Origin of the sequence: Chryseobacterium gleum (genome assembly GCF_900636535.1) — a bacterium.
GTDB lineage: Bacteria > Bacteroidota > Bacteroidia > Flavobacteriales > Weeksellaceae > Chryseobacterium > Chryseobacterium gleum.
This window is the reverse complement of record NZ_LR134289.1, coordinates 1,845,487-1,903,157: the sequence shown is the minus strand read 5'-3', so window position 1 is coordinate 1,903,157 and position 57,671 is coordinate 1,845,487. Positions and strand designations below refer to the sequence as shown.

The window sequence follows — 57,671 nt, the reverse complement described above, 5'->3', positions numbered from 1 at the left end:
GAAACTGATGGTACAAATTTGCGACAGAAATACAGAAATGGTTTTGTGATTTGGTTCAAGTATTTGAGAGTTTGGTCCAGCAAAAAAGCATCTCTTTACAATAAGAAATGCTGGATAATAATATAGAAATGTTTTTACTGTTTTTCTTTCTGTTTCTGGCGGTATCCGGAGGGAGAAATATGATATTTATCGCTGAAGTTTTTGGTAAAGGTGGCCAGGTCATTAAAACCGCAGTCAAAAGCGATATCGGTGATACGTTCATCTGATATTAACAATAGTTCGGCAGCCTTTTCCAGTTTTTTATTTCTGATATAGTTGGCGGGTGTATCATGATATAGCTTTGCAAATTCTCTTTTGAAAGATGATACGCTCAGGTTACTTTGGTCTGCAAGCTGTTCGATCGTGAGCTGTGAAAATAAATTGGCTTCAATAATTTGCTTAAAAGAATAAGTGGTAGGAGAGAAAAGCTGTGAAAGAATCAATTGAACTGAATCTGCATTCTGTGACTGGGCCAGCAACAGCATAATTTCTTTTACCTTAAGAATTAATATATCTTCATTAATAAGTGAAGGATTTTCAAAGTAAAAAAGCAGTCCTTCTACATATTTTTGAATCAGGAAATCATTATTTATTTTCCCGCTTGATTTGTTAGAAACCTTATTGACAGGCTTTTGCAGCAATAAAGGCAGCTCCCTGTCATAGATTCTTTTCAGGATATCCGGGTAGAAAGTAACGATGACAATCTTGCAGTCCTCTGATTTTGAATGCTGAATATGTTTTCCGGCACTGATACAGTTCAGAAGCAGGGAATAATTCGTGGCAATATCAAACTCCTGCTCATCTGTTTTATATTGAAACTCACCTTTAATAACATACAGAAAACACGCCTGCTCCGAAACTGGAAAATCATATCTGAACGGACCTTTCAGATCAATTTTCTGGATCAGGGTTTTTCCAAATAATTCGTATTTTTTGTAATCATTCAGCATAATTGATGAGTTCTGTTTTGAAGAAAACAAGTGAAAGTTAATTAATTTCATGAAATAATAACCATTTTATCGGAGATAAAATCATTGCGCCTTAAAAAAATATGACCCGGGAAATAACCTGCACCTTTGCGTTTCCAACCAAACTATACCGGGATTCCTACGGAATGACAAACTGTACGGATAGACAAAGTATTGTGTCTTGTCACTTCGAAGGATTCTAACCTTCTACTTTTCTAGCAATCCGGAAACAATAACCATTTTATCGGAGATAAAATCATTGCGCCTTAAAAACATATGAATTGGGAATAACCTGCGCCTTTGCGTTTCCAACCAAACTATACCGGGATTTCTACGGAATGACAAACTGTACGGATAGACAAAGTATTGTGTTTTGTCATTCCGCAGGAATTCGGCCTTATATTCGAACTTCAATACTTTCACAGTCTTTATCATAATAATATAAATACATCTACTGAAGATGTGAAGTTCCGACATTTGGCTTTTTGATTCTTAAAAATTACTCTTTTATTCCTTACTATTTAAATCAATGTTTAAATTTACATACAAATTCAAATTATGACACCAGAGAAAAGAAAACTCATCACAGACAGCTTCAACCGTTCGGAAACTTTACAGTTTTATAAAGCAGAACTGCTGGAAGTAGAAACCGGTTTTATATCCATGAAAATTCCTAAAATGGAAATGATGACCAGAAAAGCCGGAATGTTCAATGGGGCAATGATTGCCTCTTTAGTGGATGTTTCTTCAGGATACGCTGCTGTGAGCCATTATCCTGAGGACTGTTATGTAGTAACCGTTGAGCTGAAAGTGAATTATCTTCGTCCTGCAATGGGAGATGCTCTGGTTTCAAAATCTTATGTCATTAAAGGTGGTGGAAAAATCATTGTGGTGAGGACGGAAATCTATGTTCAGACTGAAGGTTCTGAATCAGAAAGTCATGTAGCGACTTCATTAGTGACTATGATGAAAATAAAATAATATATTAAGCGAAATAAAAGACAAAATATTCCTTCAATAAAGGGTTTTAAAGAATTCTTTTTTTCGGAATGGAATGGCTTTTGCTCCACAAACCCCATAAACATTAAAAAATATCACAATGAACTTAATTATCCGACTATTTATTACAGCGATTGTCGCTTACCTTTTAACCAAAATTTTACCAGGGGTACATTTTGAAGGATTCTCTTCAGCCATTATCTTTGCTATTGTGCTTGGGGTTCTTAACATATTTGTGAAGCCAATTTTAAGTCTATTCGGTCTTCCGCTAACGATTCTTACTTTAGGATTCTTTGCTCTGGTAATTAATGCCGCAATTGTTCTGATTGCAGACTATTTCATCGACAGTATGGTCGTAGATGGCTTCTGGTGGGCATTTATCTTCAGTATATTATTGTCAATTGTAACCTCTTTGGCGAACTCAATGTTCTCAGATGGAGATTAATTAAAAACATTGCATACCTAAATAAAAATCCGCTCAACGAGCGGATTTTTTTATTTTTGATAAACTTAGATAAAACAGGATTCCGCTCGAATCTGTCGTCAGCTGGGAAAAGAAGAATGAGGACACAAGAAATGAAGAAATAAGGATAAACTTTTTCATAGAAGAGGGTTATTAATTTGTTTTTTATAAATTAATAAAGTTTACCTGTTAATAAATCACCTGGTTTAAATTTTAATGTTAATTCTTTCGTCCGTTTTTATTTTAAATATTAACTTTGGCAATCTTTGAATTTAATAAAAGGATGCTAAAAAATCAACTGATTTTGTACATCCGTTAAAAAATGAATATCAACATATGAAACTTAAGTACAGTCTGCTGGCTTTGGCAGCTCCGCTTTTAATGAACGCACAACAAGTAATGACGCCTGAAATTCTTTGGACTTTGAAAAAAGTTGGAGTACAGGCAGTTTCACCGGATCAGGGTTCCCTTATTTATAAAGTAGGACAGGTAGATCTGAAAACAGAAAAAACGAAAAACGAGAATTATTTTCTGAATGTTCTTAATCATCAGTCTTCCAAAATTGATTTCGGTAAAAAAGCACTTATTCAGTGGGATAAAAACGGGATCTATGCTCAGGAAGGGGATAAAATCTACCTTTCTAAAGATGCCGGAAAAACATGGGCAGAATTCTATACCATTGGGGAAGCAGATAATATTGTCATTTCTCCGGACGGAAAGAAAATAGCTTTCAGCAAGCAGGTGTTGGTGGAAAAAGTAATGGGGAAAGACAAATTCAGTGATACTCCTAAAACCACAGCACAGGTTTACACAGACCTGAACCACAGGCACTGGGATTACTTCAATGAAGGAAAATACAACCATGTATTTGTAGTGAACGCTTCTGATAAAGTAGAAGGAGCTAAAGATCTTCTGGAAGGGAAAACATGGGATTCCCCGCAAAGACCTTTCGGTGGTGCTGAAGACTTTATCTGGAGCCCGGATTCTGCACAACTTTTATATGTTACAAAACCTAAAAGCGGTAAGGAGTATGCTACCAGTACCAATACCGATATCTTTGCCTACGATTTGGCATCAGGTACCACCAAAAATCTTACTGAATCCAACAAGGGATATGATGTAAATCCAAAATTCAGTCCGGACGGAAAATCTCTGATCTGGCAGAGTATGGCCAGAGACGGATATGAAGCAGATAAAAATGATGTGAAAATCCTGGACTGGAAGTCAGGGAAGATCACAAATCTTACTTCAGGCTGGGATGAAAGTGTTTCAGGAGATGTACTTTGGGGAGCAGATTCAAAAACGATCTACTTTACGGCAGCGTTCAGAGGAACAAAACAGCTTTTCTCACTGGATTCAAAAACAGCAAAAGTACAGCAGATCACCAAAGGAGATTTTGACGTTAACGAAATCTTTACAGACAACAAAACTTCACTTTTAGTAGGAAGAACAGATATCAACCATGCCACAGAATTATTCTCTGTAAATATTAAAAATGGAGAAATGAAGCAGGTTACTGAAGCTAACAAAGAAACATACGCTAAGTTGGCTCAGGGGAAATCTGAACTTAAAATGGTGAAAACTTCGGACGGTAAGGAAATGGGAGTTTGGTTCCATTATCCGCCGAACTTTGACCCGAATAAAAAATATCCGACTTTAGTGTACTGCCAGGGTGGTCCACAGTCTGCTCTTACTCAGTTTTTCAGCGTAAGATGGAACTTTGCCCTAATGACAGCTAACGATTATATCGTAGTAGCTCCAAACAGAAGAGGTATGCCGGGCTGGGGAACAAAATGGAATGAAGAAATTTCAAGAGACTGGGGCGGACAGCCAATGAGAGATTATCTGGCTGCAACAGATTTTGCGAAAACTTTACCGTACGTAGATGGTGACAGAGTAGCAGCAGTAGGAGCCAGTTATGGAGGCTACAGCGTATTTATGCTGGCAGGAATCCATGAGAACAGATTCAAAACGTTCATTGCTCATGACGGATTATTTGATATGAAATCATGGTATCTGACTACTGAGGAACTTTGGTTTGCAAACTGGGATCTTGGTTCACCATGGGAAAAGCCTCTTCCAAAAGCATATACAGAGTTCAACCCAAGCAACTTTGTAGATAAATGGAACAAACCGATCATGATCGTTCAGGGTGGAATTGATTTCCGTGTTCCTTACGAGCAGGGTCAGGAAGCTTTCCAGGCTGCAAAATTAAGAGGATTAAAATCTAAACTGGTATACTTCCCGAATGAAAACCACTGGGTACTTCATCCACAAAACGGACTGGTATGGCAGAGAGAATTCTTCGACTGGCTGAAGGAAACTTTATAAGATAAACAATATAAAATATCAATAGAAACGGGCTTTAGCCCGTTTTTTTATGATTAAAAATTCCGATAGCTTTAGCTAAATCCTCAATAACTTCCTTCATCAAGCTCCCAGCTTCCAGCCTGATAAAAGAAAATAAAATCTCTATATTTGAATATGCAAAAGCGTATTTCTTCATTTCCACCTATTATTAATGCTCAATCTGAAATTCTGATTTTAGGATCAATTCCCGGAGTGAAATCATTGGAAAAACAGCAGTATTATGCCCATCCTCAAAATAAATTCTGGAAAATCATTTTTGAATTGCTGAATGAAGATTTTACTGATGATTACATCCAAAGAATTGAGACCATAAAGAAGCATCATATTGCCCTTTGGGATGTCATTGATTCCTGTGAGAGAAAAGGAAGCCTGGATTCTGAAATCAGAAATGAAGAAGCCAATCAGATTGCTGAACTGCTGGAAGAACATCCGAACATCAAAGCTATTTTCTGCAATGGTGGAAAGTCTTACAAAAACTTACAAAAGCTGCTGGGAAAAAATTATAAATTGCCCATCTTTCAATTGCCCTCCACAAGTCCGCTTCACACCGTTTCCTTTGAAAAGAAACTGGAAGAGTGGAGGAGAATATTGGAGTTTTTGGTTTGAGAGTCGGAGAGTTTGAGAGTCGGAGAGTTTGAGAGTTTGAGAATGTGAGGGTTTACGAGTTAGGGCTTTGTTTGTAAGAGTGGGGATTTCTACGGAATGACAAACAGAGCACTTTATTTATGCGCACACTTTGTCATTCCGTAGGAATCTAAACTATTGTATTTAATCCTTAGTAAAGAATTACAATCCCTTAAAATCACTCACATCCTAAGTATTCTCTCAATCCTTTCAACAATTCTAACTGGTTTTTTGTCCTGTCTAAATTATGCTCTGGATATTTCGTAGCATAATAAATACTACCATTCAGATAATCCGTTAAAAAACGAAGTTCCTGAATATAGATAGTGACCTGTGCGGCGTAGTCAAGATTTTCAGTTTCAGCTGGGGTCAGTTTATCTTTTAAATGGAACAGAAAACCTTCTTTTACCGCTTTATACATTTCAGGGTTGAAGTTGTTTATGGCACTTCCGTCATCTTCATGGGTTGTATTGGTATAGGATTGAATCATCGTCCCGAAATCATACAAAATAGTAGAAACCATCGTAGTATCCAGATCAATTACCGCTAAAGGATGATGCTCCTGATCGAAGAGAATATTACTGATTTTCACATCTGCATGGATAATTCTTTTAGGAATATGACCGTTTTTCTCCATTTCTATCCATTGATCAGGTAAAGACAGAAACTCGTTGGTGATTTCTATTTCAGCTTTTGCGTTTTCTTTTAAATGGGGTGCTGCATTTTTTAGCGAGCCCTTATAATCTGCAATTCTTTTTTCAAAATTGAGAAAGCCTGGGATCGGATCTTCAATGGCAGGCAGCTTTTCCGTATTATTTACGGTGTTAAGGAAATAACTGAAAGTTTTAGCCGCGTCAAAAGCCGTTTGTAACGATGGAGCGGTAAGAAAGGTAACACTGTTTTCTATAAAGTTGAGCATGCGCCATGGATGGCCATCCGAATCTTTTATAAGAATTTTATGGGTTGGTGAGGGAATAGGTTCAATAATTTCAAACTGATAGTTGTTGGCCCTGAGAATGTCATTGATCATTAAATGATTATTAACGATCACCTCCGGCTGCCTGAACACATGATGGTTAATTTTCTGGAGGATAAACTTTTTCCCCTGATCTTTGTCTTCCAGAAGGTAAGTGGTATTGATCAGCCCGTCAGTAACAGGAGTAAGATCATAATGATCTGTACCGATAAATTCAAAAACAATATCGTTTAGCTCCATAAATTTTCCGGGTATCTGTTGTTGCTGATCTCTGAAATCAGAAAATCTTTAATATCCTTTTTATCATCGGCATATGTAACGCCCATCCATTGAGAAGGAGAAGCTTTTACCTTCACCTTTACCCTTTCTTCGTCCATCATCCTCTGTACAGCGGAAGGAATATAAAATTCCTGTTTGGGCAGAGGGTCAGATTCAATAAAATCATAGAAATAAGCTTCCAGATAACAGAAGATATTAGGATGGAAAATAAAAAAGTTCATGGATACCAGTGCTTCCGGATCCAGTTTTATATTTTCTCCGTTTTTAATGTAAACAATAGAGTTATTTATTCTTTGAATAGAAGTTTGTTCCTCTATTCTGATCAGGTAATTTTCTGAATCAAGTGTACATATTCCTCTTGCTACGGCTCCGTTACCGCTCAATGTTGTGCCCACAGGATAAGCAATCATTCCCAGCTGTGTATCTGAAATATGATGCTGGTTGATTTCATGAGCAGCCAGCCGATAGGCTTCTTTTCCGTAAAAATCATCCGCATTGATCATCACAAAAGGCTCCTGTATCGAATATTTGGCACAGAGAACAGCATGAGCAGTTCCCCATGGTTTTTCACGGTCTGGATAATCAAAACCTTCCAGTGAAATAGGAATGCTGTCTATCTCCTGGTATACCCAATGCAGCTCAAAATTTTTAGTTTTTGAAATATGGCTGAGCCTGTCAATATAACTTTCGGGAATCAGTTTGTTGACAATAATAACCACTTTCTGGAAACCAGCTTCCAGGGCATCATAAATAGAATATTCAAGAATCGGTGAGCCGTTACCGAGTATTCCATCCACCTGTTTAAGTCCTTTGTACCTGCTTCCTAATCCGCCTGCAAGTATGAGTAATGTCTTCTTAGAACTCATCGGTCATTCCAAATACAGGTTTACGGGTTTTCCATTTTCCGTTGGTGAAATCAGGGATGTCAACTACCTGACCTCCTTTGGCAATAGACTCTTCACTCAATGGGGTAATTGAATACCACAGCGCCAGATCGTATACATCCATAGGGAATTCTATATTTCGTTTGATACATTCTATAAAAGTATTCATCACAAAGAAATCCATTCCACCATGTCCTGCTCCTGCAGCAGTGCTTTCAAACTTCTTCCATATCGGATGATCATATTCTTTCATCCATTTTTCCGTATTGTCCCAGCGGTGGGTATGATTCATTGTTTTTTCAAAATAAATATGTCCCTGGTTAAAATCTCCCCATCCGAAATCCTGCCACAATCCCTCAGTTCCCTGAACCCTGAAACCAAGATCATAAGGTCTCTGTAAACTTGTATCATGAGTAAGAAGGATGGTTTCGCCGTTGGCACAGGCAATCTGGGTGGTTACAATATCTCCCTGGTTGAATTTGACTTTGGCATTCGGATGATTTTCTCCACCTTTTGGATGCTCAACAATGTATTTATGGAGTCCTACAGATTTTGATGAGAATGAAGACAGTTTGGTTAAACGGTTTCCTCTGTTGATATCCATCATCATGGCAACCGGACCTAATCCATGGGTAGGATAAAGCTCTCCGTTACGTTTTACATAATGTTCGGTTCTCCATTTTGCTTCACTGAATCCTTTTTCTCCGAATTCAGCACCGGAATTGTATGGAGTAACTCCGTCATTGAAAAGAACACCTCTCAGATCATGCTGATAGCCGCCTCTTCCATGCACCAATTCCCCGAACATCCCTTTACGGACCATGTTCAGAATAGCCATGATATCTCTTCGGTAGCAAACATTTTCCATCATGAAGATAGGAACTTTCGTTTCTTCGTAAACCTTTACAAATTCCCAGCAGTCCTGAAGCTTTATGGCTCCTGAAACCTCCATGCCCACAATTTTTTTAGCACGCATGGCTTCCACACCTTGGGTAAGATGCCATTCCCACGGTGTTGCAATAACAACGGCGTCTATTGTTTTTAATTTTAAAAGATTCCGGTAGTCATATTCTCCGTTGGAAAACTCCTGAGCAGCCGGTTTATTATTGTCTTTTAGTATTTTTTGAGATGCAGCAAGCATTCTTTTCTCCGGATCTGCAAATGCTACAATCTCTACATCATTACGTTTTGCCAGTAATTTTACATGTTCCTGCCCACGAAGACCGACGCCAATAAAACCAACGCGGACCTTTTTATCTGTTTTAAAATCATTGGAATAGGCAAATAAAGAATTGGGTAAAACCAGTGCCCCAAAGCCTGCTAAAGCTGCTGTCTTAAGAAAGTTCCTGCGGGAGTTGCTATTGTCCATCTATTTTTTTCCTAAATATATTAAAACTTTTGTAAATGGCGATGGATAAGGGGCTGAGATTTGATTGGAGAGTTAGAGAATTGAGGGTTTGAGTACTTGATGGAATATAAAATCTGAGGAGCGCGGGAAGAAACAGAAAGAAGTTTCCATAATGTTAATTATTACGGAAACTCCGGATCTCTTCTAAGTTGTTTGTTTTATTTCTCCATATAGTACACTTCTTCGTAAGGCTGAATCAGCACCCATCCGTGTCCTGAGAATTTCATCTGGAACTCTTCGCCACTTCCTCTTCCGATAAGGCTTTTGAAAGAAACGTTGGTTTTCAGTTCCGGGTTTAGGTTTCCGGACCATGCAACAGTAGCATTCGGATCTGTAAATACTGGTGTATCAGGAGTTACCAACAAGGTCAATGGATCTCCGTGCGTGGTAATGGCGATATGTCCTGTTCCTGAAAGTCTTACCTGGAAAAGACCACCGGACATCATTCCTGCGATACTTTTCAGCATTGTGATATCACTTTTTACGCTTTGTTCGTGGGCAAGAACGTCATTTCCGTTCACGCAGACAGATTCATTATTCAGATAAAGAATACGGACTTTCTTCCCGGAATCGGCTACATACAGTTTTCCTGTACCTTCTGCTTTCATCAGCCTGGCTCCTTCACCACTGATAGCTTTCTTTAGAAGATTTCCAATTCCGCCAGCCAGCATTCCCTGTCTTTCAAAATTGATGTTTCCCACATAGCTTACCATGCTTCCTCTTTTCGTCCATACTGCCTGATTATTTAGATTGATTTCCAGAAGGTGTTTTGTTTCCAGCTCAAAATAATCTCTTTGCTGTGGATTTTCTTTTGTTTCGTTGATAAATGCTTCTATTGAATATTTGCTCATAATGATATTTTTACTTTTATAGTGTTATTATTTTAGTTTGTCGGATTGATAAGCTCTTTTGTTACTTCAGATTATCCAATTGGGAATGTTTGCCAGGTACGTTTCATCTTCTTCCTGTTGTCTTCATTATTATTTATCTTTTATTTTAGTTTTTAAATAATTTGGCTTTTTCAGTTGAATATTTCAAATGTATAACGATCAGGATACGGATTATCAATGAAGTATATTTGCTTACAGATTCCATATTGAATTTTAATTTTCCCAAAAATACTCTTTTTGTGCCTTGAAACTCCCCGTAAAATCACGGTTTTATATCTGATTGTAAATAATACTTGACAAAGGGGTGTTCAATGTCGTATATTTGCACTCCGAAAATTACACCTTGTAATTTCAGTAATTTTTAAACCGTAATTTAAAAAATGAAAACATCAGATTTTAATTTTGATCTTCCTGCAGAATTATTGGCAGAACACCCATCAGAGCACAGAGACGAAGCGAGATTAATGGTACTTGATAGAAAAACACAGACTATCGAGCACAAATTATTCAAAGATGTAGTGGATTATTTTGATGAAGAGGATTTGTTCATCTTCAACAATACAAAAGTTTTCCCTGCACGTCTTTACGGAAACAAAGAAAAAACCGGGGCTAAAATTGAAGTTTTCTTATTAAGAGAGCTTGATAAAGAAACCAGAGTTTGGGATGTTTTGGTAGATCCTGCAAGAAAAATCAGAATTGGTAACAAATTATTCTTCACTGAAGATGAATCTTTGGTAGCTGAAGTTATTGATAACACAACTTCAAGAGGAAGAACATTAAGATTCTTATTCGACGGTTCTTACGAAGAATTCAGATCTAAATTAAAAGAACTGGGAGAAACTCCGCTTCCAAAATATATCAAAAGAGCTGTAGAGCCTGAAGATGCAGAAAGATACCAGACGATCTACGCAAAAGTAGAAGGAGCAGTAGCTGCACCTACAGCAGGTCTTCACTTCTCTAAGCATTTGATGAAGAGATTAGAGATCAAGGGAATCAATTTTGCTGAAGTTACGCTTCACGTAGGATTGGGAACTTTCAACCCGATTGAGGTAGAAGATCTTTCCAAGCATAAAATGGAGTCTGAAGAGATCATCATTGATGAGAAAAATGCTGCTATTATCAACAAAGCGGTAGAAGCTCACAGAAGAGTTTGTGCAGTAGGTACTACTACCATGAGAGCATTGGAAACTTCAGTTTCTTCAAATAAAAAAATCTCTGCTTTTAACGGATGGACAAATAAGTTCATTTATCCTCCTCACGAATTTGGAGTGGCTAACTCAATGATCACCAACTTCCACACACCGAAGTCTACTTTGATCATGATGATTGCTGCATTTGCCGGAAGAGATTTCGTAATGCACGCTTATGAAGAAGCCGTAAAAGAAAAGTATAAATTCTATTCTTACGGTGACGCAATGTTAATTCTATAAAAAAGATAATAGGTAACAGGTTGCAGGTAATAGTATCTGCAACCTGACATCTAAAATCTGCAACCTATTTCTGAAATGAAAGATATCCGTACATTATCATTAGACCAGCTTAAAGACTATTTTGTGTCTTTAGGAGAAAAACCGTTTCGTGCGAAGCAGGTCTATGACTGGCTATGGAGCAAAAACCTCCATTCAATTGACGAAATGACGAATCTTTCAAAATCACTTCGTGAGAAAATTTCGGAAGAATATACCATTAATCCTGTTTCCGTAGACCTTCTTCAAAAAAGTTCTGACGGAACCATCAAAAACGGAGTGAAACTTCATGACGGACTGATGGTGGAGTCTGTTCTTATTCCTACAGAAACAAGAACTACAGCCTGCGTATCTTCACAGGTAGGATGCTCCTTAAACTGCGAATTCTGCGCTACAGCAAGACTAAAAAGGATGAGAAACCTTGAAGTTGCTGAAATTGTAGACCAGGTTGCCCTGATTGACAGCCAGAGCAGAATGTATTTCGACAGACCGCTTTCCAATATCGTATTTATGGGAATGGGAGAGCCGATGATGAATTACAAAAACGTAGTGGAAGCCATCAAAAAAATTACCCAGCCGGAAGGATTGGGAATGTCTCCGAGGAGAATTACCGTTTCTACATCCGGTATCCCTAAAATGATTAAAATGCTTGCAGATGATGAGCTGCGTGTGAAGCTGGCCTTATCCCTTCACTCTGCCATCGAATCCAAGCGTAATGAGATCATGCCTTTCTCAGATAAATTTCCGTTGACGGATATTATGGAGGCGCTTCAGTACTGGTACCAAAAAACTGGTTCTGTTATCACCTTTGAATACTGTGTATGGAAAGGCATCAATGACGGTGATGAGGATATCAAAGCTCTAATTAAATATTGCAAACAGGTTCCTTCAAAAGTTAACCTGATTCAATATAACCCTATCGGGGATGGAAAATATGATCAGTGCAATAAACAGGCGGAAGAAAACTATATCCGTCAGCTTGAAAATGCAGGGATTACTGTAATGGTCAGAAGAAGCCGTGGAGGTGATATTGATGCAGCCTGCGGACAGCTGGCCAATAAAACTACAGATTAAAATTTCCTTAAAAAAAGTCTAAAACTTTCTTAAAAAATAGGTTAAAACCCTACCTTTGCACAAATTATTTTGTGATGATGGATTTTCTTATGAGCGAGGACGGGCTGGAAAATGTATATGCATGGGCTATCCCATTGCATGCTACAGTTATTTTAGCTGAAATGATTTACAGCCACGTTTCAGAAGCTAAGTTATATAGTGGGAAAGATCTTGCAACTAATGTTTATCTTGCATTGATGAACTTTGGCCTTGACCTTATCATGAAAGCATTTGCCATGGGTGTAATGTTTTTCTTTTACCACCACAGGATTTTCTCATGGGATCTTAGTATCTGGTATTTACTGGCGTGCTTTGTAATTACAGATTTTGCCTATTATGTGCTCCATTATGTAGATCATCGTTCCAGAGCATTCTGGGCTGTTCATATTACGCACCACAGTTCAGAATATTTCAATCTTACAACAGGATTCAGAAGCCCTGTGCTGCAGCCTCTTTACAGATATTTATATTTCTCACCGCTTGCCTTTTTAGGATTCAATCCGTGGCATATTATGGTCGCTTATGCAATCGGGCAGGTGTATGGAACATGGGTGCATACCCAGACAGTGAAAAGCATGGGGTTTTTAGAGCATATTCTGGTAACGCCTTCTCACCATCGTGTCCATCATGCATGTAATGTAAAATACCTTGATAAGAATATGGGAATGTGCCTGATTATCTGGGATAAAATATTCGGAACCTTTCAGAAAGAAGACCCCAATGTACCTGTGAAATACGGAATTTATCCAAAGATGCCGGATAACAGACCAGATACGGTTCTTTTTTATGAATGGAGAAAAATATGGAAAGACCTTAAGCAACCGGGATTAAAATTCACAGACAGAATCAATTATATTTTCAATTCGCCGGGATGGAGGCATGACGGAACCGGAAAAACAGTAAGGCAATACCAGAAAGAGTATTTTGCAAAACAGGCTAAAAGAAAAGAACAACAGCAAAATCAGAAAGAGCAGAAAACGGCTTAACTTCTGATTTAAATCAATAGAAATCTAAGTGAAAAACGGGCTATTTTGGTCCGTTTTTCTATTTTAGAATTAACATTCAAGGCTTTTAGATTCATACAAAAGTGGATGGATGGATAATGTGCTTAGTTTGTCCATTCTGTAGGAATCTAGACTCTCACCTCCAATTTGATCCCCAAACACGAAATCTCGTTCAGGCTCTCAAATACTCTTACCCTCCAACTCACCAGCTCAGAATAAAACCCTAATTTTGTCTTATGAAAAAACTCTTTCTGATTTTCACCCTAATCATTATCCAATCTGCTTTTTCTCAACAGACGGATTTTCTGAAAATTAAAAAATACAGAGTCAATTATCTCAATGATAAGATTGAAGAGACTTCAGGACTGAATATTTTAAACGGAAAACTATATACGTTCAATGATAGTGGAAATCCTGCCGAACTTTTTGAAATCGATAAAAAAAGCGGAGAAATTATCAGGACACTGAAAACCAATTTAATCAATACAGATTGGGAAGCGTTAGCCAATGACGGAGAAAATTTTTATATAGGAGATTTCGGAAACAATACCGGGACAAGAAAGGATCTGATGATTTACAAAGTTCCATACGAACGTCTCGATGAGTCTAATGTCATTAAAATTCCAGGTTCGGAAAGAGCCCTTGATGGAACGAAAATCCAGTTTTATTATCCCGAACAGACTGAGTTCATTTCTAAAAATATAAAGAATGATTTCGATGCAGAGGCCATGATTTATCTGAACGGAAAGTTGCATATATTTACCAAAGAATGGGTTTCAAAAGCAACCTCACATTATATCGTAGATCCTGAAATCTCAGAACTGCAAAAAGCAGAAAAAATAGAAACCTATAAAACAGGTTTTGTAGTTACAGATGCCTCTTATTTTGATAAAAAGCTTTATCTGATAGGATATACTAAGAAAACAGAAGTCTTTTTAGATATTTTTACAGAAACGGAACCCGGAATATTTTTTAAAGAAAAGCCAAAACATTATTACCTCGGAACCGCGCTTGCACTGGGACAAATTGAAGGGATAAGCGCAGACGAATCGGGAATTTATATTTCAGGAGAAAAATTCAGATCTCCGTTGGGAAGTACAAAACCTTCATTTTATTTTATTCCGAAAGATAAACTCAAAGATTAATTTTATCTTAAAATTGAGCGAAAAAAATTATCTTTGTGAGAATTAATAATTATTCACCCAGTATCGCAGATTGTGGCAAACATTGTAGAAGAGATTAAACGACCGATCAATGATGAAATGAAACTTTTTGAACAGAAGTTTTATGAATCAATGCAGAGTAAAGTAGCTTTATTGGATAAAGTAACCCGTTTTATTGTTACCACGAAAGGAAAGCAGATGCGTCCCATGTTCGTATTTCTTTGTGCGAAACTGGTGGGTGAAGTAACGGAGAAGACCTACCGCGGAGCTTCTATGATTGAACTGATCCACACAGCTACTCTGGTGCATGATGATGTAGTGGATGAAAGTTTTAAACGTCGTAATTTCTTTTCAATCAATGCGTTGTGGAAAAATAAAATAGCTGTTTTGGTTGGAGACTATCTTCTGTCAAAATCAGTTTTACTATCTACAGACCATAAAGATTATGATCTCCTTGGAGTCATTTCCAGAACCATCCGTGAAATGTCAGAAGGAGAGCTTCTTCAACTGGAAAAAGCCAGGAAACTGGATATTACGGAAGATGTTTACTATGAAATTATCCGTCAGAAAACTGCCACGCTGATTGCGGCCTGTTGCGAAATAGGTGTTCTTTCTAACAATGCGGATGAAGCCTTAGCCAAAAAAATGATGGATTTCGGGACCTTTACGGGGATGGCGTTCCAGATTAAAGATGACCTTTTTGATTATTTAAGTTCAAACGTCATCGGCAAGCCGGTTGGAATTGACATTAAAGAACAGAAAATGACCCTTCCATTAATCCATACTCTTACAACAGCGAACGAGAAGGATAGAAAATATTATTTCGATACCATAAAGCGTTATAATAACAATCCAAAACGGGTAAAAGAGCTTATAGAATTTGTAAAAAGCTCCGGCGGCCTGGAATATGCTATTACAGTTATGAAGGATTTTCAGCAGAAAGCAAAAGATATCCTCAATGAATTTCCAGATTCTGAAGCAAGAAAATCGCTGCATATCATGCTGGATTATGTTATTGAAAGGAAATTCTGACAGTAACACTTTTTTATCAATCCTGACATTTTGTTCTCTATTTCCTTCAATCCTGCATTATATAAAAGTATTCTTATTACTGAAAATAAATAACTCTATCTTTCAATAACCCAAGGAGTTGTGATTATTTTTATTTTTTGTAATAGTAAATTGCTGTATATTAATATTTTACAAATTCATTTAAAATATTTGTTAATAATTCATTGATTTTCAAGATAAATGTTGTTTATTTGTTATTACAAAAAACAACAAATAATGAAAAAAATCAAAACAATGATGATAGCATGTGCTATCAGTTCAAGCTTTCTTGCGTACGCACAAGTCGGAATAGGAACTCAAAACCCCCAGACAACTTTTCACATCGATGGATCTAAAGACAATCCTGTGACGGGAGCTCCTTCTGCAGCTCAACAGGATAATGATTTTAGTATTACTTCAGGTGCAAGGGTAGGGATTGGGACTATTGCTCCGACCGAAAAACTGGATGTAGCATCTGGAAATGCCCGTATTCGTAATATTAATTCGAATGTAGGTATTGGAGGGACTGACAGGGTTGTTGTAGCTGATGCTACCGGAGTACTGAAGACTATCGATTTTACTGCTTATTCACTGTTTCATGCACGTTTAGCAGCTAACCAGAACATCAGTGCTTCTACCATTACAACTTTACTATTTTCCACACCAGTAGCAACTTCTCCGTTCTATTCCTATAATGCAGGAACTGGAGTATTAACTCTTAATCAGGCCGGGAATTATCTGGTAACCTTACAGGCAAGTTTTACCAATATGCCTGCAGATAGCCAGCTGCTTATCGGTATAAGACCTGTACCAGATGCCAATTACCTGGGAAGGGGAAGTCATTACAATGCAATTGCTTCTTCAGGAACGGTAGGTGAGCTGATGAATTATACAACTGTAATTGTTGCTCCTACAGCAGGCTATCAGATCCGTTTTACTGCGGCTCCCAATCAAAATGCTACAATTATTGCAACAGAAACAGGATCTACAGGAAGTGGAAATGTTACCAATGTAACAGTACAGAAGATATAATTCTATCTTTACATTACAATTAAAAACAAGTAAAGTGTTTTGTATATGTTTTCAGGAAGCTGAAAGTGTATACAGAACACTTTCTTTTTATATTCAAAATCCAATAAGAGTTAAAGATCACAATATTGCCGGATTTTGGTGCTTAGAGATCTTAATTTATTTTCCGGATTAGGCAATTAAGTGAAAATTTTAAATTAAATTATTTTCAGGGTTACAATAATAACGGCCAGAACTATACAAAATAAAGCTATTAAAAATAAATAATCCGCAATGTTCTCAAACGTATATTCCCGCTTTTCGCTTTTTGTTCTGATGGCCAGGAAGGAAAAGAAGCAGCTACAGGCAAAAAGGATACAGGCAAATCCTGCAAATTCGTCCAAATATGTACTCTGACTGATCTTAGAGATTTTTAATGAGGTAATAATAATCAGTGAAAATCCTAAAAGATTGCTGGATGCATTCAAAATGTGAGGCGACTTTTTTTCCATCTTTTACAATTTTTCTCAAAATAAAGCACAATTTTTTTTATTATCAAATTTTTAAAAAAGATTATTAAAAATTAAAATTAATTTAAAAAGTGTATATTAGCAAAATACTTGAAGATTAAAAACTTTTTTACTTAGCTATGCAAACAACCTATATTGAAACACAGCAAATATCCTTTCAAGATTTTAAAAATCAGATACTTGGGGATTACAGGTTAGGAAGGATTTCCCGTGAAATGTCTTATCTTGGAAGAAGAGAAGTGCTCACAGGAAAAGCTAAATTCGGAATTTTTGGGGATGGAAAAGAACTTCCTCAGCTTGCAATGGCGAAAGTTTTCAGAAATGGAGACTTCCGTTCAGGATATTACAGGGATCAGACTTTTGCATTGGCAATAAATGCTCTGACGGTAGAAAGTTTCTTTGCACAGATGTATGCAGATACAAGTGTGGAAAGAGAACCTGCTTCAGCCGGAAGACAGATGAACGGGCATTTCGCAACAAGAAGTTTAAATGAAGACGGGAGCTGGAAAGATTTGACAGCTCAGAAAAATATTTCTTCTGATATTTCTCCTACAGCCGGTCAGATGCCAAGATTATTGGGATTGGCTCAGGCTTCAACAATTTATAAAAGTGTAAAATTTGACGGGTCAGAAAAATTCTCAAGAGAAGGTAATGAAATTGCTTTCGGAACCATTGGAGATGCTTCTACAGCAGAAGGACATTTCTGGGAAACTCTTAATGCCGCTTGTGCACTGCAGGTTCCTATGATTGTTTCCATCTGGGATGACGGGTACGGAATTTCAGTTCCTACCAAAAACCAGAGAGCAAAAGCTGATATCAGTGAAATGTTAAGCGGTTTTCAGAGAAAAGAAGGGGAGAACCAGGGATGTGAAATTATCCAGGTGAAAGCATGGGATTATCCTGCACTACTGGATGCCTATGCAAAGGCAGAACATTTTGCAAGAACAGAAAGTGTACCGGTGGTAGTGCACGTAGTTGATGTTACCCAGCCTCAGGGGCACTCTACTTCCGGATCTCACGAAAGATATAAAAACGAAGCACGTCTTGCATGGGAGGCTGAGTTTGATGGACTAGTGAAATTCAAAGAATGGATCTTAAATTATTCTATCGAAATTGATGGGAAAGAAGAAGTAATTGCTACTGCTGAAGAACTGGACGCCATTGATGAAGAAGCTAAAAAAGCAGCAAAAGCAGGTCAGAAAACAGCATGGGAAAATTATCAGAAAGCCATTTCAGAACTTACCCAGTCTCTTTTACCTTTAGTTGAAAACCTTAAGGGACAGAATGCTGAAGTGGAAGCTTATATTGCTCAGTTCAACAAGTTGGTTTCAAAAGCGAAAAAAGATATCTTCCATCTGGTAAGAAAAGCTTTATTGGCGACAAGAGGAACAAATTCTGCAGAAAGAGCTCAACTGATGCAGAAATACAATGAATTGGCTGCTGTTGAAAAGGACAACTATTCTTCTCACTTATATTCTCAGTCTCAATGGAAAGCTGAAAATGTTCAGGAAATCAAACCTGTGTATTCTGACAGTTCCGAAGATGTAGATGGAAGAGTAGTGATCAGAAATAACTTCGACAAAATTTTTGAAAAATATCCTGAAACTTTAATCTTTGGAGAGGATACCGGAAATATCGGTGACGTGAACCAGGGGTTGGAAGGTATGCAGGAAAAATATGGTGCCTTGCGCATCGCTGATACCGGAATTCGTGAAGCAACGATTCTTGGACAGGGAATTGGTATGGCGATGAGAGGTTTAAGACCCATCGCTGAAATCCAGTATTTAGACTATGTTCTTTACTGTTTACAAGGAATGAGCGATGATCTGGCAACGGTACACTACAGAACGAAAGGAGGTCAGAAAGCTCCATTGATCATCAGAACAAGAGGGCACAGATTAGAAGGAATCTGGCATTCGGGTTCTCCAATGGCAGGGATCCTGAACCTTTCAAAAGGTATTCTGGTATTGGTACCTAGAAACCTTACAAAAGCAGCAGGATTCTACAACACGATGCTTCAGGCTGACGAACCCGCAATCATTGTAGAATGTCTGAACGGATACAGATTAAAGGAAAAGCAACCGGATAACTTAGGTGAATTCACAGTTCCTGTAGGTAAAATTGAAGTTACTAAAGAAGGAAAAGACGTTACTCTGGTAACTTATGGTTCTACATGGAGAATTGTGACTGAGGCTGCCAATGAATTGGAAAAATTAGGAATTTTTGCAGAAGTTATCGATATTCAGTCGTTGATTCCTTTCGATTTATCCCACGAAATTGCGGAGAGTGTTAAGAAAACCAATAGATTAGTGGTTATTGACGAAGATGTGGAAGGAGGAACTACCGGATACATTCTACAACAGATCCTTGAAAAGCAGAAAGCATTCAGATATCTGGATTCAGATCCGTTGACGATCTCTGCCAATGATCACAGACCTGCCTATGCAAGTGATGGGGACTATTTCAGCAAGCCGTCTGCAGACGATATGGTAGAAAAGATCTACGCTATGTTTAATGAATCAAATCCTCAGAAATATCCTGCGATATTCTAATTGGGATTTCAGATAAATTTTAAAACCGCTTCCTTTTGGGAGCGGTTTTTGTTTGTTAGCCTCTTCAGCCAAAGTAATTTATAATGAATTTTTTTGCAAATTTGTATCAGAAAGATTTCAGAACTTATATATTTACTTTTTGGTGATATACTTACCTTTTCGAAAGTGCTCAATTATATAAATAAAAAAAATGAAAAAAATAACTTCATTTTTGAAGTCCAGAAAATGGGCACTCATTATTTCGATACTGTATGTAGTAACCGGAACATTAGCAGTATGTTCAGCTTACGGCAGTGATCCATTATACGGTGAATGGACTTTATATGCCTTGCTGATAACATTTCCTGTGTCAGTTTTGAGTTTTGTCTGCAGATATACTGATCCCAGTATATGGCCTATTTTACTGATTCAGTTTATGATGTTTTTAAGCACATTTTTTGTTTTATCCTTATTTATAAAAAGTAAGCCGGATAATTAGAAATGATTTTCAGTATTGTTTTAAAAAGCAAAAAGCTATCAAACATTGACCGCCTTCTTATTTTTCACATTTTCATTTAAAAATACACAATCTTTGTCATCATGTGATCCCTTCACCTGATATTTTGCTTCCCATTCTTCCAGCAAATAGAGAATAGGCAGCAAAGCCAGCCCTTTTTCTGTAAGTGAATATTCCACACGCGGAGGAAGTTCTTTAAACTCTTCACGAATCACAAGTCCATCAGTTTCCATTTCTCTAAGCTGATCGGTCAATACCTTCCTGGAAATGACATTAATGCGTACTGCCAGTTCTCCAAAACGCAACTTCCTGTCTTTAATCACCAGAACAATAATAGGCTTCCATTTACTTCCCAAAGCGGCCATTGCCTTCCCAAGAGGGCAGCTGTATTGCATTAATTCATTCTTTTTCATAGAGAGATCTTTATTTTAAAAAGACATATGAGATGATGTTTCATATGTTACTTTGATGTTACTAATGTAAGTTACTGCGAAGTTACCACTATTTTTTAATAAAAGATACAAAAGTGAACTATTATTAGTTACTTTGTGTAACAATTATAAAATATAAATTTAAATATGAACACATCATCATTATTTAAACCGTTTCAATATAAAAATCTACAGCTTAAGAATAGAATCGTAATGGCTCCTATGACCAGAGCACAGTCTGACAATGGAGTTCCTACGCAGAATATTGCAGATTATTACGGAAGAAGAGCTGCTTCAGAGGTTGGATTGATTCTTTCTGAAGGAACTGTGATCAACAGACCGGGATCAAAGAATATGCAGAATATTCCGGATTTCTATGGAACAGAAGCTTTAAACGGCTGGAAAAATGTAATCGATACTGTACATCATAACGGAGGCAAAATGGGACCTCAGATCTGGCACGTAGGAGATACAAGAATGTCTGAAGATTATCCTCTGGTTCCTATGGAAAAAGCTTCTACAATGACCATCGAAGATATTCAGGATACCATTACACAGTTTGCCGCGTCTGCAAAATCCGCAAAAGATCTTGGTTTTGATTGTGTTGAAATTCATGGGGCTCACGGATATTTGATCGACCAGTTCTTCTGGGAAGTAACCAATACAAGAACAGATGAGTATGGTGGTAAAACACTAAAAGAAAGAAGCAGATTTGCTATTGATGTGGTTAAGGCGATCAGAGCAGCAGTAGGAGAAGACTTTACCATTATCATCCGTCTTTCACAGTGGAAACAGCAGGATTATAAAACCAGACTGGCATTCACTCCAAACGAAATGGAAGAATGGTTATTACCATTAAAAGAAGCTGGTGTGGATATTTTCCACTGTTCACAGCGTCGTTTCTGGGAACCTGAATTTGAAAGTTCTGACTTAAACTTTGCCGGTTGGGCTAAAAAAATTACCGGACAGCCAACCATTACAGTAGGTTCGGTTGGTTTAAACGGAGATTTTCTTAATGCTTTTGCAGGGCAGGGAACAGAAAAATCAGATCTTACAGAGCTGATCAGAAGGCTGGATAATGAGGAATTCGATCTTGTTGCCGTAGGAAGAGCTATTCTTCAGGATTACCAATGGGTACAGAAGATCAAAGAAGGAAATACAGAGGCTCTTCTTGATTTCTCAGCAGAAAGTATGAGCGTTTTATTTTAATATCAATAAGGAATGATGTTTCGTTTTGCTTGTCAATTTTTAACAGCATAATTTTTTGGCTAGCAGGACAGAATTATCGACTCAACCTGGTATTAAATCAGCATAATTCACTTTATTTTATATTTAATTTTCACCTATTTATTAAAGAACCCGATTTCAGAACTTCTGAAATCGGGTTTTTATGCTCTAAAAACAATCTTAGATTTGAAGGGTATTTTTACCTAGTTAAAATCTGCATCCTGTTTCTGAAGGTTCACATGTCCAATATGCAGGAATATCATTTTCAGCTCTGTGACGGCATGCAATAAAACCTGGTTCACAAACCGGAGCGTTTCCTCCTTTAACTTTTTTTAAATCAGTTTTTGACAATTTTTTTAAATTTTCCATGTTTAATAATTTATTGATTATAAGTCTTATTCAGATTAATATTGATTGAAAAATAAGTCAATCAATTTTAAGGACATTCCATCGTATCCGGAACACATTTCCAGCGAGGCGGAATTCCATTGCTGCCAGGAATGTAGCAAGCTGTAGTTCCTCCCGGACAGTCAGGAGCATTTCCACCATTAATTTTTTTTAATTCTGATTTTAATAATTTTCTTAGATTTTTCATATGTAATAATTTGTTGATTTACACAAATATAATATTTTTTGAAAACGGAACAACACTTTACGTTTAAAAATGTAAAATGCATTATTTAAATATGACAGGATAAAATAAACCCGCTCACAGAATTTCCATAAGCGGGTTTTTAACAGATTTAAATATCTAAAACTGCCCGTAAAATGGCAGAAATGATTTTCTTATAAACCAATATTCTTAGTTGGCTTTAATTGCTTCAGAATGTTTTTCGGAATAGCATTCTTGTGAACAAGGATTGCTGTTGATTTGTATTCGACATAAGGTCTTGTTACGTAAATATACCCTGCGAAATCATTGGTTACTCCCCATGAATTCTTCACCATATAATATTCTTTACCTGTCTGATCTTTTGCCAGTCCTACGATATGCATACCATGATCATCCGTTGTAGAAAGGTTGTTAAGCGCTTTCTGACGCATGTCTTCAGTAATTGTTTTATCTTTTTTAGGCTCTGTAAACAAAGTCTGCTTATTCTCTGCAGTAATTTGGTCAAGATCCATATCCGGAACGTAAGCTACACCATTTTTATAAGAGAAGTAAGGCTCGGAAACGTCAGTTGCCCAACCAACAGAATATCCTTTATTTACGGCATTGTCAATTATTGCTGTAAGATCTTTCATCGGAACATTCCAGTCAGAATCATGACTCCAGTTATCAGGAATCGGAACTACAAATTTCTGGAAATATGGGTAATCCTTGTAAGAAGATAATTCCACATAATCTTCAGGATTGATTCCTACAACTTCTTTAGCAAATGTTTTCGGAGTATAGTTTTTCCCTTCATAGGTGAAGTTGGCAGGTACTTTTCCTAAATACTCATCAAGAATGGCATCTACAGAATCCATCCAGTTATCAGTCAGTTTTCCTTTTGAAGAAGACTGAACAAGGCTGTCAAGAACCGGCTTCAGCTTCCCCTGCATTTCCTTGAAGTTGTTGGTAGTCTGTCCTGCTTTTAATCCCGTGTAAACATCCTGAGGAACGGCTCCGTACTTTTTGTACATATTGATTACATCGTGAAGTTCTCCTCCGTCACCCCAGCTGATAGCACCATTATTCAAAACATATAATTTTGCTTTATCGTGGTAAGAGTTTCTTGCTGTAAAGATTTCAGCAAGATCTACGGGTTTTTTGCCCATTCTCTGCATTTCAGATTCAAGGAAAGAGTTTCCTGAGTAGCTCCAGCAGGTTCCTGATGAACCTTGGTTCTTTACAGAAGTTGCACCCACGTCTTTTAACGTTGTGAACTGAAAATTAGCATTTTGTGATTGGTTGTTTTTTAACTTGTTGATTAAGTCATCTTGGGCAAACATCATACTTCCTGCAGACAAAACAAAAAGTAATGATGCAATTTTGGCATTTTTCATTACTATAAAAAGATTATTTATATTAAGAGTCGTTGATAATAGAGATTTGTTACAGGGTAAAAAGAGAAAATATTCATTTGCAAATTGTCTTTTTTACCTTTTTGCCCAAAAAAAGATTATGTTTCCAACCCTCACCAAAGTTTCTGCATCTATACTTATATAACTCCTGACTATGGAACGAGAATTATTATTAGAATGCCAGCGTAGCGATCGCAATGCACAGCGGAAAGTTTACGAGAAAATGGCGGGTAGGCTGTACGCGGTCTGCAGACGTTATCTGAAAAACGATGAAGATATAGAAGAAGTATTGGCAGATACATTCTATAAAATCTTTACGAAAATTACCCAGCTTCATAATCCCGATACTTTTGAGGCCTGGGCGAGAAAAATTGCAGTGAATGAATGTCTGCAGAAATTAAGATCCAATAAAGAACTCTTGATTTCTATAGAAGAAAATTACATTGATCATTCTGAAGGTAATGCAGATAACCTTTCTCTGGAAAAAGATATTTTAAGTTTACTCAACTTTCTCCCCGAAGGCTGCAGAGCGATTTTTAATCTTTTTGCTATTGAGGGATATCCTCATAAGGAAATAGCCACCATGCTTTCCATCAGTGAGGGGACCTCAAAATCCCAGCTCAATTTTGCACGGAAGAAACTGCAGGAACTTTTAGCAAATCAAAACATTTAAACTTTTAAGACAATGGAAAATAATCATATAGATCAACAATTCAATGAAGCTTCCAGGCTTTCAGAGGAACCAACAGTTTTTCCTGGTTTTGAGAAGGTATGGGAAAAGATTGAAGATAAATTAGATAAAAAAGAAGAAAAAAAGAGAATTATATCTCTTTGGCTGCCTTATGGTATTGCAGCAAGTTTGATGATCGGTCTTGGGGCTTTTTACTTTATGAATAAAAAAGAGACTGCAGAACCTTTACAACCTGTAATTGCAGAGAATACAAGTTCAAGTGGTCCGATTAACAAAACGGATATTGCAAAGATAGACAGAACTATCAAGGAGAATATCAGAAAAGAAGAATTGTCTGTATCTGTACCTCTTCCTTTGGCGCATAAGCCTTCACCAGTGATAGGAATGAATGTATACAAGTCTCCAATTACCTGCAATATACCACCAATACAAGCTCCCGATAGAATACTTTCACCTCTATCCCCAATATATAATGATACCTTACAAACAAAACAAATTGAAGAGGTTGTAGTGATGGGATATTCAAAAGTGGTTAAAAGAAAGGATGTGACAGCATCGAGTACCATTACAAGCTCTGTCAGCAACTTAACACCACAACCTGCTGCTTATTCTTCATTGCAGGGAACAGTTCAGGGAATTCAGATCAATGGGACAGGAAATCAGGGAATTAATATCGCTCCGGGATATATTAATAATAATCAGTTAGTGATCAGAGGAGCTGCGTCTATAAAACCGGAAAATAAAGGTTTGTATGTTGTGAACGGAATGGTAACAAAAGATGAAGATTTCAGAAAATTAGACCCTAACAAAATTGAAAATATTAATATTCTGAAAGGAAATTCTGCTACAGCAATCTATGGAAGTAAGGGGGCCAATGGAGTCATTGTAGTGACTACCAAAGATCTTTCCAGAAGAGAAAGAAAAAAAATGAAAAAGCTGCAGGAGGAAATTAACAAACAACAGCAGATTACACCGGTTACTCAAAATAATGAAAGCTATGATGCTTTTGTTGAAAATCCTTTTGAACTAACCCGAAACCAGCCTTTGTCTACCTTTTCTATAGATGTTGATAATGCTTCCTATTCCAATGTAAGAAGAATGATCAATAATGGTCAGGTAGTCGATAAAAATGCCGTGAGAATCGAAGAAATGGTTAATTATTTTAAATATGATTATCCTCAGCCTAAAAACGAAAATCCTTTTTCGATCAATACAGAATACAGTGACGCCCCATGGAATCCTAAGCATAAATTACTTAAAATAGGACTTCAGGGAAAAAATCTTCCGATGGATAAATTGCCAGCCTCTAATCTGGTGTTCCTTATTGACGTTTCAGGATCAATGAGTGATGAAAATAAATTACCATTATTGAAATCTTCCTTTAAAGTTTTGCTGAATCAGCTCAGACCAAAAGATAAAGTCGGAATTGTAGTTTATGCAGGAAGTGCAGGAATGGTATTGCCGCCAACTTCAGCCGGAGAAAAAGATAAAATTATTGAGGCTCTGGATCGTCTTCAGGCTGGAGGAAGCACCGCAGGAGGAGCAGGAATTGAACTGGCTTATAAACTGGCGCAGGAAAATTTTGTAAAAGAGGGTAATAATCGTGTCATTATCGCAACAGACGGAGATTTCAATGTGGGAACGTCTTCTATCTCGGATCTTAAAACGCTGATTGAGGACAGAAGAAAGTCCGGCGTTTTTCTTACCTGCCTGGGTTTTGGAATGGGCAATTATAAAGACAATACCCTGGAAACCCTTGCCGATAAGGGAAATGGAAATTACGCCTATATCGATAACATGCAGGAAGCCAATAAATTTCTGGGGAAAGAATTTGCAGGAAGTATGTATGCCATTGCCAAAGATATGAAAATTCAGATTGAATTTAATCCTGAATATGTAAAATCATACCGCCTGATTGGTTACGAGAATAGAAAACTGAAAAATGAAGACTTTACAAATGATAAAATAGATGCCGGAGAATTGGGAAGCGGACACACTGTTACCGCTTTGTATGAAGTGATTCCTGCAAATGTAAATTCGGATTTTGCTCCTAAAGAAAGTGATCTGAAATATAGCCAAAACACTTCTTCAAAAGGATTCGGAGATGAGTTGGCAACCATAAAGTTCAGATATAAAAAGCCTGACGGAGATACCAGCCGGGAAATAACCCAGGTAGTTAAAAATTCTGATAACAGAATATCTTCAGCAAGTCCGGATTTTAAATTTGCTTCTTCCGTAGCGTGGTTTGGCTTAGTACTCAGAAATTCAGAACTGATTACGAAGAAAGATCTTTCTGATATTGAAAATCTGGCTAAACAAGGCAAAAATAAAGATGAAGAAGGCTACCGGTCAGAATTTATAAGGCTTATAGAGAGTTATAAAACCGTTCAGAAGTGATTTTAAGAAGAGAGATTTCTTCCGGCAATTTCTCCTCTATATTCAAAGAAATCTGTTTTATTCAATAATGATGGAGGTTTAAATTAATTTTAATAATTTCCTGCCGAAATTAATAGTAGATGAAAAAAATTGTAATAACCATGTTAGGGCTTGCCGCATTGACAAGCTGTAAAACTCAAAAAAACACTGAAACATCTGGTGAACCAAAGACTTACAGTGTTCGTAAAGATAAGGATCAGGATGGAATTCCTAATAAGCTGGATAAGTGTCCTGATATTGCCGGGCCTGTAGAAAATGAGGGATGTCCTTGGCCGGAGTCGGATGGAGATGGTGTTATTGATAAAGATGACGCATGTCCTACAGTTGCGGGACCTCCTGAAAATAATGGCTGTCCATGGCCGGACGCAGATGGAGATGGAATTTTGGATAAAGACGATGCCTGTCCTACGGTTCCGGGATTACCGGAATATAATGGCTGCCCAAAACCGAAGTCAGTTACAGCAATGGAAGTAGAACGTTCCATAAAATTCCCTGAATCAGGAAGAGTGTATGACCATCAGGTTGGTGACAAAAAGAATGTTAAAAAGACTACAAAAAAAACTGGTCAGGATATTGATTATAACAATGAAGAATATGTAGCGTTAGTTGAAAATGCATTTGAATTAACCCGTAATCAGCCTGTTTCTACATTCTCTATTGATGTAGACAATGCTTCTTATTCCAATATCAGAAGAATGATCAGTTACGGAGGTAAGGTTGATAAAAATTCAGTGAGGGTAGAGGAAATGATCAATTATTTTAAATATGATTATCCCCAACCTGGAACTGGTCATCCTTTCTCTATTAATACTGAATATGGTAATTCTCCATGGAATCCTAAGCATAAATTACTTAAAATAGGGCTTCAGGGAAAAAATATTCCAATGGATAAACTTCCGGCCTCCAATATTGTTTTTCTTATTGATGTGTCAGGTTCAATGAGTGAGGAAAATAAGCTGCCTTTGCTGAAGTCTTCTCTTAAAGTTTTACTGAAACAGCTCAGACCTAAAGATAAAGTAGGAATTGTAGTATATGCAGGAAATGCAGGAATGGTTCTTCCCTCTACATCAGCGGGAGAAAAAGAAAAAATCATTAAGGCGTTAGATAATCTTCAGGCTGGAGGAAGCACTGCGGGAGGAGCAGGAATTGAACTGGCTTACAAACTGGCAAAGGAAAACTTTATCAAAGGAGGAAATAACAGAGTTGTTCTGGCAACAGACGGTGATTTTAATGTAGGAGCTTCTTCTACATCAGATATAGAAACGCTGATCACAGAAAAAAGGAAAACAGGGATTTTCCTTACCTGCCTTGGTTATGGGATGGGAAATTACAAAGACAATACCATGGAAGTTCTGGCGGACAAAGGAAATGGAAATTATGCCTATATTGATAATATGCAGGAAGCCAATAAATTCCTAGGAAGAGAATTTGCCGGAAATATTTATACCATTGCCAAAGATGTAAAAGTGCAGATTGAATTTAATCCTAAATATGTAAAATCATACCGACTGATCGGTTATGAAAACAGGAAACTAAGAAATGAAGACTTTGCCAATGATAAGATTGATGCAGGAGAACTGGGAAGCGGACATACAGTAACTGCTTTATATGAAGTTATCCCGGCCAACGTAAATTCTGAATTTACCCCAAAAGAAACAAAATTGAAATACTCTGAAATTTCTAAAAAGAAGAACTTTGGAGATGAAATGGCAACAGTAAAGTTCAGGTATAAAAAACCGGATGGAGATAAAAGCATTGAGATAACTAAAGTGATTAAAGAAGATAAATCTTCAGTGAGTCCGGATTTTAAATTTGCCTCTTCCGTGGCCTGGTTCGGTTTAGTCCTAAGAAACTCAGAACTGATTACAAAAAAAGATCTTTCCGATATTGAAACCCTTGCCAAACAGGGAAAAAGTAAGGATGAAGAAGGCTACCGGTCAGAATTTATAAGGCTGATAGAGAGCTATAAAACAATTCAAAAATAATTCATAAAAAAAGAAATTTCCACAGAAATTTCTTTTTTTATATTTTTAAGCATACTAATAACTGATGAAAAAGAATTATTTGCTGTTATTGCCGTTTACAATTACCTTATTACAGGCACAAAATTCACAACTCTATTACACTGGAAAATTTTTAACCACAAAAAATAAAGAACAGAATTTTTTAAAAGTTTATAATAAAAACAGTGGTATATATGAACTGACTGATGAGAAAGGATTTGCCATTATTGCAGCTCAACCTTATGATACACTTGTCTGGAATCAGGGTAAAAATACCCATATTATAGCTTCTTATGAACTCAGGGAATTAAAAGTTATTCTTGAAAGTCAGACGGAAAAGAAAAAAGTAGAAAATGTTCATAGCAAAGATTATGACAGCCTTATTTCAAAGGAAACTAAAGATGATTTCAGTATTGAAAAAAATGAGAAACATTTAAGTAAAAGCTCACACGCTTATTTTGATCAGATAAGAAAATTAAAACAAAAAAATGACAGCATTTACATCCTGAAAAAGCTTAATCAGAGAACATTACTGTTGAATGGAAGTTTTACTACCTCTTTTGATATTAAAAACAGGAATGCAATTCCCGCAACCCAAAGCAGATACGTACAGGGAAGATCAGAAACCGGAAACCTTGTTTGGAGAGGCCCTGAAACCAATGAAATGTTCAGTTTTGGACCGGATATTTCAACGCTGGGATTTAATGGATTAGCTTATGAATACGATCAGAATGGAAAACTGATTCCATGGATTGATGGACTTCAGCGAGCAAAAATATATGACAACAACCTTTTTAAAACAACGGTAGGATACAACAATCAGCTGAATGTAAATGCTTTTATAAAAGAAGGATACAATGAGAAAATCCGGCTTTCACTGAATCTGGGACAGCAAAAAAATCAAATGTATTTTATAGATCAGTTTGATATTGCGAATACCTTTAAAGCAAAGCTGAATACAGAACTGGGTGGATATTACATTAATCTAGCATTTAATTATGAAGAAGATAAAGCAACCAACACCAATAGAATAGGACTTTTCAACAGGGTATACCAGAATTCATTGCTGACTCCTGTTTCTTTTTCCAATGAACAAAATACTTTTCTGAATAACGGCTCACAAAGAAGTTACAGCAAATATGCAGACAACCCCTCTTTCCTTTTTCAACAGGACAGTAAATACCATTATCAGAACCGTGAAAGGCAGTTTAGTCTCAATGCAGCAAAAAACTGGAATAACTTTAAACTGAATATCAGTCAGTCCTATGAAAGTAACAACATCCGGAATCTTGATCAGTATAAACCTTCTGCTTATGGGTTCAGCAACGGAATACAAAATGAAAGGATTCAAAACAATAGTTCATATCATTCCAATATCCTGGGGTCTTATACTTTGGGAGACTATGATTTTAAAAATATCTTTAGCCTGAATTTTATCTTAAATGATAGAAAATCAGATATTGATTACAGCCTGACCCATCGCAAGTACTTCTATCAGAGAACTTCACAGGATCATATTTTTAATTATAATATGGAAATCCGTGATTATGATTTTGAAGTAGTTGTTAATCTTGGGAATTCATTTTACATCTCCAATACTTCCCTTAAAAATAATTATTGGCTTCCAAAGGCTAACTTTTATCTGAAGTTTAATGACATCTTCGATTGGAATAATTACAGTTTCAAACTACTGGGAAGTTACACACAGTTAAGCTCCGAGCCTGAAATTACAAGATCATACGCCGCTTATGCCACTACATTGCTGAATGCAGAAAATTATAACCAGTACTTTCCTGTGCAGGAAGTAGAAACCTTCAAAGGTTTATCCAATATCAACACCAAAGAATGGAAAGCTGGAGCCAGGCTGAACCTCGGGTATTATATAAGTCTGGATGGCGAATATTTCAACAGAAAAAGTACAAATGATATATTTCCTGTTTTTGAAAACAATCAGTTGAGGTTGAAAAATATAGCAGACCATACCTACAGCGGATATGAATTCAATTTTGCTTATGATAGGCTGCGACTTGGATATGACGCGTATGTAACCAACAAGGTTTCATTTTTTAAATATAAGGACATCGTAGATCATATTTCACCCGGATATCAGAATATGGCCATTTCCGGTTTTAAGGATATTTACAAAACATTGTTGCAAGGACAGGCTTTGGGAGTTGTCATGGGAAGTTATTTTGAGAGAAATGCAGCTGGACAACTGTTCATTGATGAGTTCGGATACCCGAAAAAAGCAGGAGGGATGAAAATTATTGCAGATCCAACACCAGATTTTGTGATGAAGTTCAATCATAGTCTTGCTTATAAAAACCTGTCTCTGGATATCAATTGGGAATGGAAAAAAGGAGGGCAGCTGTGGAATGGAACCCAGGCCGTTCTCGATTATTACGGCCGTTCTTATGAATCTGGAGAAGAAAGAAATATTAAGAATTATGTTTTTCAGGGTGTAGATGTCAATGGAAGTGTTAATCAGATTCCTGTAGATTTTTACGACCCGAACCGGAGTGTTCAGGAAAACAGATGGTCAAGATATGGTTATCTGGGGGTGGCGGAAAGTTATGTTCAAAAGGCAGATTACATAAGAATCAACAATATTTCGCTTTCATCCACTTTCCCTGTTAACTACGGGAAGCAGAACCTTAAACTGACCTTTTACGTAAACAACATAATACTTTGGCAGGCCAGTAAAGGAGTAGATCCCAATCAGAATTTTTATGATATGGATAACGGGAGAGGGCTGGATTTTTTCAACCTTCCTTCCTTTAAAACCTTCGGATGTATTGTTTCATTTAAATTTTAACTCATGAATCTCAAAATTATATCTACCTATATCATCCTGTTGGGCTTGTTATTATCAGCCTTTTCTCTGAAAGCTCAGCAGTCATTCCATGACTTTGAAAAAGAAAAAACGTACATTCAGACCAACCATGTTTTTTATAAGCCTGGAGAGGAAATGTATTTTAAAATATATGTGGTAAAGGGAATTAATAACCTTCCGGTGGAAGAAAGCAGGGTAGTTAATTTTGAAATCATTGATCCGGCAGGAAGTGTTCTGAAAAAATTGAAATATGAAATTACCAACGGCTATGCACAGGGTTATTTCTATTTTTCTGAAGACATGAAAGGCGGAATCTACAAGATCAGGGCTTTTACCAACTGGATGCAGAATGAAGAAGGGAAAAATGCCTTTGAGAAAGAAATCACCCTTCAGAAAATCGTATCTCCAAGAATTCTGATGAAACTGGATTTTCCTAAAAAAGGATATGGACCAGGAGACGAGGTGACCGCCGATTTTTCAATGAGAAGTCTGAGTAACCTTCCAATCCCTTTTTATGAAGCCGGTTACACGGTAATGCACAACGGGAATACCGTTTCCGAGGGAAAATTTATTACTGATAAAGAAGGGAAAAAACTTTTGACATTTAAACTTCCTGAGGTATTGAAATCTTCAGACGCACTTCTGAATATTAAGGTTGATTTTGATGGGTTTACAGAATCCATTTCCAGGAATATTCCGATTGTTCTGAATAATCTGGATGTGAAATTTCTTCCTGAAGGCGGAACTTTTATCAACGGAATAGAACAGAATATCGCATTTAAAATTCTGGATGAATTTGAAAAACCTGTAGATGCTGTCCTGGCTGTTTATAATCAGAATCATGAAAAAATAAAGGAAATTTCAGCCTATAATTTTGGAATGGGAAGCTTTCGTTTTATCCCGAAAAATGGGGAAACTTACTATGTAAAAGTGATAAAGCCTGAAAATATTGCTCAAACTTTTAATTTTCCGGCGGCAAAAGATGAAGGATTGATTTTAAATATTAAAAATGAAAACAAAAAACTGATTTTTACTATCATTTCAACACAGGAAAAAACAATTATCCTGAAAGGAAATTTCCGTGGAAAAGAAGTCTATTCCAAAGTTATTCCGTTGAAAAATGGAAACAATCCACTGGAAATTCCTGAGAAAGACTTTCCGGCAGGAATCTGCAGATTTACCGTTCTGGAAAATAATGTTCCTCTTGCAGAACGTATTGTTTTTACCAATAAAGAAAATCAGCTGAATATAAAGGTAAAGCCTGTAAAACAGCATTATCTGCCAAGAGAAAAGGTAGTCCTGGACATTGAAACCACGGATGAAAATAACAAACCTGTTCCTGCGAATCTTGGAGTAAGCGTGGTAGATGATAAACTATGGACCTATGCTGATGACAAACAGAATCATATCATTTCCTGGCTTCTGATGGACTCTGAATTGAAAGGGAAAATTGAAAAGCCACAGTTTTATTTTGATAAAAAAGAAGAAAAGCAGATAAAAGCTTAGACCTTGTGATGCTGACAAATGGCTATCGCTATTTTGAGCTTATCCGGAGGTTCTGAAAACTGATAAGTACAAATACCTTCCCGAGAAGAAAATACGATCTATGGAGTGGTAGAAGATGAAAACAAAAAACCGGTAAAAGCTGATGTTTTTCTTTTGAATACAGACAACAGAAAAATTCTCAAACAGACTGTTGCAGAAAACGGGAAGTTCTATTTTTCAGATTTAAATGCGGATGATTCCTATAAAATCATTGCCAAATCTTTTCAGCCCAGGCATCAGGTTAAAATCCATATTTTATCTTATAATCTGGATATTAATCCTTTAATAAAACAGAATCTGTCTCATATAGATGTGGAAGAAATCGTACAGGAAGCTGAAAGAAAAGAGGAAATAAAGACAGAAAACAGGAATAATATCCAAACGCTGAATAAGCCAGGGCGTTCAAGATCTGATACGATTCAGAATAAAAGAATTGAAGAAGTTATAGTATTGGGCTACAATATGAGAAAGGATAAATCAGCCATGGCTTCTTCAACAATTTCTTCTTCTATGGAAATTCAGAATGCCAGTGTAACTTCTCTGTTGAATGGGAAAGTCGCAGGAATAGTAATTATAGGGACGGGCCAGGCAGGAGCCGGTGAGCAGATCAATATCAGAGGAAATTCTTCTATTACTAATAAAAGCCCCTTATTTATTTTAGACGGTGTTCCGGTAGAAAATTTCAATACTACTATTAATCCAAATGATATCAGCAGTGTTACTGTTCTCAAAGATGCTGCCGCTACAGCTATTTATGGAAGCCGTGCTGCCAATGGGGTAGTCATTGTAAATTCAGGTAAAAATAACAGCTCAAAAATCAATGTTGACATTACCCCCGAAATCCTATCTTGCCGTAAAAGCCGTGCCATACGGAAAGCTTGCTTCATACACCGGATCAAGAAAATTTGCTTATCCTGAGTATAAAACCACCAATACTTCTTATCGTTTTGATTACAGGGAAGCCCTGTACTGGAACCCAGTGGTGGAAACCGATAAGAATGGGAAGGCAACCGTGGAATTCTATAACTCAGATGCCAATACTACTTTTAGAATTATTACAGAAGGGATTGCGGCATCAGGACTTGTAGGAAGGGATGAAACAGCCTATGCGGCGCAGAGCCTTATTTCAATAGATGCCAAAATTCCTCAGTATCTGACAAGAACTGATCAGATGATAATTCCTGTTGTCCTCAAAAATAATTCTTCAGAAACCAGAAAAATGACCATGGACGTCATTGTTCCCAACCATGTCAAACTGATGCATTCTGACAGCTTGATTACTCTGAAATCGTTAGAATCAGGAAGATTATTTGTCAAAATACAGACTGATGAAATAGTGGATTCCAATATTCAGTTTACCATCAGATCCGGAGATTTCAGGGAAACGATGATCTTACCTTTTAAAGTAGAAGAAAAAGGATTTCCACATAAATTTTCCATTATCAATAATAAAACGGAAGATATAAAAATCAATATTCCGGAATATATCAACGGAAGTCTGTTTTCCTCATATTATGTATTTGAAAATGCTGCTTTACAGATGTTTGACAATCTGGAACAACTGAAGAAGGAACCTTACGGATGCTTTGAACAGCTTTCCTCAACGGTGTATCCTAATATTTTTATCCTGGATTATTTAAAGTCGGGTAGAAAGATCGATACATCTACGGAAAATCTGGTGGTTAAAAATATGAAAAAAGGCTTCCAGAAAATGCTGAGCTATAAAAATAAAGACGGTGGTTTCGGATATTTCAACAGTGAAGAATCAGATGTGGCAGTTTCAGCATTTGCCTTATTGGAATTTACTGATTTAAAGAAATATGTCAATCCCGATGTTAAGCTTATTCAAGGGCTTTCTTCATTTATTTTATCTAAAAAAAATGGAAACGGATTATTTGAGGTAAGAAAAGGCTATGAGTTAAAAAAGGAATATTCTGAGTATTTCTGGGCTAGAAATATGTATGTTGTATATGCTTTATCCAGATCGGGCTTTAAAAATGAAATTGAAGATTCTTTTAAAGTAATGATGAAAAGAGCTCTCGGCACAAAAGATTCCTATCAGCTGGCTTTGCTGGCCAATACCGCTGCTCATCTCGGAAAACAGAAAGAATACGATGATCTGATGAAAATTCTGGACCTGCAGTATGAAACAAAAAATATAAAATGTGACATTACCTTCACAGGTTCATGGTGGGGAAGATCTGCCGAAGCGGAAACGCTTTCCTTATACATTATGGCGCTTCAGAAAGATGAAAGCCTTAATCAGTTGAAAATTGCAGAAGCAGCAGATCAGCTTATTAATCTCAATGGATATTACGGGTTTGGCTCTACTCAGGCAACAACATTAGCCGTGCAGGCGTTGTCAGATTTTTTGTCTAAAAATGAGAAATTATATGGAACAGAAAGGCCGGTAATAAAGATTAATCAGGCACAAACTTCAACGATGATGAGCCTTTCTTCAGCATTTAAGCCCGGAGAAAATATGATCAACATTCATTATCCTGCTAAAAATGGACAGCCTTATAAACTCGAATATCAATATTATACCCTTCAGGCCCCGGAAAGCAAAGATATTCCTGTTATTATGGAAACAAAACTGAAATCAGAAACATCAAAAGTAGGTGAGACCAACAGACTGACTGTCACCGTTAAGAATAAAATAAATGGCCAGCTGCCAATGACCATTGCAAAGATCGGTATTCCTGCAGGACTGACATTGCAAAATGCTTTACTGAAAGACCTGATTGATAAAAAACAGATTTCCTATTATGAAATCTTTGATAATTATCTGGTGCTTTACTGGGAACACCTTGATGCGGAAGAAACAAAAACCATCAATCTTGATCTCAAAGCAGAGTTTGCAGGAACATATACTGCAAAATCAAGTAATGTATATCTGTATTATATGCCGGAAGCAAAACATTGGAATCAGGGAATTACTACAAGTATTGAACCTTGATGTTATAAATAAAAAACAGGCTCCTTCATGCCAGTCTGTTTTATTTTAAAATTAATTTTCAAAAATTATTGAAAATTCAAAAATTATAATTACATTTGTTACAGGAATTTAAAAAACAGATAACATGCAGCTTTCAGAAGCCAAAGAAAAATACATCCAAACCTGGGGGACCTTTGCTACCAATTGGGGAATTAACCGTACAATGGCACAGGTGCATGCATTACTTTTGGCCAGCAACAGACCTCTTTCTACTGATGAGGTGATGGAACAGCTGGAAATTTCAAGAGGAAATGCCAATATGAACCTTCGCGGCCTGATCGATTGGGGAATTGTAAAAAAAGAACTGATAAAAGGAGACAGAAAAGAATATTTCGTGGCAGAAAAAGATGTATGGTACCTGTTCAAACAGATTACCAAAGAGCGCAGAAAAAGAGAAATAGAACCTGTAATTTCTTTTTTGGAAGAATTAAAAAATATTGAGGATAAAGATTCGGAAGAAGCTCAGGAATTCATCAAGCTGATGAATGACTTCAGCTCTGTAACCGGAAAAATCAATAATATTATGGACCTGGCCATCAAAAGTGATGACCACTGGCTGGTAGGGAAGATTACCAATCTGTTGAAATAAAAGAAGGATTCCACACATGAAAAATCTTCTTTTATTATTCATTTCAGGCTTTTTAATAATCAGTTGCCAGAAAAATGTGAATGCCGGTTTTGAAATTTATAAAGAAAATTCTGATCCTTATAATCATAAGATAAATGATTTGTATAAGATTGAAATTTACAAGGATGAAAAGATATTCAAAATTTTAGAACCTGAAAAGTATGCCCTGTCTTTAAATTCTAATATAAAACTGGACAGCATAAAAGAAGGAAAATACTCATTTGTGTACGAAAACAATTTTGGAGAAACTATCAGAAAAGAAATAGAAGTAGATGAATCTAAAACGTACAGAATAAGAATCGCTCTTGACAGCTTGGTTAAAAAAAATAACAAATCAGTTTTTGAAAACCTAAAAGATTCAGAAGCAAAATTGGTCTTTAAATCTACAGGTTGCTTTCATCAGGAAAAAGACTCAATAACTGTTATAAATAAAAATAATCATTTTTTTATCCGCCAGGAAGGTGGAAATCTAAAAGCGATAGATAAAACAACATGGGCTTATTTTGTAAAAACTGAAAATGAAATAAGGGAAATCCCGAAAGATGGTGATTGTACTACCAGAGATGTATATATTTTCTATAATAAAGGAAAATCAGACACGATTAGAGATAGCACCTGCAAGTTTTCTATATGGTCTGGTATAAAAGAGTATCTTAAGAAAAATAAACTACAATAATCAAAGGATGAAAATCCTTTTTTATTTCCTATAAACTTTCATAAATTACTGAAAATATAAAATTTATAAAATGTTCAATATTATTTCGTATATACTCTTTTTAACTATCAGTTCGTATATAACGATTGATGTAGGAAGAAGGTGTTACCATGAAGGAAAAGCGTATTTAAAATATCTGCTTCATGATGAAGGTATCTGTCTGACAATTAACAGGATACTTCTTAGGTGTTATTACTTGTTGAATTTAGGATATATCGCTATCAATCTTACAACCTGGAACAAAATAAACAGTCTGGAAGAAATGATAAGTATTACAGCAACGAGAGTTGGAAGTATCGTTTTGATTCTTTGTGTATTGCACTATATCAACATTTTCATGCTTTACTTTTTAAGAAATAAATTAACATTAAAATAATATCATTATGGCAACTACAGTTTTAACCGCAACGTACAATTTTTCAGCGTACATGATCTATTTACCAATCGTAATTACGCTTACAGTATTGGTATCACAATTTTTATTTAAAAATTCAAAGACATTCATGATCGACATTTTCCACCAGAAAACAGATATCGCAATGGCTACCAACTCTCTTTTTAAAATAGGTTTTTATCTTTTAAATATTGGTTTTGCTTTATGTATTATAGAATTCTTTCAAATTGAAAGTGTGGAAAGGCTGGTAGTAGCGCTGAGTAAAAAGATCGGAGGATTTTCAATCTATTTAGGAATAATGATGCTTCTGAATCTGTTATTATTCCTAAAAGGACGTAAACATGCATTGAATAAAGAAAAATTGACAATTGATAAAACTACAACCTACAAAGGCAATTAGTTTTTATAATACATCTCTCAAAATTTAAATTATGAAAAATCTAATCATTCACCTGTTCCTGGTTATTTATTTCACAAGAAAAGGATCATTATAAAGTAAAACGCTAACAATCATAAAACCATTTGAAATGTCAACCATCTATTTAAACACCGTAATCAACGCAGATATTCATTATGTCTTTGATCTGGCGAGAAATATAGATTTGCACCAGCAATCAACCTCAAAATCCCATGAGAAAGCAATTGCAGGCCGTACTTCAGGTTTGATTGAAGAAAATGAAACTGTTACCTGGAGGGCAAAACATCTGGGCATTTATCAAAATCTCACTACAAAAATTGTCAGCATGGAAAAACCGTTTCAGTTCATTGATGTCATGCAGAAAGGTGCTTTCAAATCTATGCGCCACAGGCATATTTTTAAATCTGTAAACGGAAAAACACTCATGACAGATATTTTTGAATTTGAATCTCCTTTAGGTATCATTGGAAAATTATTCAATGCTATTTTTCTCAGAGGCTATCTCAAAAAATTTCTGATTCAAAGAAATGAAATGATCAAAACGATTGCAGAATCTTCCCTTCGGGACGGAATTGCAGTTTTTTAATGCTAAAAATTACAGTTATGAACTTTTTAAAAGCAGAATGGCGAAAACTGGCCATCATCAATTATGAGATCAATCCTGAAATTTTGCTCCCATACCTTCCAAAAGGGACAGAGTTAGATTTTTATAAAGGCAAATGTTATGTAAGTCTTGTAGGATTTATGTTTTTAAATACTAAACTATTGGAGCTGCCAGTTCCTTTTCACCGGAATTTTGGAGAGGTAAATTTAAGATTTTATGTAAAGAAAAAAGAAAAAGGAGCCTGGAAAAGGGGTGTTGTATTTATTAAAGAAATTGTTCCCAGACCGGCATTAAGCTTTGTCGCTAATACCATTTACAAAGAAAATTATCATACCATGCCGATGAAAAACCTGATTCATCAAAAAGAAGATGAGCTGCTGATCCGGTATTCATGGAAAGATAAAAACTGGCATTCCATTCAGATTATTGCAGAAAATACACCGAGACCTATGGAAGCAAACTCAGAATTTGAATTTATCACAGAGCATTATTTTGGCTTTACAAAAAAGGGAAATACCACTTCCGAATATGAAGTATGCCATCCGAAATGGGACTGCTATACTATAAAAGACCATCAGTTGGACATTGATTTTCAAAAAAATTATGGAAATAATTTTGAATGTCTGAATCATCAGGACCCTATTTCTGTCATGTTAGCAGAAGGATCAGAAGTTCAGGTTAAAACCAAAAAATATATCAGCTAAAAATCCAAAGATCAATGGAACCCTGTCCACAATCATCCATAAAATCTGTGGCATCTGCGGGAAAAACTAACCACAAAAGTTATAAAAGTTTTCAAAATCTTCGATTTTATACGTGTAAAAACATTTAAACATACACCTCTGTGAAATCTGTGGTTAAAACCTTAAACATTGAATCTGAAACTTTAAACTTTAAAACAATGAAAATAATCATAGCCGGAGGCACCGGATTTCTTGGTAAAAGCTTAGAAAAATACTTTACAGAAAAAGGAGATCATGTATATATTCTGACCCGTAATCCAAAACGTAAAAATGAAATCTATTGGGATGCCCAAACCATAGGAGAATGGAAAAACAGCCTTGAAAATGCAGATGTTCTGATCAATCTTACAGGAAAGTCTGTGGATTGCCGGTATCATGAGAAAAACAAAAAAGAAATCTACTCCTCAAGAATTGACAGTACAAGAATATTACAGAAAGCAGTGGATCAATGCTCTGAAAAGCCAAAAATATGGTTGAATGCAAGCTCTGCAACCATTTACGTTCATTCCGAAAAGCATCTGAACACAGAAGAAAACGGAGTTATCGGAGATGATTTTTCAATGAACATCTGCAAAAGCTGGGAAAAAGAATTCTTTGCTGTTCAAAATAATGAAATACGGAAAGTAGCTTTGCGAACTTCTATTGTTTTGGGAAATAACGGCGGAGCTTTTCCTAAATTGAAAATGATTACAAAACTCGGATTAGGGGGAAAACAGGGCAGGGGAAACCAGATGGTAAGCTGGATTCACATTGAAGATTTCTGTAAAGCCGTAGACTGGATTATTCAACATGAAAATATTTCAGGAGCTGTTAATATCACTGCGCCGTCACCATTATCGAATGAAGTCATGATGAAAAAACTGAGAAAAGGACTGAAAGCACCTTTCGGACTCAACGCTCCCATCTGGCAGCTGGAAATTGCATCCATATTCCTGAAAACAGAAACCGAACTGCTGTTAAAAAGTAGAAACGGTTACCCGGAAAGGCTCATGAAAAGTGGATTTCAGTTTTCCTGTCCCGGCTTTGATGATGCTATTATTAGTCTTCTGGAATCCTAATGTTTGCGGGTGTCCCAAAGGATAATTAAATTAGCGGAAAACTATTCCATATGTTGGTTATCCCCAAAATAAAATCCTTTTTTCTTTCATCCTTTTTAATAAGTTCAATAGTATTTTCACAAGCCCATAATGTATCCGAAGGATATCAGAAACCCACAGATCCGCTGGTTGTCCAGAATCTGGACCAATGGCAGGATATGAAATTCGGGCTGTTTATGCATTGGGGAACCTACAGCCAGTGGGGAATTGTTGAAAGCTGGAGCTTATGTCCTGAAGACGAGTCATGGACTCAAAGAAAACCTGAACACGGAAAATCTTACTACGAATATGTAAAAAATTATGAAAATCTTCAGACGACTTTCAATCCTGTTCAGTTTAATCCTCAGAAATGGGCTGATGCTGTAAAAAAAGCAGGAATGAAGTATGTAGTTTTTACTACCAAGCATCACGACGGATTTGCCATGTTTGATACCCAACAGTCAGATTATAAAATTACCTCTCCTAAATCCCCGTTTTCAAAAAATCCAAAATCGGATGTGACGAAAGAAATCTTCAATACTTTCCGGAAAGAAGGATTTAAAATAGGAGCCTATTTCTCAAAACCTGACTGGCATTCTGATGATTACTGGTGGTCTTACTTTCCGCCGAAAGACAGAAATGTCAATTACGATCCGAAGAAATACCCGGAAAGATGGGAGAACTTTAAAAAATTTACTTTCAATCAGTTAAATGAAATTACTTCCAATTACGGAAAAGTTGATATTCTTTGGCTTGATGGAGGCTGGGTGCGCCCTTTCAACACCATAGATCCGAAAGTAGAATGGCAGCGTACCATCAAAGTAGAGCAGGACATTGATATGGACAAAATAGGAACCATGGCAAGAAGAAATCAGCCTGGAATTATCATTGTTGACCGTACCGTTCCCGGCAAATGGGAAAACTATGTGACTCCCGAGCAGGCAGTTCCGGAACACGCACTTTCTATTCCATGGGAAAGCTGTATCACTATGGGAGATTCCTTTTCCTACGTTCCCAATGATAACTATAAAACTTCTCAAAAAATCATTGAAACTCTGGTGAAGATCATTTCAAGAGGAGGAAATTACCTTATGAATATTGCTCCCGGACCTAACGGAGATTATGATGCTATCGTTTATGAAAGATTACAGCAGATTTCCGGCTGGATGGATAAAAATGGATCAGCTGTTTTTGCCACCAGAAGCATCGCACCTTATCACGAAGGAAATTACTATTATACCCAAAGCAAGGACCATCATACCGTTAATGTCTTTCATCTTGATGAAAAATCAGAATATCAGGCTCCAGCTTTGCTTACTTTTACTGTTCCGGAAAATTTTAAGCCCAAATCCTTGAAAGTCTTGGGTATTTCATCAAAAATTCAGTGGAAAAAAACAGGAGCAAATACCATTGAAATCAAATTGCCTGAAGAAAGGAAAAACCTGAAATATGCAACGGTAATTCAAATTGCACAATAATGAGAGTTTTTAGCTTTAAACTCACGGGAATTGCTTTATTGTTGAATGTTGTCATTATTTCCGCTCAGAAACCTCTATATAAAGATCCCGCACAACCTGTTGAAGCCAGGGTTCAGGACTTGTTGAAGAGAATGACTTCTGAAGAAAAGTTCTGGCAGTGTTTTATGATTCCCGGTGATTTGGATAATGTTCCTAAAGAACAATATGTTCACGGGATTTTTGGATTACAGGTAAGCGCCGGAAACCAGGGAGGTGGGGCTGCCGGTCAACTGCTGAAATACAATGCCAATGAAGATGCCGGGAAACTGGCAAAGAAAATCAATGCGATTCAGAAATATTTCGTGGAAGAATCAAGATTAGGAATCCCGATTATTCCTTTTGATGAAGCATTACATGGATTGGTAAGAGAAGGAGCCACCGCTTTTCCTCAGGCAATTGGTCTGGCCGCTACTTTCAATCCGGATTTGATGAACAAAGTTTCAGCAGCTATTGCAAAAGAATCAAAACTAAGGGGGATCCGCCAGATTCTGACACCGGTAGTGAACCTGGCTAATGATGTACGGTGGGGCAGGACAGAGGAAACCTATGGAGAAGATCCTTTTTTAACATCGGTGATGGGAGTAAACTTCGTCAGCTCTTTTGAAAATATGGGAATTATTACCACTCCCAAACACTTTTTAGCCAATGTGGGAGAAGGAGGAAGAGATTCATACCCGATTCATTGGAGTAAAAGATATCTGGAGGAAACCCATTTAATTCCTTTTCATAACGCTTTTACAACAGGGAAAAGCCGCTCTGTCATGACTTCTTATAACCTGCTTGACGGAAGACCTTCAACGGCCAATCACTGGCTTTTGACAGAAAAATTAAAAAAAGACTGGAATTTCAAAGGTTTTGTAATCAGTGATGCAAGTGCAGTGGGAGGCGCTAACGTCCTGCATTTTACAGCAAAAGATTATGATGATGCCTCTGCCCAGGCTATTAATGCGGGACTTGACGTAATCTTTCAGACAGAATATAAACATTACAAGCTTTTTATTCCTCCGTTTCTGGACGGAAGGATCTCAAAAGAAAGAATAGACGATGCCGTTTCAAGAGTGCTGAGAGCCAAGTTTGAACTTGGCTTGTTTGAAAATCCTTACGTATCATCAAAAGATATTGATGAATTAAAAAAAATTAACCACAAACCCTTAGCAGAAAAAACAGCTGCCGAGTCCTTCGTATTGCTTCAGAACAATAACCATACACTTCCTGTTCCTGAAAATATAAAAAAAATTCTTGTGGTGGGAACCGATGCTGTAGAAGCAAGATTAGGTGGATATTCAGGTCCGGGAAATAAAAAAGTAAGTATTCTGGATGGTCTTAAAAATTATGTAAAAGATAAAGATATTGAGATCATGTACTCCAAAGGAATTGACTGGAATGTAAAAGATTTTACCACAGTTTCTGATCAATATTTGTCGTCTGAAAATAAAAAAGGGTTAAAAGGTAGATATTTTTCCAATACTGATTTAAAAGGAGATCCTGCATTTGAAAGACAGGACGAACAGTTCAACTTTAAATGGACTTTATATTCTCCGAATCCAGAAAAGCTTCAGCCGGATAACTACAGCATCCGCTGGACCGGAAAACTGGAGGCTCCGGATTCCGGTAAATATCAATTGGGATTGCGTGGAAATGATGGCTTCAGACTGTATCTGGACGGAAAATTAATCATTGATCAATGGGAAAAGCTGAGCTATTCCACAAAAACAGTTGGATTAGATTTTGTAAAAGGGAAAAAATACGATATTAAAATTGAGTTTCATGAAAACCGCGGTGAAGCTAATCTGGAACTGATCTGGAATTATGGGCAGCATGATTATCAGAAAGAATTTAAAGAAGCTTTACATCTTGCCCAGAAAGCAGATTACATCATTGTTACAGCAGGAATTCATGAAGGAGAATTTCAGGACCGTTCATCTTTGAGCCTACCCGGAAATCAGGAAGCCTTTATTCATGAAGTTTCAAAATTAAATAAGCCAACTGTAGTTGTTTTGATAGGAGGTTCAGCCATAAAAACGACAACATGGAAAGATAAGGTTGGAGCAATTCTGGATATTTGGTATCCTGGAGAAGAAGGTGGGAATGCTGTTGCAAAAACACTTTTCGGGGCTGAAAGTCCATCCGGAAAACTGCCGGTTACTTTCCCGGTGGAAGAGGGACAGCTGCCTTTGTCATACAATCACCATCCAACGGGAAGGGGAAATGATTATTACGATCTGAGCGGTGAACCTTTATATCCTTTTGGGTTCGGATTAAGCTATACCACTTTTGAAATCTCTGATTTGCAGTTGAACAAAAGCCAATATTCGGAAAGTGAAACAATTATGGCTAAAGTGAATGTGAAAAACATAGGAACAAAAGCCGGAAGTGAAGTGGTACAGCTTTATGTCAAAGACCTGTTGGCAACCGTTTCAAGGCCGGTTATTGAGCTCAAAGGATTTCAGAAAGTAGAATTACAGCCGGGAGAATCAAAATCTGTCACCATCGAAGTTCCTGTAAAGCAGCTACAATTTCTGAATGAAAAAATGGAATGGGTAGTAGAAAAAGGAACCTACAGAATTATGATAGGAAATTCATCGAAGAACCTTCCTTTAAAACAGAATATTGAAGTTTTATGACAATAAAAAAGAGCAGAATTTTCTACTCTTTTTGTATATATTTCTGAAGTTGTTTAGTATTTTCTGGCCAATAATACGTTCAATAAGAATGTTCCTGCCCAGTTACTGTTATTAGTACCGTTAGTACCGATAAAATCTACACGGGCTACAGATACAGTTAGTCTTGTTCTACCGCCTGTACCATTATTGGCAAGGCTTACAAATGATGCTGTAAATACATCCGGGAAACTTGAGTTGTTTCCTGCCGTAAGAATAGGATACATATTGGTAACATTAAAAGGAGTGCCCTGATATTCATATACAATAGTCATTCTGCTGGCATTGGAGGAGGTGGCAGTATGAGCTCTGTCCACAGATGTTTTACTTATTATCCACCATCTGTCTGTTGCAGCACCTGAGTCGTAGGCTGCATTAGTATGATTGGTCCAGTCTGCAAGAGCTGCTGTTCCGAGTGCATGAGGAGGAATAAAGAGCTGTGTACCGTAAATTTCCACGTTGCTTGGCTTAGGAAGAACTGTAAAAGATAAATCCCAGGTTCCTGCCGAAGTATTACTGTTGTTAACCACTTCAGCATAAGCTCCTGTAGGAATTACAAAAGAAGCGACAGGAGTGTTGTCAATCCTTAATGTATTACCACTTGATGCCTGAAGCGTAATATTATTAGGCGAAATGTTTTTAATCTTATAAATTCTTCCGGTAAAACTCGCTGTTCCGGTTCCGATGACAGGGAGTATAAATGTAGCATCGGCAGTTCCGTTATAAGTGATATAATGATCAGTAGCCAGAATATTGTAGGTTGTGGCAGTGATCTCAGTATAGCCGGCTCTTATTGAACCATTTACGGCAAGTGTACTATTGGGAGTTGTGGTGTTAATGCCAACTTGTGCAGTTAGGGGAACGACTGCAAATAAAAGGATCGAAATGTATTTTTTCATAACTAAAATATTTGGTTTCTAACAAAAATATAAAAAAAACAGCTAAAAAATCAACTGATACTGAATAAATTAAATATTTTTGGTTAAATCCCTTCGTTGTGATAGGAGTTGTTGATAAAAATTATTATATCAACCTGCATGGCACCTCCAGATCTTCAGTAAGATAGTAGCTGCAACAAAGGCGGTGATAACCATCTGCAATGATGAGTTCATTTTGTCCCCTGACCAATAATATTGGCGAAAGTTTTTTATTTTTTTCTACTTTTTTAAGATTTTCTTTCACGTGAATATTAGTTGCTGGAAGCAAAGTAAGTTTACTGGCCCTTAAAATGTCTTTCGATTTTTTGATAATAGTAGGAGCCGTTTTTAATTTTTCAACCAGCTTTCGTGCATCATCTGGCTTGAACAGAAGTTCCAGATAATCCTGGGCTGCCGGAAAATCATGGTCTTCTGGTTCCTTCAGCCATATGGTGTCTTTAGGGATATTGTTTTTTTTCAAGGCTTTCATAAGTGCTGTTTAAGATAAATAAAGGTATGAAAAATAGATTGTTATCAGCATATTTAATTTCAGATGAATGATTGATTTGATGTAGATTTTAATTTCTTTTAAAAAATATTGGTATGATATATGTAAGATTTATGATGAACCGGAATGAATTTAATCGATACTATTGGATTGGTTGAAATCATTCAAAAATATGAACATTATGAAAAAGTTATTAATTTCAACAGTATTGTTATTAGGTTTATCCATGAATGTTGCAGCGCAAAAGCATCCGCCAGTTCCTCCACACCCTTCAAAGAATGAGCTGGTGAATATTAAAATGCAGGAACTTACCAAAAAATATAACACCGAGAAAAAACTGATTCTGAACCACCCTTTGGCTACAAAGCAGATGAAGAGAGATCAGATGAAAGCTTTAAATGCAAGATACGCGGCTGAAAAACGATTACTGAGACAGGCGAGATAATATAGATTTTTTGCAGTTATTTAAAATGTAGAAGCCGTTTTTTATATTTTCAACTTTGAGAAATTTTTAATATAAAGTAAAGTTTATTGAAAGAGAATGCTTATTGTGTTCTCTTTCTTTATATAAAATTGAATAGAAATAGCCTTATTGATGCATTTTAAGATCAGCCTGCAGAAAAATGAAACATCCAATATTTTTCCTTAAATTCGCATAAAAATTTTTAAAGTAATGAATTACGATATTATTGTCATTGGAAGTGGTCCTGGTGGATATGTTACTGCGATCAGAGCAGCGCAATTAGGTTTCAAAACCGCAATTATCGAGAAAGAAAATTTAGGAGGAATCTGCCTTAACTGGGGATGTATTCCAACTAAAGCTTTATTGAAATCTGCTCAGGTTTTTCATTATATCAACCATGCTGAAGATTATGGTTTGAATAAAGTGGAGGCAAGCTTTGAATTCCCGAACGTAATTCAGAGAAGCCGTGGTGTTGCCAGCAAAATGAGCAAAGGGATCGAATTCTTAATGAAAAAGAATAAGATTGACGTAATTCTTGGTACTGCAAAAGTACAGAAAGGTAAAAAAGTTTCTGTTACAGATAAAGAAGGTAAAGTAACTGAGTATACAGGAACTCATATCATTATCGCTACAGGAGCCCGTTCAAGAGAATTACCAAACTTACCGCAGGATGGTAAAAAAGTAATCGGATACAGACAGGCATTATCTCTTCCTGAGCAGCCAAAATCTATGATCGTTGTAGGTTCAGGAGCTATCGGGGTAGAATTTGCTGACTTCTATAATACAATGGGAACTAAAGTTACTATTGTTGAATTTATGCCAAACATTGTACCTGTAGAAGATGAGGAAATCTCTAAACACTTAGAAAAATCTCTGAAAAAATCAGGTATCGAAATCATGACAAACGCTTCAGTAGAAAGTGTTGATACAACTGGTGAAGGCGTTAAAGCTAATGTAAAAACAGCTAACGGAAATATCACTCTTGAAGCTGACATCCTGTTATCTGCTGTAGGTATTGCGGCGAACATCGAGAACATCGGACTAGAGGAAGTTGGTATTCAGACAGATAAAGGAAGAGTATTGGTAAACGAATGGTATGAAACTTCAGTACCGGGTTACTATGCAATCGGAGACCTTATCCCAACTCAGGCATTGGCTCACGTTGCTTCTGCAGAAGGGATCACTTGTGTAGAGAAAATCAAAGGATTACACGTTGAAAAAATCGACTATGGCAATATCCCCGGATGTACGTACTGCCACCCTGAAGTAGCTTCTGTAGGTCTTACTGAAAAACAGGCTAAAGAAAAAGGATACGAAATTAAAGTAGGTAAATTCCCTCTTTCTGCAAGTGGTAAAGCTACTGCAAACGGAAATACAGACGGATTTGTCAAAGTAATTTTCGATGCTAAATACGGTGAGTGGTTAGGATGCCACATGATCGGAGATGGAGTAACAGATATGGTTGCTGAAGCTGTTGTAGCAAGAAAACTGGAAACTACAGGGCACGAGATCATCAAATCTATCCACCCGCACCCAACAGTTTCTGAAGCTATCATGGAAGCTGCTGCTGCTGCTTACGGTGAGGTTATTCACATTTAATCTGAAAATCAGAATTTTATATATAATGAAACCCGGAGAAATCCGGGTTTTTTTAGTTGAAGTAATAAGAACTTTGTCAAAGGTCTTTATTGTACTTTAATAACTTTGGACTGCATTTCTTCATTAAGTTTGTAACTATCCTCTATAAAATGATATTTTACAATCTTACCATGTACTACTTTAAAAATTACTACAAACTCAGTACTGAATACCTTGTTGTAGGCAAGGATTTTTGAAGACAGATGTCCGGTAGCGGTGGCATTTTCACCATTAACAGCAATAAAGTCGATTTCAAATTTTTCCGGTTTGACATTTGAGTATAATTCTTTAAAAAACTCTTCTATTTCCTTCTTAGTTTGCCTTTTACCTGTCCATGGAAATTTTTGTTTATTCCCGGGTAAGTCCCAGTCTACATGATCAGAAAATAAATCCATAATATTTCCTTCCTTTTTTCCGGATTGTAAAGCAAAAAATTCATCTACAACCTGCTTTGTTGTTTTTATAGATTTTTTGTTGATATCAAGCAATGGATTTTTAAAGATATTTACTCTGTCTGCATCTTCTGAAGTAAAATCAGGATCTACATAAACATGTATACGTTTGATGAATTCGTCCTCGAACTCAAAAACATTACAGAATTTACCATGAGAGGTCTTATAATCAGGCCATTCCTTTCCGGATCTTGTGATTCCTCTTTCTGTTCCCTCTACCACAATACTATGGTTAGAGATTACATATTTAAAATTATCAATATCATGGCTTAGACTTTGAAGATGGGCTCCCATTACTTTTCCAAAATTCATGATTCCATTTTTTCCCTTTTCAAACCCGAATTTAGGATAATACATTTCTACATCATCTGTATAGAGATTAAAATATTCCTCGTCAAATTGCCCTTCATCCACTTTTTTGAAATAGGTTATCACTTTGTTTTTGCGAAGTGTCGCCAGATCTGTATTGTTCATATTTTTTTGTTTTTGTATTGCTGGCTTCTCCTGAGCTTTCATATTGGTAATGTTTATAAAGATCAGGAGAGTAGCCGTTATTATGATTTTATTCTTCATTTATTTTATTTAAACCGATCGTTCCAGAATGAGATAAAAAAAATTTACTTCTTAATCTGTTCTATTAAAAAGTCAACCATTTCCATTACTTCCTTTTTATTTTGGGTCAGATTATAATGACTCCAGAAGCTGCTGAAAGAAGATAATATATAGCGGGCAATAATCTGAGCTGAAGTTGTACTTTTGATATTTCCATCTTCCTGAGCCTGTACTATCGCTTTTTCTAAAATAGCCAGTAAGGATTTGCCGCTATTTAAAATAAGCTGCCTGGCTTCCTGATCTTCCGGAACAATTTCGAAAATGGTTTTCACCGTAAGACATGCTTTATTATCAGTTATAGTCTGTTCAACAACATCACGGATAATGTTTTCAAGCGCGGTAATACCCTCATTTTTTGCTTGTAATGCCTGATAATATTGATTTTCTTTGAAACCAGAATAATTTGATAAGCATTTCAAAAACAAATCATGTTTATTGCCATAGGTATCATAAATACTGCTTCTGTTCAGCTTCATAGCATCTACAATATCGTGCATTGAGGTAGCATGATATCCCTTTTCCCAAAAGAGATTGCGGGCTATTTCAAGTTTTTCCGTATAGTCGAATTCTTTATTTCTTGGCATACTGCAAATATACAATTTAAACCAATCGTTCCAAATTGAATTTATTATTATTTGGATTCTTTAATAGCTTGAAAATCTGGCAATTGATTCTTTTAAACAGATTTTTATTAAAATAATTTTAAAATCAGCATATTTATTAAAATTAACTTAATTATTTCAGTCCGTTTTCTTACATTTATTCTATGAATTTTGAAAGAGTAGGACTTGTTTTATCAGGCGGCGGTACTAAAGGAATCGCTCATGCAGGTGTATTAAAATTCTTACAGGAAAAAGGTATTGAAGTAGATATCCTTTCCTGTTGCAGTGCAGGATCTATTGTGGGGTGCCTTCATGCTATAGGCAAATCTCCGGAGGAAATTCTTGAGTTTTTCAATTCCGTTTATTTTTTCAACTGGAAGCATTTTACCTTCAATCAGCCGGGACTGGTTTCTTCAGTGATTTTCAGAAATTATCTGAAACCTATTTTTCATGATATGAAATTGGGAGATCTGGATATAGAAGTGAAAATTGTTGCAACAGAGCTCGTTGCCGGAACCCAGAAAATTTTTGATAAGGATTTTGAAATTGTTGATGCCATTATCGCGTCCTGTTCTATCCCCGGTATAACAACACCATACATCATTGGTGATGAAATGTACTGTGACGGAGGCGTGCTGAACAATTTTCCTGCAGATATCATCAGGGATGATTGTGATAAACTGATTGGTGTTTTTGTATCTCCGCCCAATGAAGCTAAAATTAAAGATCTAAACTCCATTAAGGCCATCGTTTCCCGTTCCTATGATCTTCTTTCCTACAGGATAGAAAAAATAAAATTTGATTATTGTGACTGGTTTATTTCTTCCCAGAAATTAGCGGCTTACGGAACCTTTGAGCGCAGGAAAGACAGGCTTGAGGAGATTTTTAATATCGGTTACAAATCTGCAAAAGAGAGTTACGAAGAAAGCACCTTTTTTACAGAATTAAAACAATCCGGAACATAAAAAATCCTGTATTAATACAGGATTCTTATTTTATAAAAAGGTGAATTTGAGTAAACAGGCTACAACTTCCAGCTTCTATCCTCCAGCTTCCATCCTTTATGTCTCCTAATTTTTAACCACATATCCATCCTGACGCACAATTACACGGTCATTCGCATCATTTACAACCAATGTGTAAGGGGCTTTTTTCGGAGAATCCGTAAGGTAATTTCTCCAGACCTGATAACTGTGTCCTTCATTGCTGAAGTTAATGTAATAATTTCCTCCCGTACCATCAGGAATCAGTTCGCCATCACTGATGATCATACTTGGTTTCGCTGTGATCTTTGCATTGGCATTCCATGATTGGTAAAGATATTTGCCGTTTGGCTGCTTGTCAACTCTGATTTTGAACTTTTTGGTTTTGATAATAACAGTCTTTGGCACCTGTTGGATGGCAGAAGAAGTTATAAAACCACCTGTTTTCGGATTGGGAATCTCTTTGGCATTAACGAAAGAAAACTGAGCTAAGCAGAAAGTCCCTAATAAAATATGCTTTATCATATTAAATGGTTATTGGTTAACATTTCAGATTCTATCAAATATAACGCCATATTTCAGCTAAATGTTCTTTTTAAGAACAAGTGCGTAAAGTTTATTACAATGATTTTTTAATTATAATAAATTTGTATGAGCTAAAATAAATTAAAATAATTATTTAAATATTTCTTTAAACTCATCTGTGTAAGATAACTTTTCATAACCTAAGTGCTTAAAATTTCCTTGGATGTAGTTTTTTATCTGAAAATAATTTTTATGATAGAATTCCGATATCTTTACAATTTTATTTCCTGCTTTATATAAATAAAGATATTCGTAAGTCCCTCCCTTACCAGTCAGATAGCTAAATTTCCAACCCTCAATTTCAGAAATTTTATAAGTTTTTACTAGAAGTCCAAAAAATCTTCTGACAACAACATTATCTTTATTGATTGTTACACTGATACATTTTGTTCTTACTTCTCCAAATAGTACTAAAGACGAAAAAATAAGTATAGCTGGGATAAATATTCTTGGGAATAAAGGCGTACTAAAATTCTTTGTAATGAAAATTCCAGGAATAATTAAGATAATGAGATATAATATAGGAATTAAAAGTAATGGTATTAACAATGCTTTAAAAGTAAATTTTGTCTTCATTATTAATCTTAAAGCCGAATCTCAAAATTTTGCGTATAGCTTGCAAACGCTTCTTCCAGGCTTTCAAATTTACCTTTGAATTCATCAATAGGGCAGTCCTGAAGAATATTTCCTTTATGAATAAGAATCACTCTGGAGCCAAGTGCTTCCACTTCCTGCATGATATGCGTTGATAATAAAACAGTCTTTTGCTGTCCGATTTCTTTCACCACATTACGGATTTCAATGATCTGGTTAGGATCCAGGCCGTTGGTAGGTTCGTCCAGAATAAGTAAATCCGGCTGGTGAATAATGGCCTGGGCAAGCCCTACACGCTGTTTGTATCCTTTAGACAGCTGTCCGATCTTCTTTGATTTTTCGGGGGTAATTCCTACCAGTTCAATAACCTCATTTACTCTGGATTCAGGAATCTTGTGAATGTTGGCCACAAACTGAAGATATTCCTTTACATACATTTCCAGATAAAGCGGGTTGTTTTCAGGAAGAAAGCCTATTTTCTTTTTACTTTCAATCGCATTTTCAGAGATGTTCAGGCCATTGAAAATGATTTCACCCTGATCAATTTTCAGTGCACCGACAATAGATTTCATCAGGGTAGATTTTCCGGCACCATTCGGACCAAGAAGACCGATAATTTCATTTTTATCAATAGAAATGTTGATGTTGTCAAGGGCAGTCTGTTCACCAAATTTTTTGGTTAAATTGATTATCTGAAGCGGCATAAATTATAATGTCTTTCTGCAAAAATAAAATAAAAAAACTCATCCGATGGAATGAGTTTCGCAATATTTATAAAATATAATTATTTTCTTGATTTTTTCTTGGCACCGCCGGATCCGGGAGCTGCTGTAGAGGCTGTGTTTGTGGTGCCTTTAGCTGCAGCAGGATTTATACTGGCTGGTTTATCGTACATCGTGTACTTTCCATTGGTTCTTCCGAAGATTTTATCTACCTGCTTTTGGGTTAAAAACTGTGATTTTCCTATATATTTCCGGTTTTTGTTGATCACCTGGATAAACTGCATGGTTTGCTGCCCGTAATTCTTTTCATAATGAAGTTCAATGATATCATTAGGAAGCTCCAATACGACATTCTCATCCGGAGTGGAGACAAAGCCATCCATAATAAGCTTATATAATCCGGCAACATCATTATTAAGGTTCTGGAATGAAAAAGAGCGGATTGTATTCAGGTTGCTGGTGTTCAGATCCTGGTAGTTCACTGTAAATTTATCTTCCTTTTTATATAGACCAACGGAATTATCTTTACCAATTTCCACCAAACTTTCATTTTTCAACACTTTGATCTGTGAGAAAACTGAAATACCGAACATACATGTAATAAGTAGAATTATTTTTCTCATGGAATGAATTTTAATGTTTTATAAATTGGTGCACATAAACTTACTCATAAAAAAGCTAAAAAGCAATTTTATTCGTTAGAGCAAAAGTAACATTTTTTTTTAATATCTGTCAGAGATCATCTGCCGGTGCTATGGATTGCATTGCTTATTCAACTGACTGTGAATCATTAATTTGAATCTTTTTTACAAAAGATGGTGGTTTCGGATGGTGACAGCGTGATAATTACTGAAGTAAATATAATGCACTGAAAAACAGTTTGAAAAAATATTCAAATCAATATTTGCTAAACCAATTTAAATAAATGTTAAAAATGTGGTTTAGTGAATTAAAATAAAACTAAAAGTGAATTCAATCCTTTATAAAAGCTTATTTAATTCTTCCCTCATCAGAATGACAATGATGTAGAATTGTATATAGTTGCCTTTGGTAATAAAACTCTATGTTTAAGAATCTTATAATTCAGTAATTATCTATAAAAAAGGCACCATTTACAAATAAATGATGCCTCGTCACTGAATATATTTGAATGTAAAATTGTTTTTTGTTTTATCTAGTCATTCTGCTTGATTTGTGGGTTATTATTAATTTCTTTATTAGGAATCTGGAACCTGAATTTATCCGGTGTCAGGTTGAATCTTCCAAAAGTATGGTTGGTTCCTGTGTATATACGCTCTAATGGGATATTTAATCTTTTCATATCAAACCAGGCATAGCCTTCACCCCAAAGTTCTATTCTTTTCTGGAGAATAATTTCATTGATCAGTTCACTGCCTGACTTGGTAGATAGGGTATAAGCCTGATCTCTTTTTGAAGTAATATCAAATAATACCTGTCTTGCTTCAGCTTCTCTTCCCTGTCTGGCCAGGGCTTCTGCCTGAATATAATAAAGGGAAGAAGCCCTGATGTAAATATAATCTCCTTCAAAAAGGGTAGGATCTTTAAACTTCCAGCTTACGTAAGGTGGATAATTTTTAGTTTTTCCATTGAAAGTATATGCTGCATTCTGGCTGCCATTGAACACTTTCTTACGGTAATCTGTTGCCGGTATAGCTTCATAAAGACGCTTGTCTATCAGCTTACGGATCTGCGCTGCTCCTGCATAGCCTTCATTGGTATTATCAAACATAGAGAAGAAAGAGGCATAGTAATTTCCGATACTCATCGTGGAAATTGTATTATGAAAACCCCATATTACCTCCGGATTATTAATGTTGGAAAATCCGGTAGTGGTATAGTCATCTTCCGTCATCAGAGTAATTCCCTGTTTACTTTCTCCGGCATATTGAGCGGCTTGTATATAATCTCCTGTTTCCAGAAATATTTCGGCTGCAATAGCCTTGGCAGTTCTTTGATCTATCTGGGCTCTGGATGGACGTGAGTAACTATCTAAAAGTGAAACGGATTCCACAATATCTTTTTTGATCTGTGCATACACCTCAGCAACTGTTGATCTCGGAAGTCCCTGATTCGGATTGCTTGCCGTAAGAACCAATGGAAGCCCCGGTTCAGACTGATGCCCGTTATAATCATGGGCATAGAAACGAACCAGGTAAAAGTAGGAGTAGGCTCTCAAAGCCAGCAGCTGACCTGCAATCGATCTGTTTTTTGCATTGGCATTTTTATCCAGGCCATCAAGAAGTTTATTGATCACAAATATTCTGGCATAAAAAGTGGTCCACACAATTTCAGAAGCGATATTGCTGGCATTGGTGGCTTCATAATTATAAAACATTCCCAAATGCTGGTTGGTAGACTGGATGACATCGTTAGACATCAGATCAGCACCCGCTTTGATTCCCATGATTCCGAAATCTGAGTGCACGGTAGTACCACCCGCACCATTGCTGCGAAGATCAAGATAGATCCCACCCAGTATTTTTTCAGGGCTGTTCGCATCATTATTGAGTTGTTCACCTGAAATATCTCCGTCCGGCAAAGTATTGAGATTATTGGCACAGCTGACTGTAATAAAACCAATAGTGACAGCCGTTATGAAGTATTTTATTTTTTTCATTCCTGTTCTTTTTAAAAATTAAGTTTAAAGCCTAATGAGACACTGGACAGCAGGGAATAACGATATGAATCTGAAACTCCGGTCAGTGAAGCTCTCGGATCATATCCTTTTCTCTTGGACCACAAATAAAGATTGTTTCCCGTTACATAAATTTTCAGACCTGACAAGCCGGCCTGCTGCGCAAAACCATCGGGAAGCTGATAGGACAGGGTTACATCCTGAAGACTGATATAATCTGACTTGATCAGATAAAGTGTTGAATTTCCATTCTGGTTCGTTGCCGTAAGATCTACCCTTGGCAATGCTGCATTTGGATTTTCAGGAGTCCATGTTTTATCCAGATCCGTTGAATAGTTGGACCCATAACTGTCAGAATGGAATAGGCTCCTGTAGATGTCATCATATCCATACCCTCCGAATTGGTAAGCAAAATTGACTGCCAGATTAAATCTCCTGTAAGAAAAATCAGTCCCGAACCCGCCATATACCTTTGGAATGGCAGATTTTCCGGTGTTATAGTCGGTAGCCTCCTTATAATTATTGGTAACTGTTCTTTCTTCCTTTTGAGTAGCTGGATTTATTGCGGTACGGTACCACAGCGCGTCACCGTTTTCAGGATTTACTCCGGCAAATTCTTTGAGGAAATAAGTATAACGGTCCCCACCTTCTGTAAGAATAAACAAACCGGTTACAAGACCTGTATTTCTCTGTTCAGCCGGTAACCGGGTGATCTTATTTTTATAATGAGTGGCATTGGCATACACACTCCACTGGAATTCATCACCGCGAAGTATATCTACACTTAGATTGGCCTGAACTCCTCTGTTGGTCATATCCCCGATGTTTCCATATTTCACATATGAACCTGCATTAGATGGAGGAAGGGGAAGTGTATAGATCATATCAGAAACCTTCCTTTCAAAATAATCAGCATTTAAGGTTATTCTGTTTTTTAAAAGGGAGAGCTCAAAACCGGCATTCAGGTTTTTCGAAGTTTCCCATTTTAAATCTTTATTCCCTTGCTTCTTCAGAGACAGAACAGGCTTATCATCTCCGAAATTATTAATTCCGTAAATGTCCTGATAGGCATAATAATCTCTAGTGGAGCCACTTAAAAGAATGTTGTCATTTCCCTGCTGACCGTAAGAAGCTTTTAGTTTTAAAGAATTAATCACGGTGTTATCCTTTAGAAAATCTTCTTTTGCAATATTCCAAGCTAATCCAAGTCCATAGAAGTTTCCCCATCTGCTTTCAGGCGAAAAGACTGAAGAGCCATCTCTTCGGACGTTGGCATTAAAGAAATATTTACCATCATAATTATACAGTAATCTTGTAAAATACCCTTCTACAGCATATTCATAGCCGCTTCCGGATAAACCGGTAATTTTTACAGCATTGTCAAAAGCTTGTGAATCAGGCAATAAAAGCTGTTGCTTTGATCCTGAAAAACCATCATCTTTGATCTTATTCAGCTCATGCCCTACAAGGAGATTGAAGCTGTGATTTCCCAGTTTTTTCTGATAGGTAAGTAATTGCTGGTGGTTTAGGGTATATTTAAAGTTAGAACTCTGTGAAATAGTTCCTCCTACAGAAGAAGAAGTTCCTCCTTCCGTATTCCCGAACTGCAGGTTTCTTGTATTTTCGAGATATGCCCCGAAATTATAGGTAAAATCCAGCCCTTTAATGATTTCATAATTTAACCCAAGATTAAGGTTGGTCACATTACTTACAGTCTGAGATTTGTTTTTT

The 57,671-nt window shown here is 36.5% G+C and carries 52 protein-coding genes (1 of these 52 running past the window's edge); 32 read left to right on the top strand and 20 right to left on the bottom strand.

The features are described from left to right. Positions 1-134: 134 nt before the first annotated feature. Complete coding sequence (locus EL165_RS08765) at positions 135-1,040, bottom strand: helix-turn-helix domain-containing protein (protein WP_228370507.1); 906 nt, start codon at positions 1,038-1,040, stop codon at positions 135-137. A 525-nt stretch (positions 1,041-1,565) separates the two neighbouring features. On the opposite strand from EL165_RS08765, the gene EL165_RS08760 reads away from it, so the two are divergent. The 4 genes from EL165_RS08760 to EL165_RS08745 all read left to right on the top strand — a co-directional run bounded on the left by EL165_RS08760 (position 1,566) and on the right by EL165_RS08745 (position 5,445). Next, the gene (locus EL165_RS08760) at positions 1,566-1,988 is read left to right on the top strand and encodes a PaaI family thioesterase (protein ID WP_002977775.1); all 423 of its coding nucleotides are present in this window, start codon (positions 1,566-1,568) and stop codon (positions 1,986-1,988) included. 118 nt (positions 1,989-2,106) lie between these two features. Continuing rightward, a complete protein-coding gene (locus EL165_RS08755; RefSeq protein WP_002977776.1) occupies positions 2,107-2,451 on the top strand; it encodes a phage holin family protein in 345 nt (114 codons plus the stop codon). Positions 2,452-2,805: 354 nt separating this feature from the next. Further along, the gene (locus tag EL165_RS08750; protein ID WP_002977777.1) at positions 2,806-4,800 is read left to right on the top strand and encodes a S9 family peptidase; all 1,995 of its coding nucleotides are present in this window, start codon (positions 2,806-2,808) and stop codon (positions 4,798-4,800) included. 153 nt (positions 4,801-4,953) lie between these two features. After that, positions 4,954-5,445: a DNA-deoxyinosine glycosylase gene (locus EL165_RS08745; protein ID WP_041461422.1), complete on the top strand. Its 492-nt coding sequence runs from the start codon at positions 4,954-4,956 to the stop codon at positions 5,443-5,445. 196 nt (positions 5,446-5,641) lie between these two features. Here EL165_RS08745 and EL165_RS08740 read toward each other — a convergent pair whose 3' ends face one another. The 4 genes from EL165_RS08740 to EL165_RS08725 form a co-directional block, all read right to left on the bottom strand. Next, positions 5,642-6,679 carry a phosphotransferase enzyme family protein gene (locus EL165_RS08740; protein WP_002977780.1) on the bottom strand — a complete coding sequence of 346 codons (1,038 nt, stop codon included), beginning with the start codon at positions 6,677-6,679 and terminating at the stop codon, positions 5,642-5,644. Next, positions 6,670-7,584 carry a sugar phosphate nucleotidyltransferase gene (locus tag EL165_RS08735; protein WP_002977781.1) on the bottom strand — a complete coding sequence of 305 codons (915 nt, stop codon included), beginning with the start codon at positions 7,582-7,584 and terminating at the stop codon, positions 6,670-6,672. The genes EL165_RS08740 and EL165_RS08735 overlap by 10 nt, the downstream gene beginning before the upstream one ends. Beyond that, positions 7,574-8,971, bottom strand: a complete 1,398-nt coding sequence (locus EL165_RS08730) for a Gfo/Idh/MocA family protein (protein ID WP_002977782.1) — start codon at positions 8,969-8,971, stop codon at positions 7,574-7,576. The genes EL165_RS08735 and EL165_RS08730 overlap by 11 nt, the downstream gene beginning before the upstream one ends. 197 nt (positions 8,972-9,168) lie before the next feature. Next, a complete protein-coding gene (locus EL165_RS08725) occupies positions 9,169-9,861 on the bottom strand; it encodes an AIM24 family protein (RefSeq protein ID WP_002977783.1) in 693 nt (230 codons plus the stop codon). 419 nt (positions 9,862-10,280) lie between these two features. On the opposite strand from EL165_RS08725, the gene queA reads away from it, so the two are divergent. The 6 genes from queA (at position 10,281) to EL165_RS08695 (ending at position 16,728) form a co-directional block, all read left to right on the top strand. Next, positions 10,281-11,330 carry a tRNA preQ1(34) S-adenosylmethionine ribosyltransferase-isomerase QueA gene (queA, locus tag EL165_RS08720; RefSeq protein ID WP_002977785.1) on the top strand — a complete coding sequence of 350 codons (1,050 nt, stop codon included), beginning with the start codon at positions 10,281-10,283 and terminating at the stop codon, positions 11,328-11,330. A 75-nt stretch (positions 11,331-11,405) separates the two neighbouring features. Beyond that, entirely contained in the window at positions 11,406-12,440 is a 1,035-nt protein-coding gene (gene rlmN, locus EL165_RS08715) for a dual-specificity RNA methyltransferase RlmN (RefSeq protein WP_002977786.1), read from the top strand. Positions 12,441-12,514: 74 nt separating this feature from the next. Next, complete coding sequence (locus tag EL165_RS08710) at positions 12,515-13,465, top strand: sterol desaturase family protein (RefSeq protein ID WP_041461423.1); 951 nt, start codon at positions 12,515-12,517, stop codon at positions 13,463-13,465. Positions 13,466-13,719: 254 nt separating this feature from the next. Further along, a complete protein-coding gene (locus EL165_RS08705) occupies positions 13,720-14,628 on the top strand; it encodes a hypothetical protein (RefSeq protein ID WP_002977788.1) in 909 nt (302 codons plus the stop codon). Positions 14,629-14,700: 72 nt separating this feature from the next. After that, positions 14,701-15,678, top strand: a complete 978-nt coding sequence (locus EL165_RS08700; protein WP_002977789.1) for a polyprenyl synthetase family protein — start codon at positions 14,701-14,703, stop codon at positions 15,676-15,678. A gap of 255 nt (positions 15,679-15,933) precedes the next feature. Beyond that, complete coding sequence (locus tag EL165_RS08695; RefSeq protein WP_050791109.1) at positions 15,934-16,728, top strand: hypothetical protein; 795 nt, start codon at positions 15,934-15,936, stop codon at positions 16,726-16,728. Positions 16,729-16,922: 194 nt separating this feature from the next. Here EL165_RS08695 and EL165_RS08690 read toward each other — a convergent pair whose 3' ends face one another. After that, positions 16,923-17,216, bottom strand: a complete 294-nt coding sequence (locus tag EL165_RS08690; RefSeq protein WP_002977792.1) for a hypothetical protein — start codon at positions 17,214-17,216, stop codon at positions 16,923-16,925. 137 nt (positions 17,217-17,353) lie between these two features. Between EL165_RS08690 and EL165_RS08685 the strand changes: the two genes are divergently transcribed. Both EL165_RS08685 and EL165_RS08680 read left to right on the top strand, forming a co-directional pair. Further along, the gene (locus EL165_RS08685) at positions 17,354-19,786 is read left to right on the top strand and encodes an alpha-ketoacid dehydrogenase subunit alpha/beta (protein WP_002977793.1); all 2,433 of its coding nucleotides are present in this window, start codon (positions 17,354-17,356) and stop codon (positions 19,784-19,786) included. A 190-nt stretch (positions 19,787-19,976) separates the two neighbouring features. Further along, the gene (locus tag EL165_RS08680; protein WP_002977794.1) at positions 19,977-20,264 is read left to right on the top strand and encodes a hypothetical protein; all 288 of its coding nucleotides are present in this window, start codon (positions 19,977-19,979) and stop codon (positions 20,262-20,264) included. Between the two features lie 38 nt (positions 20,265-20,302). Here the strand turns inward: EL165_RS08680 and EL165_RS08675 are convergent, their stop codons facing one another. Continuing rightward, positions 20,303-20,695, bottom strand: coding sequence for a winged helix-turn-helix transcriptional regulator (locus tag EL165_RS08675; RefSeq protein WP_002977795.1), 393 nt, complete (start codon positions 20,693-20,695; stop codon positions 20,303-20,305). 165 nt (positions 20,696-20,860) lie between these two features. On the opposite strand from EL165_RS08675, the gene EL165_RS08670 reads away from it, so the two are divergent. After that, positions 20,861-21,922: an NADH:flavin oxidoreductase gene (locus EL165_RS08670; RefSeq protein ID WP_002977796.1), complete on the top strand. Its 1,062-nt coding sequence runs from the start codon at positions 20,861-20,863 to the stop codon at positions 21,920-21,922. 225 nt (positions 21,923-22,147) lie between these two features. Here EL165_RS08670 and EL165_RS25805 read toward each other — a convergent pair whose 3' ends face one another. The 3 genes from EL165_RS25805 to EL165_RS08665 all read right to left on the bottom strand — a co-directional run bounded on the left by EL165_RS25805 (position 22,148) and on the right by EL165_RS08665 (position 23,929). Further along, positions 22,148-22,309, bottom strand: a complete 162-nt coding sequence (locus EL165_RS25805) for a bacteriocin-like protein (protein ID WP_002977797.1) — start codon at positions 22,307-22,309, stop codon at positions 22,148-22,150. Between the two features lie 67 nt (positions 22,310-22,376). Next, on the bottom strand, positions 22,377-22,535 hold the full coding sequence (locus EL165_RS25800; RefSeq protein ID WP_002977798.1) for a hypothetical protein: 159 nt from the start codon (positions 22,533-22,535) through the stop codon (positions 22,377-22,379). Positions 22,536-22,726: 191 nt separating this feature from the next. Continuing rightward, positions 22,727-23,929 carry a C1 family peptidase gene (locus tag EL165_RS08665; protein ID WP_002977799.1) on the bottom strand — a complete coding sequence of 401 codons (1,203 nt, stop codon included), beginning with the start codon at positions 23,927-23,929 and terminating at the stop codon, positions 22,727-22,729. A 172-nt stretch (positions 23,930-24,101) separates the two neighbouring features. On the opposite strand from EL165_RS08665, the gene EL165_RS08660 reads away from it, so the two are divergent. The 16 genes from EL165_RS08660 to EL165_RS08590 all read left to right on the top strand — a co-directional run bounded on the left by EL165_RS08660 (position 24,102) and on the right by EL165_RS08590 (position 45,172). After that, complete coding sequence (locus EL165_RS08660) at positions 24,102-24,620, top strand: RNA polymerase sigma factor (protein WP_002977800.1); 519 nt, start codon at positions 24,102-24,104, stop codon at positions 24,618-24,620. A gap of 12 nt (positions 24,621-24,632) precedes the next feature. Continuing rightward, positions 24,633-27,035: a vWA domain-containing protein gene (locus EL165_RS08655; RefSeq protein WP_002977801.1), complete on the top strand. Its 2,403-nt coding sequence runs from the start codon at positions 24,633-24,635 to the stop codon at positions 27,033-27,035. 119 nt (positions 27,036-27,154) lie between these two features. After that, a complete protein-coding gene (locus tag EL165_RS08650; protein WP_002977802.1) occupies positions 27,155-29,059 on the top strand; it encodes a vWA domain-containing protein in 1,905 nt (634 codons plus the stop codon). A gap of 64 nt (positions 29,060-29,123) precedes the next feature. After that, the gene (locus EL165_RS08645; RefSeq protein ID WP_002977803.1) at positions 29,124-31,892 is read left to right on the top strand and encodes a SusC/RagA family TonB-linked outer membrane protein; all 2,769 of its coding nucleotides are present in this window, start codon (positions 29,124-29,126) and stop codon (positions 31,890-31,892) included. Positions 31,893-31,895: 3 nt separating this feature from the next. Then, positions 31,896-33,416, top strand: a complete 1,521-nt coding sequence (locus EL165_RS08640; protein ID WP_126358611.1) for an alpha-2-macroglobulin family protein — start codon at positions 31,896-31,898, stop codon at positions 33,414-33,416. A gap of 105 nt (positions 33,417-33,521) precedes the next feature. Then, positions 33,522-34,373 (top strand): TonB-dependent receptor plug domain-containing protein, encoded by an 852-nt coding sequence (locus EL165_RS08635; protein WP_126358610.1) that lies wholly within the window; start codon positions 33,522-33,524, stop codon positions 34,371-34,373. Beyond that, positions 34,276-36,414, top strand: a complete 2,139-nt coding sequence (locus tag EL165_RS08630; RefSeq protein ID WP_126358609.1) for an alpha-2-macroglobulin family protein — start codon at positions 34,276-34,278, stop codon at positions 36,412-36,414. The genes EL165_RS08635 and EL165_RS08630 overlap by 98 nt, the downstream gene beginning before the upstream one ends. Before the next feature lie 124 nt (positions 36,415-36,538). After that, positions 36,539-37,042 carry a GbsR/MarR family transcriptional regulator gene (locus tag EL165_RS08625; protein ID WP_002977805.1) on the top strand — a complete coding sequence of 168 codons (504 nt, stop codon included), beginning with the start codon at positions 36,539-36,541 and terminating at the stop codon, positions 37,040-37,042. A 76-nt stretch (positions 37,043-37,118) separates the two neighbouring features. Then, a complete protein-coding gene (locus EL165_RS08620) occupies positions 37,119-37,757 on the top strand; it encodes a hypothetical protein (protein ID WP_126358608.1) in 639 nt (212 codons plus the stop codon). A 70-nt stretch (positions 37,758-37,827) separates the two neighbouring features. Beyond that, the gene (locus EL165_RS25795) at positions 37,828-38,172 is read left to right on the top strand and encodes a hypothetical protein (RefSeq protein ID WP_041461424.1); all 345 of its coding nucleotides are present in this window, start codon (positions 37,828-37,830) and stop codon (positions 38,170-38,172) included. A gap of 7 nt (positions 38,173-38,179) precedes the next feature. Beyond that, positions 38,180-38,590, top strand: coding sequence for a hypothetical protein (locus EL165_RS08615; protein WP_002977808.1), 411 nt, complete (start codon positions 38,180-38,182; stop codon positions 38,588-38,590). A 127-nt stretch (positions 38,591-38,717) separates the two neighbouring features. Further along, a complete protein-coding gene (locus EL165_RS08610) occupies positions 38,718-39,194 on the top strand; it encodes an SRPBCC family protein (protein ID WP_002977809.1) in 477 nt (158 codons plus the stop codon). Positions 39,195-39,211: 17 nt separating this feature from the next. Continuing rightward, positions 39,212-39,916, top strand: coding sequence for a YqjF family protein (locus EL165_RS08605; protein ID WP_041461667.1), 705 nt, complete (start codon positions 39,212-39,214; stop codon positions 39,914-39,916). A 197-nt stretch (positions 39,917-40,113) separates the two neighbouring features. Continuing rightward, entirely contained in the window at positions 40,114-41,013 is a 900-nt protein-coding gene (locus EL165_RS08600) for a TIGR01777 family oxidoreductase (protein ID WP_041461668.1), read from the top strand. A gap of 50 nt (positions 41,014-41,063) precedes the next feature. Beyond that, the gene (locus EL165_RS08595) at positions 41,064-42,509 is read left to right on the top strand and encodes an alpha-L-fucosidase (protein ID WP_002977812.1); all 1,446 of its coding nucleotides are present in this window, start codon (positions 41,064-41,066) and stop codon (positions 42,507-42,509) included. Continuing rightward, the gene (locus EL165_RS08590; RefSeq protein ID WP_002977813.1) at positions 42,509-45,172 is read left to right on the top strand and encodes a beta-glucosidase; all 2,664 of its coding nucleotides are present in this window, start codon (positions 42,509-42,511) and stop codon (positions 45,170-45,172) included. The genes EL165_RS08595 and EL165_RS08590 overlap by 1 nt, the downstream gene beginning before the upstream one ends. 53 nt (positions 45,173-45,225) lie before the next feature. Here the strand turns inward: EL165_RS08590 and EL165_RS08585 are convergent, their stop codons facing one another. Beyond that, positions 45,226-46,107, bottom strand: coding sequence for a hypothetical protein (locus EL165_RS08585; protein WP_002977814.1), 882 nt, complete (start codon positions 46,105-46,107; stop codon positions 45,226-45,228). Between the two features lie 124 nt (positions 46,108-46,231). Continuing rightward, positions 46,232-46,615, bottom strand: coding sequence for a hypothetical protein (locus EL165_RS08580; protein WP_002977815.1), 384 nt, complete (start codon positions 46,613-46,615; stop codon positions 46,232-46,234). A 199-nt stretch (positions 46,616-46,814) separates the two neighbouring features. Here EL165_RS08580 and EL165_RS08575 point away from each other — a divergent pair, with 199 nt between their 5' ends. Both EL165_RS08575 and lpdA read left to right on the top strand, forming a co-directional pair. Further along, on the top strand, positions 46,815-47,078 hold the full coding sequence (locus tag EL165_RS08575) for a hypothetical protein (RefSeq protein ID WP_126358607.1): 264 nt from the start codon (positions 46,815-46,817) through the stop codon (positions 47,076-47,078). 228 nt (positions 47,079-47,306) lie between these two features. Next, positions 47,307-48,695, top strand: a complete 1,389-nt coding sequence (gene lpdA / locus EL165_RS08570) for a dihydrolipoyl dehydrogenase (RefSeq protein WP_002977818.1) — start codon at positions 47,307-47,309, stop codon at positions 48,693-48,695. An 86-nt stretch (positions 48,696-48,781) separates the two neighbouring features. Here lpdA and EL165_RS08565 read toward each other — a convergent pair whose 3' ends face one another. Beyond that, complete coding sequence (locus tag EL165_RS08565; protein WP_002977822.1) at positions 48,782-49,759, bottom strand: nuclear transport factor 2 family protein; 978 nt, start codon at positions 49,757-49,759, stop codon at positions 48,782-48,784. Positions 49,760-49,803: 44 nt separating this feature from the next. Next, the gene (locus EL165_RS08560) at positions 49,804-50,382 is read right to left on the bottom strand and encodes a TetR/AcrR family transcriptional regulator (RefSeq protein WP_002977823.1); all 579 of its coding nucleotides are present in this window, start codon (positions 50,380-50,382) and stop codon (positions 49,804-49,806) included. A 182-nt stretch (positions 50,383-50,564) separates the two neighbouring features. On the opposite strand from EL165_RS08560, the gene EL165_RS08555 reads away from it, so the two are divergent. Further along, positions 50,565-51,365 carry a patatin-like phospholipase family protein gene (locus tag EL165_RS08555; protein WP_002977825.1) on the top strand — a complete coding sequence of 267 codons (801 nt, stop codon included), beginning with the start codon at positions 50,565-50,567 and terminating at the stop codon, positions 51,363-51,365. A gap of 105 nt (positions 51,366-51,470) precedes the next feature. Here EL165_RS08555 and EL165_RS08550 read toward each other — a convergent pair whose 3' ends face one another. The 6 genes from EL165_RS08550 to EL165_RS08525 form a co-directional block, all read right to left on the bottom strand. Further along, entirely contained in the window at positions 51,471-51,908 is a 438-nt protein-coding gene (locus EL165_RS08550; protein ID WP_002977827.1) for a hypothetical protein, read from the bottom strand. A 150-nt stretch (positions 51,909-52,058) separates the two neighbouring features. After that, complete coding sequence (locus EL165_RS08545) at positions 52,059-52,544, bottom strand: hypothetical protein (RefSeq protein ID WP_002977829.1); 486 nt, start codon at positions 52,542-52,544, stop codon at positions 52,059-52,061. A gap of 8 nt (positions 52,545-52,552) precedes the next feature. Beyond that, entirely contained in the window at positions 52,553-53,266 is a 714-nt protein-coding gene (locus tag EL165_RS08540; protein ID WP_002977831.1) for an ABC transporter ATP-binding protein, read from the bottom strand. 80 nt (positions 53,267-53,346) lie between these two features. Next, complete coding sequence (locus EL165_RS08535; RefSeq protein WP_002977833.1) at positions 53,347-53,907, bottom strand: hypothetical protein; 561 nt, start codon at positions 53,905-53,907, stop codon at positions 53,347-53,349. A gap of 551 nt (positions 53,908-54,458) precedes the next feature. Beyond that, positions 54,459-55,922 (bottom strand): RagB/SusD family nutrient uptake outer membrane protein, encoded by a 1,464-nt coding sequence (locus EL165_RS08530; RefSeq protein ID WP_002977836.1) that lies wholly within the window; start codon positions 55,920-55,922, stop codon positions 54,459-54,461. Between the two features lie 11 nt (positions 55,923-55,933). Further along, a protein-coding gene (locus EL165_RS08525) for a SusC/RagA family TonB-linked outer membrane protein (protein ID WP_002977837.1) crosses the window boundary here: on the bottom strand, positions 55,934-57,671 show its 3' portion. 1,217 nt of this gene lie beyond the right edge of the window; only the last 1,738 of its 2,955 coding nucleotides appear in the window; its start codon lies beyond the right edge, outside the window — the gene reads right to left on this strand; the stop codon is at positions 55,934-55,936.

Excerpts from the sequence above, each read along its gene's own strand:
- EL165_RS08680 (WP_002977794.1), top strand. The coding sequence starts at position 19,977 with ATGAAAAAAATAACTTCATTTTTGAAGTCCAGAAAATGGGCACTCATT.
- EL165_RS25800 (WP_002977798.1), bottom strand. The coding sequence starts at position 22,535 with ATGAAAAATCTAAGAAAATTATTAAAATCAGAATTAAAAAAAATTAAT.
- EL165_RS08695 (WP_050791109.1), top strand. The coding sequence starts at position 15,934 with ATGAAAAAAATCAAAACAATGATGATAGCATGTGCTATCAGTTCAAGC.
- EL165_RS08645 (WP_002977803.1), top strand. The coding sequence starts at position 29,124 with ATGAAAAAGAATTATTTGCTGTTATTGCCGTTTACAATTACCTTATTA.
- EL165_RS08595 (WP_002977812.1), top strand. The coding sequence starts at position 41,064 with ATGTTGGTTATCCCCAAAATAAAATCCTTTTTTCTTTCATCCTTTTTA.
- EL165_RS08725 (WP_002977783.1), bottom strand. The coding sequence starts at position 9,861 with ATGAGCAAATATTCAATAGAAGCATTTATCAACGAAACAAAAGAAAAT.
- EL165_RS08585 (WP_002977814.1), bottom strand. The coding sequence starts at position 46,107 with ATGAAAAAATACATTTCGATCCTTTTATTTGCAGTCGTTCCCCTAACT.
- EL165_RS08605 (WP_041461667.1), top strand. The coding sequence starts at position 39,212 with ATGAACTTTTTAAAAGCAGAATGGCGAAAACTGGCCATCATCAATTAT.
- EL165_RS25795 (WP_041461424.1), top strand. The coding sequence starts at position 37,828 with ATGTTCAATATTATTTCGTATATACTCTTTTTAACTATCAGTTCGTAT.
- EL165_RS08615 (WP_002977808.1), top strand. The coding sequence starts at position 38,180 with ATGGCAACTACAGTTTTAACCGCAACGTACAATTTTTCAGCGTACATG.
- queA (WP_002977785.1), top strand. The coding sequence starts at position 10,281 with ATGAAAACATCAGATTTTAATTTTGATCTTCCTGCAGAATTATTGGCA.
- EL165_RS08610 (WP_002977809.1), top strand. The coding sequence starts at position 38,718 with ATGTCAACCATCTATTTAAACACCGTAATCAACGCAGATATTCATTAT.
- EL165_RS08565 (WP_002977822.1), bottom strand. The coding sequence starts at position 49,759 with ATGAAGAATAAAATCATAATAACGGCTACTCTCCTGATCTTTATAAAC.
- EL165_RS08745 (WP_041461422.1), top strand. The coding sequence starts at position 4,954 with ATGCAAAAGCGTATTTCTTCATTTCCACCTATTATTAATGCTCAATCT.
- lpdA (WP_002977818.1), top strand. The coding sequence starts at position 47,307 with ATGAATTACGATATTATTGTCATTGGAAGTGGTCCTGGTGGATATGTT.
- EL165_RS08530 (WP_002977836.1), bottom strand. The coding sequence starts at position 55,922 with ATGAAAAAAATAAAATACTTCATAACGGCTGTCACTATTGGTTTTATT.
- EL165_RS08650 (WP_002977802.1), top strand. The coding sequence starts at position 27,155 with ATGAAAAAAATTGTAATAACCATGTTAGGGCTTGCCGCATTGACAAGC.
- EL165_RS08750 (WP_002977777.1), top strand. The coding sequence starts at position 2,806 with ATGAAACTTAAGTACAGTCTGCTGGCTTTGGCAGCTCCGCTTTTAATG.
- EL165_RS08670 (WP_002977796.1), top strand. The coding sequence starts at position 20,861 with ATGAACACATCATCATTATTTAAACCGTTTCAATATAAAAATCTACAG.
- EL165_RS08640 (WP_126358611.1), top strand. The coding sequence starts at position 31,896 with ATGAATCTCAAAATTATATCTACCTATATCATCCTGTTGGGCTTGTTA.
- EL165_RS08660 (WP_002977800.1), top strand. The coding sequence starts at position 24,102 with ATGGAACGAGAATTATTATTAGAATGCCAGCGTAGCGATCGCAATGCA.
- EL165_RS08545 (WP_002977829.1), bottom strand. The coding sequence starts at position 52,544 with ATGAAGACAAAATTTACTTTTAAAGCATTGTTAATACCATTACTTTTA.
- EL165_RS08735 (WP_002977781.1), bottom strand. The coding sequence starts at position 7,584 with ATGAGTTCTAAGAAGACATTACTCATACTTGCAGGCGGATTAGGAAGC.
- EL165_RS08685 (WP_002977793.1), top strand. The coding sequence starts at position 17,354 with ATGCAAACAACCTATATTGAAACACAGCAAATATCCTTTCAAGATTTT.
- EL165_RS08575 (WP_126358607.1), top strand. The coding sequence starts at position 46,815 with ATGAAAAAGTTATTAATTTCAACAGTATTGTTATTAGGTTTATCCATG.
- EL165_RS08550 (WP_002977827.1), bottom strand. The coding sequence starts at position 51,908 with ATGATAAAGCATATTTTATTAGGGACTTTCTGCTTAGCTCAGTTTTCT.
- EL165_RS08740 (WP_002977780.1), bottom strand. The coding sequence starts at position 6,679 with ATGGAGCTAAACGATATTGTTTTTGAATTTATCGGTACAGATCATTAT.
- EL165_RS08690 (WP_002977792.1), bottom strand. The coding sequence starts at position 17,216 with ATGGAAAAAAAGTCGCCTCACATTTTGAATGCATCCAGCAATCTTTTA.
- EL165_RS08560 (WP_002977823.1), bottom strand. The coding sequence starts at position 50,382 with ATGCCAAGAAATAAAGAATTCGACTATACGGAAAAACTTGAAATAGCC.
- EL165_RS08710 (WP_041461423.1), top strand. The coding sequence starts at position 12,515 with ATGATGGATTTTCTTATGAGCGAGGACGGGCTGGAAAATGTATATGCA.
- EL165_RS08665 (WP_002977799.1), bottom strand. The coding sequence starts at position 23,929 with ATGAAAAATGCCAAAATTGCATCATTACTTTTTGTTTTGTCTGCAGGA.
- EL165_RS08580 (WP_002977815.1), bottom strand. The coding sequence starts at position 46,615 with ATGAAAGCCTTGAAAAAAAACAATATCCCTAAAGACACCATATGGCTG.
- EL165_RS08765 (WP_228370507.1), bottom strand. The coding sequence starts at position 1,040 with ATGAAATTAATTAACTTTCACTTGTTTTCTTCAAAACAGAACTCATCA.
- EL165_RS08590 (WP_002977813.1), top strand. The coding sequence starts at position 42,509 with ATGAGAGTTTTTAGCTTTAAACTCACGGGAATTGCTTTATTGTTGAAT.
- EL165_RS08535 (WP_002977833.1), bottom strand. The coding sequence starts at position 53,907 with ATGAGAAAAATAATTCTACTTATTACATGTATGTTCGGTATTTCAGTT.
- EL165_RS08755 (WP_002977776.1), top strand. The coding sequence starts at position 2,107 with ATGAACTTAATTATCCGACTATTTATTACAGCGATTGTCGCTTACCTT.
- EL165_RS08760 (WP_002977775.1), top strand. The coding sequence starts at position 1,566 with ATGACACCAGAGAAAAGAAAACTCATCACAGACAGCTTCAACCGTTCG.
- EL165_RS08705 (WP_002977788.1), top strand. The coding sequence starts at position 13,720 with ATGAAAAAACTCTTTCTGATTTTCACCCTAATCATTATCCAATCTGCT.
- EL165_RS08625 (WP_002977805.1), top strand. The coding sequence starts at position 36,539 with ATGCAGCTTTCAGAAGCCAAAGAAAAATACATCCAAACCTGGGGGACC.
- EL165_RS08600 (WP_041461668.1), top strand. The coding sequence starts at position 40,114 with ATGAAAATAATCATAGCCGGAGGCACCGGATTTCTTGGTAAAAGCTTA.
- EL165_RS08630 (WP_126358609.1), top strand. The coding sequence starts at position 34,276 with ATGTTGACATTACCCCCGAAATCCTATCTTGCCGTAAAAGCCGTGCCA.
- EL165_RS08540 (WP_002977831.1), bottom strand. The coding sequence starts at position 53,266 with ATGCCGCTTCAGATAATCAATTTAACCAAAAAATTTGGTGAACAGACT.
- EL165_RS08675 (WP_002977795.1), bottom strand. The coding sequence starts at position 20,695 with ATGAAAAAGAATGAATTAATGCAATACAGCTGCCCTCTTGGGAAGGCA.
- EL165_RS08730 (WP_002977782.1), bottom strand. The coding sequence starts at position 8,971 with ATGGACAATAGCAACTCCCGCAGGAACTTTCTTAAGACAGCAGCTTTA.
- rlmN (WP_002977786.1), top strand. The coding sequence starts at position 11,406 with ATGAAAGATATCCGTACATTATCATTAGACCAGCTTAAAGACTATTTT.
- EL165_RS08655 (WP_002977801.1), top strand. The coding sequence starts at position 24,633 with ATGGAAAATAATCATATAGATCAACAATTCAATGAAGCTTCCAGGCTT.
- EL165_RS25805 (WP_002977797.1), bottom strand. The coding sequence starts at position 22,309 with ATGGAAAATTTAAAAAAATTGTCAAAAACTGATTTAAAAAAAGTTAAA.
- EL165_RS08555 (WP_002977825.1), top strand. The coding sequence starts at position 50,565 with ATGAATTTTGAAAGAGTAGGACTTGTTTTATCAGGCGGCGGTACTAAA.